Below are 57671 nucleotides of genomic sequence, written 5' to 3'. Positions count from 1 at the left end.
GTCCCAACGCCTGCTGCATGGCGGCCAGGTCGGCACGCCACTCGGCCAGCAGCGCCTGGCTGTGTTCGGTAGGAAACGCCTTGAGACGGTCACTGGCGGTATAGCGTGCCGGCAAGCCGTCGACCAGGGCCGACAACGGCTTGTCCTCGCGAGCGGCCGCCACCATCAGCGTCAGGGCCGGCAGGAGCGCATCACGCGTGGGCAGAGGGTCCAGGCGGCGATCGCCCTCCTCGACCGGGGTGCCCAGAAGAAATCCGCCGTTTGCCTCGAAGCCAGCCACCCGCAGGTGCTTGCCGGCCAGGCCCTCCATGCCTGCCAGCACGTAGGGGGACCCGATGCGGGTCCGCAGGACTTCATCGAATGCGTTGCAGCCTTCGATCGCGGTATTGCAGCTGACCGGCACGGCCAGGGCCTGAATACCCAGCTCGCGTGCACACAGCAGCCCGGTGATATCGCCGCGCAACCACACGCCCTGCTCATCGGCCAGCAGCGGACGGTCGCCGTCGCCATCGGTGGTCAGGAGCGCATCGAGCTGATGTTCGGCCGCCCAGTCGCGGGCAAGCGCGCGATCCTCGTCACTGACGGCCTCGGTATCCACCGGGACGAACTCCTCGCTCCGGCCGAGGGCAATCACCTGGGCACCCAGCCCCTCGAGCACCTCCTGGCTAAGGTCGCGCCCAGCCGCGGAGTGCTGATAGAGACCGATGCGCCGGCCGGACAGCGGCTGTCCCGGAAACCACTCGGCATAGCGGGAGAAGTAGCGCTGCTTGGCAGCATCGCTGACCGTTTCCCGAAGGCTCTCACCGAGCGCCGGCAATTCGGCCGCGACACTCATGATTGCCCGTTCGTCCGCCTTGGTGATCTCGCCTTCCGGACGGTAGAACTTGATGCCGTTGCGATCGAAGGGGATATGACTGCCGGTGATCATGATCGCGGGCACGCCATCGGCCATGGCCTGCAACGCCAGCGCCGGGGTGGGCAGCACCCCGTAATCGACCACCTTCACACCGAGAGCCCGGGCAGCCGCACTGCACGCGGCCGCCATCGCCGGGCTGCTCGGGCGTCGGTCCATGCCGATCGCCACATGAGTCACCTCGGCCTGCTCCCGCATCACGACGAGAAACGCGGTCGTGAAGGCCGCACAGACCTCGTCGGTGAACTGCTCCACCAGACCGCGTGCACCACTGGTGCCGAATTCGATCTGACTCTTCCCGAGAATCGCCTGAACATTAGATTCGCCGTGCAAAATACAACTCCCAGATAACGATGGTGTCTTTAATAAATAACGGGGCCTGAATCGAGGGGCGACGCCTCTCACCCACCACAAGCGGCTAACCGCGGCCGAATTCGGCCAGATTTTCGTGGGTGGTGATCTGGTTGGACGCAACCCACTCTTCCCATTCAGGCACTTCGGTCCAGCCACTCAGGAAGACGAAGTCGAAACCGGCGGCACTGGCCGCCTCGTGGTCGTACTTGCTGTCGCCCAGGAACAGCGCCGGCTCCCGAATCAAACGCGTATCCAGTTCGCGAGCGAGGATCTCGTCCTTGGTATCCGGGCTGCCGAAAATCCCACCGTCGAACAGCTCTGACAGTCCGCGTTCGGCAAATACGTCACGCAGTTCGTTCTGATCGCCACCGGACACGATCAGCCAGCGAGCGTCGGGGGTCTCCTCGCGCAACGCTTGCAGTCCGGGCGCCACCTGGCATTGCATCAGCCCCTGGCGGACCTCGCTGGCGTAGTTCTCCAGCAGCCCATCCAGATCGGGGCCGTCAGCACCTGCCGCGTGCTGCGGGACGATCTCCTCGAGAAAGCGGGCGAACTTGGTGTAGCGCGATATCCCGCCATTGGCCCGGTGATAGTCGACCATTGCCTGCGCGGCCGCCTCGCCGTAAGGCAGCGTGGCCTGATAAAACGCGTCGGTCTTGCAGCGATTGGAGTCCAACACGACGCCATCGCAGTCGAACACCAGCGTCCGGTACTTTGAATACGACATCGAATTACTCAAAAGTAGCCCCACTGACCCAGATCAATATCCAGCATCTTGGAAAAATTCTGATTGGAACGGCGGTAGTGGTCCTGAATCATCTTTTCGGTCTTGGGAGACAGCTTCAGCTTCCCGGGGACAAATTCCTCCTTTTCCTTGACCCACAGACCCCAGGACCGTTCACCGGATGACTTCTTGTTGACCCGCTTGTTGGGATCGACACCCTCGCCCAGTTCCAGAATCCCGGTGAACTCACGAATCCGGTTGAGATTGTCGGGTGTCATGAACTCCTCGTACGGGAGCGCCAGCACCCGGCGGCGCCCGACACTCTGGCAAAGCTTCTTGTAGAGCAGGTCATACTTGATCACGTGGTCTCCGTGCTGGTACGGGTTGTTGACCATCTGCTCGATGCGCTCGTCGAAGTCCTTTTGACTTGCGGCGTTCAACGGCCGGCTCATTTCGCTGTACATCGACGCAAGCCACTCAGGCTGCCTTCGGAAAAAGAACAGCACCTGCAGGTCCATGCCGAATTCCGCCAGCACGTCACCGATGGCGTCGAGGTGGCGGAGGAAGGAATCGGGCTCGACGGACGCCACGCCCCGATCCACGTTGTTCTTGAAGATCTTGGCCCGATACAGGTTCTCGGCCGTGTAAAGGCTTTTGCCGACGAAAAGCTGCTTGATGAGTTCTCGCCCGCCTTTCGTATCCCAGAAAAGCGGTGAGCTGTGCATGAAGTGACGTTGAAACTCACGCTCCTGCTTGTGCGGCGTTATATGCATGCCGGCGCATACGCCCGTCTCGCGGAACACCGCCTTCTGCAGGAAGGTGGTGCCGGTTTTCCACAACCCCATATGGAGAGTCACTTTCTTCATGCCATTGCCCTCAGACCCGTAACTAAATTTTGATGAGATCTTTTTCCACCAGACACTCGGCCACCGCAAAGTCTTCGGGCCAGTCGATGTCGTGGCTGGTAAATTTGTCCAGTTCATACAGATAAGGCTTGTCACCGATCCGGTCCGCGAGATCCCGATAAATGTCCGCGGATGCCAGGAAGACGCCGCTGTTCACCTCGTGAACGGCCGGCAACGTCTGGGTCCGGGGCCATTTCTCGACATCACGGTCGTAATTGATGGGCCTTTCGTACTGCCAAAGAAAACCGTGAATCGAGGTCGTCGTCATGAGCGAGTCGTAACCCCGCTCCAGCTGGTCCCGATAGGACCGGATGATCCGGTCGTAGTGTTCTTCGGTAATGAAGGGAGACGTCACGTGCGTCCAGAGGATGTGGCCCTCCGGAATCAGGTCGAGCGCGTGGCCGACCAACTGGTCCGTGCTGGTCTTGCTCGATGACAGGGCCTCGATGCGCTTGTGCAACCGCAGGCGCGGTTCGTTCAGCGACTCGCCGAAGGCAAGAATGTCGTCATCGTTGGTGGTCAGGACCACTTCATCGATCGCATCGGCAGCCAGCAGCTGTCGAAGCTTCACTTCGATCAGACCGAACTCGAACCCGGCGAAGGGCTTGATGTTCTTGCGCGTGACGCGTTGGCTGCCCGCTCGGCAGGGCAGGAAGCAGGTAACTTTGTCTGTCATGTGATGAGTCCGTGAATACTCTTCTTGGCCACGTCATAGCGGGATGGCGTAACCGCAATGAGGGGAACGGTGGAATCGGAAGCGTGGTACTGCTTGACCACCCGATTCATCTCTTCGTTTCGTGGGTCTTCGCCCGCATAACCGTCGAACCCGGCCATGTAGATGCAGTTCGCCTGCCCGCTGACCGCGATGGCGAATGCGTAGGCCATGACCAGTGACGTGGGCGCGACGCAGTAGGTATCGGAGAAATCGAACGTGCCGGTCTGCACCTGGAGACCGAAATCCAGTACGTCCTTCTCGCGCAGGGAGGCCTGAACGTTTTCAGGCAGCATCGAATACGGCGTGATCAGTGGCTGCGGCAGCTGGGTATGTGCATCACAGTCCGCCAGCAGGCGCACCGGGTGACATGCCACACGCAGGTCGATCAGCTCGGCATCAATCGCGCCCTGGGTGTTCAGGGCCATGACCAGCGGCCGGTGCTCGCGAATATGGCGCTCCAGGGCGTCGCGATGGCGGGTCACGCCCGGCCCGGTGCCGAGCAACAGCACGTCTCGCCCCTCGAAGCGCTCGCGAGGCGTCCACTGGCCTTTCGGCTCCCCGGCGTAAAAATGCCGCGCAGCGTCCAGCGTGTTGAGGCTGAACTTCTTGCCCCCTTCCACGCGCAGGTGCTCGATGACCGCCAGCACGTCTTCTTCCTCGTACCGCGAGTCGCTGAGCATCTCCTGGATATAGGTGGGGTGAATGCCGTATTTGCCGGCCAGGTAGTAGTACGGATTGGTGCCCCAGCCGTACTGGCGCTGCATCGGCTTGAAGTACTCGCGCAGCAGCGACATCAGCGGCACCATGTTGGCGGACTTGCCACGCCGCTCGGCAATCTCGACGGCCAGTTCTTCCGTGCGGGCATTGCCCGGGCCGCGGCCCATGCCGGTCACGGTGGAGTCGACCCAGTTCACTCCCTCGTCCAAGGCACGGAGCGTGTTGGAGAGCGCCAGACCCTGGTTATCGTGCGTGTGGACACCCAGGTCTCCGCCCCACTCGCTGCGCAACCAGCCGATGATTTGCGCGGTCTGCCCCGGGGTCATGCTCCCCATGCTGTCCGCGAAGTAGAGCGCTTCGAGGGGATATTCCTTGGCTTCGCGAGCCAGTGACTTGATCTCTTCCTCGGTGCGATCGGAGACCTGCATCAGGTTGAATGCGGCCCGGTACCCGCGCTCATTGAGCCAGCGAGCCGCCGGCAGTGCTGCCTTGAATTCATGCACGTGGCAGGCGATGCGCACCAGGTTCACCGGCGATTCGTCCGCCGGGACCGGGAACAGCCGCTCCAGCGCTTCGTCCTGGGGCACGTCACCGACCAGTTCGCTCGCATTCACCATGACCGCGATGGCCAGCCCGTCGGGAATCGAGAGGCTCTGTATGAAGTGGTCGGTCGTGAAGGCGCAGGGGCCCTTGAACCCGTTGTTCTTCAACGACCGGAAGCCCAGCTCCACCACGTCGACCCCGGCGGCCTGCATCGCATCGAGGTACTGATGGATCACATCCGTGGAGAAATCCCAGGTGTTGTAGTAGCCGCCGTCACGGAGAGTGCAATCAAGAAAATACATAGAATCTACCGGTTAGAGATTTTCGATCGTCACTGCTTTATCCGTGGGGCTCTGGGCCTCCCTGACAAAGAAACTCCCTTCCTTTCGCTCCACCACGAGGGGGGCGTCGATTTTGAAAGAACCGGAATCCTTCAACTGGCGGATCTTTTCACACACGCTGCGGTACAGCCCGGCGTAGCTGACAACGTTTCGCGCAAACCCTTCGTTGGCGAAGACGTCGGTGATCAGCTCTTCTCGAGGAAACCGGATGTCGGCATCGGTGGCCACCGCGGCATACACCGACAAGGAACTGTCGAAACAGTGCAGCCGACCCGAGAAATCGTCGGGAATCATGGTTTCCGCGAAGAACTTGTCGGCCTCGACCGAATCGGCCTCGATAAACTCCACGCGGTCCTCAAGGGCGACCACGTCGTAGTCGTCCTGCAACCCCGCCAATACGTCACCGGTTGATGACGCCATGATTCGGGAATCGCCTTTCAGGACCACGCTCGACGCATCTTCGGTGGACAGATACCGCTTTACTACGTCGATATAATCAAGCCCGTCGACGAATTCACCGGGCCCCTGCCCCCAATACCGGAGAAACAGCCAGTCTTTTTTCAGTTCGTCTGCATCGAAGGACAATTTCGCGCCGACAATCGACTTCAATGCATCGAACGCCGAATCGATATCGTGGAATGTGCAGAATCGGACGGGGGTCCCGGTCTTTATGAACGGACGTTTCCACGCAAACCCGAAGAAAAGCAGTTCCTTGTAGTGCGGGAACACCTCTTCCAGCTTGGCCTGACCGAGCTCGTTCTTGATGCCGTCGGAGTAAACGCTGTATTCGGCGCCGAACTTCTCGACCAATACCGAGGAGATGTGTGTCTTGCCAAACGGGTGCACCCAGAGGTGGGCTGGAGCCTGCTCCTTGTCGAGCTTCTTGGCTTCACCGGCAGTCATGATCCGACCACCGATAGATCGCACGTATTTGTCGACAGGGAGAGAAACCGAAATCTTGTCGGGCACGATAATCAGGAATTCGGACTCCTGATTCCCGAAATACGACGACAACAACACGACAAAAAGCTCAGTCGGTGCGAATGCGGCCGGATAATGCACCATATCAACCACCTTGAATTAATATACTCATTTATAAATATGCAAAAACGCATTCAGCCCGCGCGCCCCTACCCAAAAGCAACTGCCTCTGGGATCGCTCACATCGAAGCGAGAACTCGATCTGACGGTATGCCTGCACGGGGAAACCCACCCCGCGGCTGACCTTGTTTCAGCCGCAGGACGGCATGTCCGCGTTACATCGCGGTTGACTAACGCCGGTCCGGATGTTGCCGAACGCGGACAGGAGTGAATCGGCGAACTCACTCCAGGGCTGATCGAAAGCGAAACCGCCGGCAGCTGGATACTTGTCCACGGCACATCCTCGTTCGGATCGAGGAAGACCGCATGATCCGAGCCTCCGACTTTGACAGCGGAATCGCCCTCGAAATCCCCGCTTACGCTTCCACGTTGGCGATTGCCTCTTTCACGTTGGCGATTGCCTTGTAATCACGCTCCATCAGCGTCTTGAGCCGCGACTTGGCGTAATCAGTCACCTCGACTTCAAAGTCGGGGCTGACATTCATTCTGGGCAATGTAATCTCGGGGATACCCAGCTTTTTCATCACCTCGGGGAACCTCTTGTCCAGATCGGAGTAGACAATCAGCTGATCCACCGAAAGGTTTCCGTCGATATCAATAAATCGATCGATCTGCGGCTGCAGCTGCCCCTTGTTATTCGGCACCCACACTTCCATGAAGTCATCGAAACTCATGTCGCCGGTGTAAAGCCGGGGGTTGTCCTTGAACTTCTCGTGTCGATGCGACTTATAAAGGCTGAGCGCATAATCGACCGGATCACGGATGACGCCGAACTTGAAAAACTCGCCCTCGTCGATGACATCGAAAAGCCACTTGAAACGCTTCTGGATCTGGGCGTAAGGCAGATGTTTCCCAAGCTCACTGCGTCTAACGACGATGTCGCCATGCGGCCTCAACTCAGACTCGATAGACGTCGACGCGGTTTTCAGATTGGCAATAAAGATGAACTTTTTTTCAATTGAAATGATCACTTCAATACTTCCTCTATCGTCACATCAGCACTTTCTCGCCATGTCAGCCACGGCATAGCCCCGGACGTGATCACGGTCCCGTTCTGATAGTTATCAAGCCATTGGCGGAACACCTTGCCCGCCGATTTCACATTCATGTCTCGCGGGAGGTAGGTCGCGTGCTCTCCGGCCACTTCGCGGAAAACCGGGATATCCCGCGCGATGATCGGCATGCGCTGCTGGGCAGCCTCGATAAGCGGCAAGCCGAAACCTTCCCCGTAGGAGGCGGCAATCAGGCAGTCGCAGGTGGCGTAGACCTTTTCCAGGTACTCGTCACTGATACCTTCCAGCCAGAACAGCCGGCGGTTGTACTCGGGGTGCGACTTGATGCGCTCGGCGAGGGCTTCGACCTTCCAGCCCATCTTGCCGACGATTACCAGGTTGGCGTCCAGACCCTGCTCCCAGAGCGCATCGAACACGTCGAGGGTGTCCGTGTAGCCCTTGCGGGGCTCCAGGGTGCCCACCATCAGGAAGCTGGGCCGAGCCTCCAGCGCGGCCAGCACCTGCGGGGCGTCGTCCGGCATACCCCGGCTGGGTGCCGAGCTGTCGATATCCGCGCCGTTGTGCGACCAGCCGATCTGCAGCGGCCGTTGCCGATGGGGGCCTTGTTCCTCGACCCAGTCACGCAACTCGTTGGCGACCGTGTTCGAGACACAGATCACCCCATCGGTGGAGGTAATCGAGTTGAGCCACTGAGTGAAGCCCTCCTCGTTGCCGGGTGGAAAGAACTCGGGCATCTTGATCGGCAGCAGGTCGTGGAGGAGGAACTTCACCGTCACGCCATGACCACGCAGCTTCTGGTAGAAGGGCTGCTGGGCAATCTGCACCTGCGGCTGCATGTCCAGCCCGAAAAACACGTCGCCGGGCCCGAAGTCGATGACCTCGTCTTCCAGATCCCCTGACGGCAACCCCATGAAGTCCCGCGTGAAGCGCCTGGCATAGCGATAGCCTTCCTCCACCGAGGCGTAGACCGGCTCGACCCGGTAGCCTTCCGGCGGATTGTTCAGCCATTCCCGGAGGATGCTGCGCACCACGCGCTGAATGCCGCTGCGTGCGTCGCGCATGACCAGTTCCGAGACATCGACCAGGAGCTGGTGCCTGGGGTGATGCTTCTCGACCAGCTCGCGCTTGAGCTGCTCGGTGGCCTGTGCCCAGGTCAACCACTCGAGCCCGGTCGACTGCGGTTGCTCCTCCTTCATCAGCAGCCAGTCGGCCAGCTCGTCGGCCAGCACCTGTCCGTCCTGCCCCTTGAAGTAGAAGGCATTCGAGCCGGCCACCTCACGGAACACCGGGATGTCGCGCGCGATGATCGGCACGCCGTACCGCGCCGCCTCGATCAGCGACAGACCGAAGCCTTCGTTGATACTGGCGGCCACCAGGGCACTGCTGGACTGGTAGACCTTCTCCAGGTACTCGTCGCTGATGCCCTCCAGCCAGAACAGGCGCTTGCCTTTCTCCCGGTGCTTGCGCAGCGACTTGGCCAACTGGTCCACCTTCCAGCCCTGCTTGCCCACCAGCACCAGGTTGATGTCGTGACCACGGTCCCAGAGCGCCTGGACCGCATCGAACACCTGGTCCTGCCCCTTGCGCGGCTCGATGGTCGACACACACAGGAAGGTCGGCCGCTGGCGAATCTTCGTCAGCACCTTTTCCGCATCCTTCGGCATACCGGTGGAGGGTTTGGAGCCATCCAGGTCGCCGCCGTTATGCACCCAGGTCATGTGGAAGCCGGGCGTGCGGTAGATGCCTTTCTCGGCGATCCACTCATCGAAGGCATCCGCCGTCGCCTTGGAGACACAGACGGCCCCATCGGTGCCGGCCACCATGGTGAGCCATTGCTCGTGCAGGTCCTTGGCGTCGTCGTCCTTGAACAGATCCGCCAGCTGGATGGGCAGCAGGTCGTGGACCAGGAACTTGACCGTGACGCCATCGGCCTGCAACTGCCGGTAGAACGGCTGATGCGCCAGCTGGACGTGATGCTGCATATCCAGTGCGAAGAAGACGTCGCCGCGCTGCCAGCGAACGGGCACCCGGTCTTCCAGTGCCTGTCGGCTCAGGCCTTCCGGCAACACCGCCCCGAATTGACGCGCCATTTGCCAGGCATAGCGATAGCCGTCGTCGCGTGTTGCGTAGACCGGCACCACATGGAATCCGGCCGGCGGGTTCGTCAGCAACCCCTGCAGGTAACTGCGCACCACGCGCTGCACGCCCGTCGCGGCATCGCTGTTGCGGATTTCGGAAACGTCCAGAAGCAGCTGACGGGTAACGCTCGCCTGCTGGTTGACGGCCAGGCTGCTGGCAATCTCGCTCAGCACGAACTTGTTGGGTTGATCCAGCTGCTCGACGATCGCGCTCTCCAGCGCCTCGTCGACGACCACCGGAGGCCGCGGCGCGGCGTTTTCCCCGGTGCTTTCCTTCCGGCGACCGGCGTGCAGGGCTTCCCAGGCGGCGATGGCGCGCCTGGCCGACGTCTCCCAGGAGAATTTCTTCGCCTGCTGCCGGCCATGGGCGATGAGCCGCTGCCGGAACTTCTCGTTTTTCAGCGCCTGCGCGATCTTGGCCGACATGTCGTCCACGTCCGCTGGATCGAACAGCGCCTCCTCCAGGCCGATCACCTCGGGAAGACTGGACGTGTTCGCCCCCACCACGGGCGCGCCGCATTGCATCGCCTCCAGTGCCGGCAGGCCGAAACCTTCGTGCCAGGTGGGAAAGACGTACAGCTTGCAGAGGTTGTACAGCTGAACCAGCTCCTCGTCGGCGACGAATCCGGTGAAGCACAACTCGTCACTGCCCAGACCCGCATGCTCTGCAACCTCCTGCAGGTCACCAATCTCGCCCTCGGGCATCTTCCCGGCGAACAGCAACTGATGGGAGGCGCGCATCTTGTCGGGCAATGCCGCATAGGCACGGATCAGGCGCGGCAGGTTCTTGCGCTGATCCGCCCCGCCGGTATAGAGGACGAACGGTCGCTTCAGCCCAAACTTCGCCTTGAGCGCCTTGGCTTCGGCCGGCGAGATGCCCACCTCGCGGAATCGGTCCTCGGCGGCCTCCGAGGTATTGAACACCCGCCGGGGTTCCACGCCCAGGTGATCGACCACCTCGCGGCTGGAGGACTCGGAAATGGACAGGAACAGCGAGGCGCGCTTGAGGTGCTCGATCTTGTTGTTGTAGTAGCTGGCGAAGACCTCGTTGGGCTCCAGATACTGCTGCGGATAGAGAAGCGGTATCAGGTCGTGCAGCGTCACGCTGACCGGCGTTTTCCGGTCGTAGCGACCAACGCTGACCACGGCATCATCCCCAAAGCCCTCGAACAGGCTGTGAACGTGGATGACGTCGGGCTGCAGGCTGGCCAGAAACGCCTCGCGTTCCAGCTCGGCCACCAGTCGGCGCTCGGTGTTGTCCGGTGTATTGTCGGAAACCGGGCCGGGTGCTTCCCACACCCGAATGTTTTCCTGGGGAAGCAGACCCTGGAAGGCCGCCCGGATACCTTCGATGGTCTCCGGGAACAGGCCGTTCAGGGCCAGGATCACCTCGTGCTGCCCACGGTTTCTGACAATCGCTTCGGTCAGCGAAAGGGTGTAGCGCCCGATACCGCGGAAACGGCTCTCCGTCTGTGCACCCTGCATGTCGATCACGATGCGCATCAGGCAGCCACCTCCATAACCTGGGACCGGCGGTTCAGCGACATGAAGATATCTCGGGCCTGACGAGACAGCCCGTAGCCGCTGTATTCGTCAACCTGGATCTTGCGCACGCACGCCTTGAATCCCTGCTCCTCGAACCAGGTCACCCCTTCGTGGACCATGGTCAGGACCAGCTCGTAATCGCCAGGCTCCGAGGGCGGCTCGACACGCACCTCGACCTCGGCGCGCTCCCCGGGAGCAATCGCGCCTTCCAACGGCGTGCGAATGCCGTCGAAACACTCCATCTCCCCGGCGGCATTCAGCCAGTGATACGAGGCATTGATGGGGCAATCTTCGGTGTTCTCCCAGGTAAAGGAGGCATTGTTCTCGATCGATACCAGGATGGTCTCGGGCATGCCGGCCTGGAATTCGCGGGGTGCATCGACGATTTCCGCCGAGCCGGCATACTCCCCGCCTTCTTCCTGAACCGCTGCTTCTGCCGGAGCCTCAGCCAGGGCCGGCTCCTCAACCGGAGCCGGAGCCTCGACAGGGGCCGATGCCTCCGCTTCAGCGGCCGCCTTCTCGGCGGCTGCTTTCTCAGCGGCTGCTTTCTCAGCGGCGGCCTTCTCAGCAGCAGCCTTCTCCGCGGCGACCTTCTCATCAGCGGCTTTCTCCGCGGCGGCCTTGTCGGCAGCAGCCTTCTCGGCGGCGGCCTTGTCACCGCGGGCCTTCAACCGCTCGATCAACTGGTGGACATCGCCCTCCTGCAGAAGAAAATCCACCCATTCGTCCAGCTGGGCTTTCTCTCTATCGGACGGGTCTGCCAGCAAGTGGAAGGCGTGGCCCACCAGCTCCTGGCAATGTCGTCTGCGTAATGACTCGATATCGATAGCCATTTGCCTTTGTGTTCCCTCTGCTTAAGTCTTGATAAAGCGAAAATTTTTGAAGCGGATGCCGGCATCAGCAACCTTGTCGGTGACGCGGCCGCCCTTGTCACTCACGCGATCGCGGTGGATATCGCGCATGGTCTCCGCAAGGCGCACCCAGTCCGCCCGGGAATGGTTGCTGCCTCCCATGTCGAAAACCTCGTGGAGCATCGCGGGAAGCCGTTCGAGCAGTTCCCCCACGCGTGTCCGATCCGACCGGGGCAGGCGCTTGAGCACCGCCATGTCCAACGTGTTGGGTGCCTCGAAACGAAGCTCCCATTTGCCCCCATGGGTATCCCGAGATTCGGGAAACCAGCCCTGCAACCACTGGTGCGGCTGGGCGGGCACTTCGAGCTTCGGGCGCTGACCGAAACGGCACGGGCCAAGATTGGCGCTGGAAAGGCGGAACCCCCACCGATCCAGTTTCTGTCCGCCCCAGCGCACGTTTTCCAGCATCAGGACGATGTGTTCGTAATCCGGGTTGTTCTTCACGCCGACAAGCCGCACGGAGTCGTATTCGAGGACCTTGCTCGTGCCTGTAAACCGTTTCCCGATGTGGCCCCAGCTTTGATCGTTGAACTTGCTGGCAAAGTGTTCGGTTTCCTCGTGGGACCGATGCAGTGCCACCAGCAACTCCCCCACCATGGCGCGGTATTCGCCAAGTTCATGCCGCAACTCGTCCACGCTGGCCTCCTGGTGGTTGGCCAGATATGCATGCCTGACGACTTCCGTTTGTGTCTCTTGCAGTTGCGTGAGCAGCTGCTGGGCGCCTGAGCGCAGTTCGTCCACGGTCTCGCGCGCCTCGATTAACGCCTGTTCGCGTCGATTGGCCAACTGCGCATGACGCTCGATCCGTTGATGGCACTCGTCGAGCTGGGCAAGCAACGTTGCCGCCTCGCCCTGCTCCGGCGAGGTCCGGTCACCTGCCCCGGCCTGCTCGACGAGCTGCCCATACCCCCGGATCGCCTCGTCGACCCTCCCGGTGTCATCGTGGAAACGCTCGGAGGAAAGCGGACAACCGACAATCCGTGTCTCCAGACTGTCGATCTCGGCCGTCGTGGCCGAGTCGAGCCGCTCGATAAACATCTGTGCCAGCATCCAGGGGAGCGGGTCGGCTGCGCCGGCCTCTCCCTCGGGTGTCGACGGTGTGATGGGGTTGCCGCCACCGCTGGGAAGATCCCAGCGTTCCCGAACGACCTCTGCCACCCAGTCCGGGTGATCACAGACGGCCTGATGAGCCACCATCAGACAGCGAGACGGGTGGTCCTTGCAGAAGGACAGCTTTTCCCGCTGACTGCGCAACCAGCCCGACAGCATTTCGCGCGGATCACCAGCCCGACGGCGAATGCCGTCGGCGATGGTTTCCTTGAGCGATCGCGACAGGATCAGGAAATGCCCCTCGGGTCGTGACCGGCCCGCCTCCTGGAGCTTTTCCGTGGAAAAGGCATCGCCTGCGATGACACCGAACTGTTCGTCCGTTGGGATGTGAGTCGCGGACTCGAGCATGCCTCGAAGCAGGTCCAAGTCCTTTTGCGAATCACCTACCAGACAGATCGTGGCCATCGGCCAACCTCCCCATGCTCCTTGGCTTCAGAATTCAGGCGCACTGCTCGGCGCGGCCGTACCCATCCTCGAATCGGACGATGTCGTCCTCGCCGAGATAGGAACCGGACTGCACCTCGATCAGGTGCAGCGGCACCATGCCCGGGTTCTCGAGACGGTGCGTCTCACCGCAGGAGATGTAGGTGGACTCGTTCTCGCGCAGGAGGAAGGTCTTCTCGCCGTGGGTCACCAGCGCGGTACCGCTGACCACGATCCAGTGTTCCGCCCGGTGGTAGTGCATCTGCAGGGAGAGGCGCTCACCCGGCTTCACCGTGATGTGTTTGACCTGGTAGCGATCGCCCAGATCGATGCCGCAATAGGCACCCCACGGACGGTGGACTTCGGCGTGCTGGTAGTGTTCTTCGCGACCCTGCTTCTTCAGCGTCTCGACCAGCTTTTTCACGTCCTGGGCGTTGCGACGATCGGCAACGAGTACCGCGTCATCGGTGTTCACCACAACGACGTTGTCCAGCCCGGAAACGGCCACCAGCCCTTTCTCGGAGTGCACGTAACTGTCGCGGGTGTCGTGGAGAATCACGTCGCCACTAACCGCGTTGTTGGCTTCGTCCTTGTCCTTGGTCTCCCAGAGGGCTGACCAGCTGCCGACATCGTTCCAGCCCATGTCGACGGGAACAACGGCAGCCCGCTCGGTTTTTTCCATGACGGCGTAGTCGATCGACTCGGAAAGCGCAGAGAAGAACGCCTCGCGATCCAGGTGGCGGAAGTTCAGGTCGTCTTCCCCGCTGGCGAGCGCTTCTTCACAGGCCTTGAGCATGTCCGGATGATGGCCCTGCAGCTCGACGACGTAGTCCTCGGCGCGGAACAGGAACATGCCGCTGTTCCAGAGATAGTCGCCGGAATCGAAATATTGCTGGGCCGTGGTCTGGTCCGGTTTTTCAACGAACCGGGAGACGCGGTGCACACCGGACATCAGGGGCTCCGAACTCTTCTCGATGTAGCCGTAGCCGGTTTCCGGCTTGTTCGGCTCGACACCGAAGGTAGCCAGGTAGCCGGTATCCGCGGCCTCGGCGGCACGTTCGACTCCGGCGATAAAGGCCTCGTTGTCGAAGACCACATGATCGGAGGGCATGACGAGCATGCGGGAGTCCGGCTCATGCTCCATCAAACTCAGTGCCGCGACGGCAACCGCCGGTGCCGTGTTCCGGCCCACCGGCTCCAGGAGGATCCGGTCCGCCTCGATCCCGAGTGCACGCAGCTGCTCGGCGACGACGAAACGATGTTCCTCATTGCAGACCACCAACGGCGCGCCGAACTGCTCACCCTGAACCCGCAGGAGGGTTTCCTGGAACATGGTCCGTTCGCCAGTCAGCGAAAGGAACTGTTTCGGGTAGCCCGCGCGAGACAACGGCCACAGACGGCTACCGCTACCGCCTGTCAAGATAACTGGAGTAATCATGTGCTTCGTTCCTTTTGTGTGTTGATGAACTCAGAACCACTGGCTTGTTGGAGAGCTTGCAAACGGCGCTTTATGTAGACACCGCAATACTCCGGGGAGAACCGACTGACGTCGTATTCCGGCGGCGAACGATTCCGCCCTCCTGATGCCCGCTGCCGCATGAGTTCGGCTGCATGGTTCAGGTCGGGCTCGGCCCAGAACTGGCCTTCGCCATAGAAGTAGTCACCCGGCTCGAGACGGCGCATCTGATGCCGCACCAGGCCGATGCCGGGCTGATTACAGAAATCCATGTTTCCGGAATAGGCGGTCACGATGACGTCCTTTCCGAGAAGCATCGCTTCGGCAATGCCTCGACCGAACCCTTCGGCCCGGTGAAGGGAGACGTAGCAATCGCACTGGTCGTAAAGGGACAGGACATCCGGGCGCCGAAACACGCTCGTGAACAGGTGGATGCGCCGGTCCCCGCCGATGACATTCAGCAGCCGTTTCCAGGCGGCCGATTCCGTATCGACGTGACTGCCCTTAAGAACCAGACCGACCTCGTCGACGCCTTCGTCCGGGAATGCCTTCTTGAACGCACGCACAAGGCCTTCCGGGTTCTTTCGGCTGAGCCGGGAATTCATGTCGAACGAGAACAGGAACAGGTAGGGCGATTCGGGCAGTCCCCAGTCCTCGCGACTCGATGCGGCAAAGTCGCCAAGCACCACCGGCAGCGGCACCACGCGCGTCAGTAGCGGCGATTTCGCATAGCTCTCCGCCACGTGCGAACTGATTGCCCAGAGCTCGTCGATCAACGAGTACGCATGGCGCCAGGCAGCCGGCCATTCCGGCAACTCCCAGGGCCATAAACCGATGTTGTAGTGCCCTTCCAGGAGATCCAGGCCGCGCTCGCAGACCAGCCGGGTCATCTCGATGCCCGTCATGCAAAAGAGATTGATGTGATACTGCGGCTCGTCCGCCAGCCAGTCTTCCGCGCTTCGATCCTCCTGGCTGACGTCGCCGCCGGGTTCGAAATTGATCACGCAGAACGGGACGCCCGCTGCCTCGAGCGCACGAGCCACCATCCGCACGTCTTCACCGATGCCGAGTTCGCCACGCGCATAGCCGTACAGGTTGATGCCGGGCAAACCGCCGCCTGTACTGGCCGATGGCTTGTCCCGAAGCGATGAGGACAAGCCCGAAACCAGGCGTTCGATCTCGTCTTGGGTCGGCGTGGTCGAGCGGAGGCGTCGGGCCCTCGCCAGCTCCTTGATACCGACGGGCAGGTGACGGGCGGCAATCCGGCTCCACCACGGTGGCTGCTGCGGAAACGTCATCGCCTTCGGTGCGTTCGAGGCGGCCTCGTCACCCTCATCCCAGGCGCGCACCACATCCTGGTTGTACAGGGCAATGCGCTCGGCGGCGTGCGGATCGGCCTCATCCTTCGGCAGGTAAAGGCTGCTCAGAAAGCCCTTTGCCGACGGGAAGACCTGGCGCAGCGCACGCATCTGCCACACGGGCAGCGTCGTGGCCAGGCCGATCTCCTGACGGCCACCGCGGAAATACCAGCGTGCCGTCCGATGCCGGGCGCGCTTGTTGTAGCGAACCTGCGCCGACCAGTAACGAGACCGAGCGACCCCGCAGAGGAACATGCCGACCGTGTAGGCGCCCTGCCACAAGTCGCCTCCGATCTCGTCCATCGCCGCGGGGCGCATCAACTCCTCGTTCCAGGGCTGAATCTGCCGCAGTAACTTGTATTCGCGCCGCCCGTGGCGCACGCACCACGCGAGGTACCTCAGGTAGTCATCTCGCCGACCTTTCTGGAGAGGAAAGCGTGTCTGGAGACCGGGACGCAGAAGCCAGATCATGTACATCCCCCCGTACATCCGGGTCGGGAGATCGAACGGCAGGTCAACCGGCTGATTGAATGGGTGGGAGTACTCGAACTCCACGCCCACGCCGGCAGGCCCGTAAAACTGATGCGGCTGAACAGTCATGACCAAGCCAGCGCCTCCTTCGAACCCAGGTCTCTCCGGTGCCCACGGGAAACGCGGCCGGCACTCGACCGCAGCAGATAAGCATCGCCACAGCTAAGGCCGACACGGATCGCGCGACCATAGGCCGCAGCCTTGGAGGGGGCTTTTACCCCCACACCCAGGGCATCTCCCGCCATGGCGGGAACCGGCTTTTGCTGGGCCCGATGAAAAATCATGGGTATTACGAATTCCTGATATTTAGCATCAAATATATAAACCGCGGAACGCCTAACGACCGCCGCATTTCCTTAAAGCGGATCCGACCCAATAGGGGTGTTTGAGTTCAGTCAAGCAACTGATTTGTCAGCGACAAACAACCCCTATTCGGCCAATGAAATATTGCAATCGCCGAATCCTCGGTGCGCTTGACATTCCTTTACGACGAATCGACACACCAGCGGCAACTTAGTTCAGCAAAATGACGGCAACGTGACGGATTCCGAAACGACTGGAATATCCATGCAGATAACGAAATATTCCAATAACGGAATACGAAATCACCCCGCATTCTTCGTTAGGCCAATTCAGACCCAGCCAGGGCAATTGAGTTCAAACAAGTGACTGTTTCAAAGGGACGAAAACGACCCGCATTCGGACCAACGAATGTCCCTCCGCTGCTCCACAAGACCCCTGATAGGTCGCTAGACCGGATCCGACATACTGCGGACACATGAGTTCACCAGAGTGATGACTTAACCAGCGTCCAATTAAAGCGCATTCGGACCATGAGATATAACATTAACGGGATATCCCGCTGCCCTGATTTGCGCTTATTACGATCCGACTAGTCGAGATCAATCGAGTTCATCCGAACACTGTTCCAAACAAACAACAGAAAACGCCATTCGTATACCGGAATATCTTTCGGCCACGATATTCAACAACCGTTACTCGGCCTGCATAAATCCGACAGTCGCGATATCCGTATACCAACATATGCTCGCAGGGCCACACCCACCAACCGCGAAAAATGGTTCAAACAAAACGACTGACTGAAATCCGCGTCAATCCGTGAAAAACAAGCACAAAGAAGCGGATAAATGCGTCGCAGCCGCGTCAAACACCGAAAAGAAATGGCGTCGGGCTCAGCGCATTTCAGGAACACTTTCGTATGAATGTTGTCGCAGTCCTTCGACAGTGCGCCCCACAGAGGCCACTCAGGACGCGTCCAGCGAGAACACCTCGCTTCGAGCGACGCGCTACCAAACCAAGAGGCGACGACCGTTCCGCTGGCAGGGAGCCCGGCAGCATCGCGCACCACGCGATCTGGCTCCGGCACCCTGCCCCGGGATGGGCGTGCCGGTCGTTACCAACTCCGTCCGTCGGGTGAATTGATTTGGCAACCTGCACTGAACACGAAAACCAATCGGACCTAGTCGCCATTGTCGGCCTGGCCTTCCGCTTCCCGGGGGATTTAAGTGATCCGGATGCCTTGTGGTCTGCCCTGATGGAGGGTCAGGACCTGGTCACCGAGGTGCCCGCCGATCGCTGGGCAACCGACACCTTCCAGCACGACCGCCGTGGCGAGCCCGGCCGCAGCATCACCTACGCCGCCGGGGTGCTGTCGGATATCGACCAGTTCGATCCGGGCTTTTTCGGCATTTCGCCGCGGGAAGCCGAGAAGCTGGACCCGCAGCAACGCCTGATGCTGGAACTGGCCTGGCACGCGCTCGAGGATGCCGGCACCCCGGCATCGCGCCTGGCCGGCAGCGATTGCGGCGTGTACCTGGGCATCTCTGGACTGGACTACGGCATCCGTTCGCTGGACGACCTCTCCAGCTTCAATGCCTACTCCATGACGGGCAGTACGTTCAGTGTCGCGGCCAACCGTCTCTCGTACGTATTCGACCTGCATGGCCCGAGCCTGGCCGTGGACACGGCATGTTCCTCGTCGATGGTCGCGTTGCACCACGCCTGCCAGAGCCTTAGCCACGGGGAATGTGGCTCGGCTCTGGTGGGCGGAGTGAACCTGCTGCTGCACCCCTACCCGTTCGTCGGCTTTACCAAGGCAAGCATGCTGTCGGCCCAGGGTCGGTCGCGGGCCTTTGCCGAGGGCGGTGATGGCTACGTCCGCGCCGAAGGCGGGGCGATGCTGCTGATCAAGCCGCTGGCCAAGGCCCAGGCCGACGGCGATCGCATCCACGCGGTCATCCGCGCGACCGGCAACAACACCGACGGCGGACGCAAGAACGGGCTGACGATTCCCAGCGGCGAAGGTCAGGCCGAGCTGCTGTCCGGCCTGCTGGACAAGGCGGGTCTTAGTGCCGACGACATCGACTACATTGAGGCCCATGGCACCGGCACCGCCGTCGGCGACCCGATCGAGACGGGCGCTCTGGGCCAAGTGCTGGGCCGCGCCCGCAAGGGAACGCCCCTGCCCATCGGCTCGGTGAAAAGTAATCTCGGCCACCTGGAGCCGGCCTCGGGCATGGCCGGACTGATCAAGGCCGTACTGACGCTCAAGCATGGGCAGGTGCCGCCGTCGATTCATGCCGAAACGCTCAACCCGACCCTGAAACTGAAGGAAAACCGCCTTGAGGTGGTCCGTGCCCCCAAACGGCTGGAAGCGACGGATCGCCCCCTGCGTGTGGGCGTGAATTCCTTCGGCTTCGGTGGCGCGAACGCCCACGTCATTCTGGAAAGCGCGCCAGCCACCGAGCCGGCTGCCCTGCCGGTAAGCGACACCACGCCGGCACTGTTCCTTTCCACCCGCTCCCCGGCGACCATCGGCTCGCTGGCCGCGGCCTATCACGACCAGCTCGACGGCGCGCCCGAGACGCTGCCTGCCGTGGCCTGGAACGCCGCTCACCGACGCGACTGGCTGGAGCAACGCTGCGCGGTCTTCGGCGACTCGCCGCAGGAGCTGATCGATCGACTCGGGCAACTCGCGCGTGAACCGAACGACCCGGACCTGCGCGGCGTAGTGCAGGAAAAGGCGCTCGGCGCCCCGGCGGATATCGCCTTTGTCTATTCGGGCAACGGCGCCCAGTGGCTGGGCATGGGCCAGAAGCTGCTGGGCGAATCGCCCGTGTTCGCCGAGGCCATCGCGGAAATCGACGCGCTGGTACGACAACACAGCGACTTCTCGCTGATCGAGGAGTTGAAGGCCACGCCCGAGGAAAGCCATCTCGAGGACACCTCCGTCGCCCAGCCGCTGCTCTTCGCCATCCAGGTGGGGCTGACCCGCCTGCTCGCCGGACAGGGCATTACCCCGAAAACCACCTTGGGCCACAGCGTCGGCGAGGTGGCCGCGGCCTGGGCGGCGGGCATCTACACGCTCGAGCAGGCCACCGAACTGGTCTGCCACCGCAGCCGTGCCCAGGCGGCCACCCACGGCGACGGCCGCATGATGGCCGTGAACCTGAGCTGGGAGGCCGTGCAGAACGAGATCGAGGCGCTGCGTCTCGGCGATGCCTGGATCGAGCACGCCGCCACCAATGCCCCCGATCAGCTGACGCTGGCCGGTGATGAGGAGGCGTTGACGCGCCTGGCCGAACACCTCGAGGACAAGGGCGTTTTCGCCCGCGTGCTGGGGTTGGATTACGCCTTCCACTCCCGGGCGATGGAACCGATCCGGGCCGATCTGCTCGAGCGCCTGGACGGCCTTGCCCCGGCCTCCGGCGAGCGGCGGTTCGTCTCCAGCGTTACCGGACAGGTTCTGGATGGCCGCGAGCTGACGGCCGAGTACTGGTGGGATAACGTCCGCCAGCCGGTGGTCTTCGAACAAGCGGTCCGCGACCTGTTGACCGCGGGCAGCAACGTGCTGGTCGAGATCGGTCCGAACGCGATTCTGCCGCGCTACCTCACTCAGACCATCAAGGCCGCCGAAGCCAATGCCCGGGTCGTCTCGATGGTCAACCGCCAAGCCGACAGCCGCCTGGACATCGAGGAAAGCGCACACCGGATCCATCTTCTCGCCGGTCTGTCGACCGCCGCCTGTCGCCTGCCGGAGAGCGCGCCGCTCGTCGACCTGCCCCTCATGCCGTTCGATCGCAAGAGCTACTGGTCGCAGCCAACGTCCGAGGGCTATTCACTGATCCTGCGCAATCGCGTTCACCCCCTGCTCGGGTATCCGCTCAGGGAAATCGCGCACGGCTGGGAAAATCCGCTCGATCCCAGCGTGCTGCCGTACCTGGAGGATCACCGCGTTGGCGAGGCGGCAATCATGCCGGCGGCCGGGTTTGCGGAGATGGCCGTGGCGGCGGGGGCTATGGCCTTCGATCTCGACGCGGTCGACATCGAAGCCCTCGAGGTCCGCCAGCCGCTGATCTTCGAGCCGGAACACGGCCGCGTCCTGCGCCTGATCCTGCAGGGCGATGACGGCCGATTCGTCATTCGCTCACGCCCGCGCCTGAGCGAGGACGGGTGGACCGATCACGCGGTGGGCCGTGTCCTGGGTGCGCCCACACGGCCGGTGGAGGTCGAGCAACCGGCCAACGACCCGCCCGAGCCCCCCACCCGGCTCGAGGCGAAAGATCATTACGCCAAGGCCCGTCGCATCGGCCTGGATTACGGACCCGCCTTCCAGGGCATTGCCCGCATCGAGCAGGCCGGCTCCCGGCTGGACACCACGTTTGCCTTGCCCGAGTCGGTCGCCGCGGACACCGCGCACCACTGCCATCCGGGCATTCTCGACCTGTGCTTCCAGTCGCTGATCAGCCATCCGGCACTCGAGGTACTGGCCCGCCGCGGCCTGACCATGCTGCCGGTCGGCATCGGTCGCCTGTTGTGGCACTCGGGCGGCGGACGCGCCGCCGGCTGCCGTGCCGAGATTCGACGCCAGAGCCCGCAGTCGATCCTCGCGGATTTCGCGTTGCTCGACGAGGCCGGGCAGACCATTGCCGTGATGGAACGCTGCCGGTTCCGCCTGGCGGCGGTGGCACGGCGCGACAAGACGACGCCACACTGGCGCATCGACACCATCCCGACCAACGGGCTGTCCGCAGTGGACTGGCCGGACCACCAAGGCTGGCAGCAGGCACTCGCGACGACACTGGAGCAACTGAACACCGACCCGGCGCACCAGGCGTTTCTCGACGAGGCGCGGCCATTGCTCGATGCACTACTGGCCTCGGCCGCCTTCGAGGCCTGGCAGCATGCGTTCGGCGACGCGCCGGTCAGCCACCAGGCGCTGTCCGACCGGACCGCGGACGATCTGAGCTTCGACTGGGCCCACTGGCTGGCCGACCAACTGGTCGCTCACGGCTGGTTGACCCCGACCGACTCCGGCTGGGAGCGCAGCGAGGACGAACCGCCCCCGCCCGTCGAGGCCATCTGGCAGAGCCTGCTCGCCGAATATCCGTCGCTTTCACCGGAACTGATCCTGCTGGGCCGGCTTGGCCGGCTGCTGCCGAGTCTTCTCGACCCGACCGAAAACGACGCGACCCCGTTGGCCGAACGGCTGGCGGAGGCCGTGGCGAACAGCCCGCATGCCAGCATGCTCCGTCGGGCGAGCCTGTCGGTGGCCGGACGAGACACGTTGACCGTCAGTGCCGTCGACGCCCTGCTCGAGACCGTCGAACCCGGCCGTTCGCTGCGGATCCTGCAGGTCGGTGGCCACTGGCTCGACCTGGCCGATCGACTTGAACAACGCCTGGGCTGGCACCAGGTCGAACTGTTCCTGACCAGCCCGCAGGCCGCCGACCGCGAGGCCATGCAGTCGCGTTACGGTCGCGACCCACGCGTCACGCTTGCCGGCATGGATGACGAGACCGGCACGCTCGACCTGCCGACTGCCGACGACCTGGCCTTCGATCTGATCGTCTGGGTGGACGAGGGAATGAGCACGGGCTCGGATGCCTTCGCTGACAGTCTGAACAACAAGCTGGCCGCGAACGGCCGGCTGCTCGTCACCGGCGTAAACGGGGCACCGTACTGGCAGGCCCTGATGGCAGCGGCGACCGGCTCGGCACCGCAAGCCACCGAGTCGCTGCCTGCCCGTGCCGAGGGCTGGGCAAGCATTCAAACCGTGGCCACCGCGACCGAACCCGGCCAGGGGTCGCAGTCCGGCTTTGCACTGCTGGCCCGCCGCGAGACCGTGCCGACGGAGGACGCGGTAGCCGCGCAGACCGGTCGATGGGCCGTCATCGGCCCGGCGTCGAGCAATGATCCAACTGCCACTGTCCTTGCCGACGACCTGACCCGGGCAGGCGCGAGTGTCACCCGACTCGAGCTCGAAGGCCGGCCCACCGATATCCCGTCGTTCGACGAGGTCGTGATCGCCTTTGCGACGACGGGTACTGCGGGCACCCCGGACACCGGGGCCCTGGCGCGTCTTCTCGACTGGTGCAACCAGCTGGCCAAGGCAAAAAGACCACCACGGCTGACCTGGCTGTTGCCCAACGGCGCGGTGACCCACGCCGCCGGGCCGACCGACGCCTGGAACAGCGCCCTGTGGGCCTTTGGCCGCGTGGTGATGAACGAATACCCGATGCTCGACCTGCAACTGATCGACCCGGGCCCCGAAGCCACACGGTACGCCGACGCCCTGCACCATGCCCTGTCCCGCCCCGACGACGAGCGGGAGGTCGTGCTGCGCGGCACATCGCGGCAGGCGCTTCGACTGCACCAGGCGACAACGGAACGCCGGCCGGCCGAGGCAAACGAGCATTTCGAACTGCGCTTCGATCTGCCCGGCCAGTTGCGGAATCTGGCCTGGCGCCGGGTCGACGCCCGCGAGCTGTCCGGGCGCGAGGTCGAAGTTGCCGTCAAGGCCGTCGGCCTGAACTTCCGTGACGTGATGTATGCCCTCGGTCTGCTGGGCGACGACATTATCGAGGACGGGTTCTCGGGCCCGACGATGGGCCTGGAATTCGCCGGCGTCGTCACGCGGACCGGGCCCGACGTCGAAGACGTCAGCGTGGGTGAAGAGGTGCTCGGCTTCGGTCCGCAGTGCTTTGCCAGCCACGTGGTCACGCATGAAGGCGCGGTGCATCCCAAGCCGACCGACTGGTCGTTCAACGAGGCGGCAACGGTGCCGACCGTGTTCTTCACCGCCTACTACGCCCTGATCGAACTGGCCCATTTGCAGCCGGGCGAGCGGGTACTGATCCACGGCGCCGCGGGAGGCGTGGGCATCGCGGCGATAGCGATCGCCCAGCAGGTTGGCGCCGAGGTCTTCGCCACTGCCGGCACCCCGGAAAAGCGGAACTTCCTCGAAATGATCGGGGTCGGAAACATCCACGATTCACGGTCGGTGGACTTCGCCGACGAGATCCTGGCCAAGACCGATGGGGGTGGTGTGGACGTCGTTCTCAACTCGCTCGCTGGCGAAGCGATCAACCGCAATCTGCATGCCCTGAAACCCTTCGGTCGGTTTCTGGAGCTGGGCAAACGCGATTTCGTCGAGAACACCCACGTCGGTCTGCGTCCGTTCAAGAACAACCTCAGCTATTTCGGCATCGACGTCGACCAGCTGATGTCCGTGCGGCCCGACGTGGCGAGCCGTGTCTTCGGCGAAATGATGACCTGGATGAAGACCCACGAGATCACCCCGCTGGCGCACCGGGTCTTTGCCGCCGACCGCGTGGTCGAGGCCTTCCGCTACATGCAGCAGGCCCGGCAGATCGGCAAGGTGGTCGTCTCGCTGGATACCCCACCGATGCTCCCGGCCCCGCAGCCGTCCGGCCAGTTCACCGTGCGTGCCGATGGCACCTACGTGGTCACGGGTGGTCTTGCCGGCTTCGGCTTTGCCACCGCCCGCTGGCTGCTCGATCGCGGCGCGGGCGAAGTGGTCGCGGTCGGCCGCCGCGGGGCGGACACCCCGGGACTCGACGAGCGCCTGGCCAACCTCGGTGAGGCGGCCGACCGCCTGACCGTGCGCGCCTGCGACGTCAGTGATGGCGAGCAGGTCACCGCCCTGATCGACTCCCTGACCCGGAAAAACACGACGCTGCGCGGTGTGTTCCACGCCGCGACCGTCCTCGACGATTCGCTGCTGACCAATCTGGACGACGACCGTCTCGAGACGGTCATCGCCGCCAAGGCCAAGGGCGCCTGGCATCTTCACGAGGCGACCCGCGACCTGTCGCTGGATGCATTCGTCCTGTTCTCGTCGGTAACGACGTTGCTGGGCAACCCCGGTCAGGGCAACTACGTCGCCGCGAATGGCTACCTGGACGGACTGGCCGCGGCGCGTCGGGCGCAAGGGCTTCCGGCGACCTGCCTCAACTGGGGGCCGATCGGGGACATCGGCATGCTCGCCGACAACGAGGCGGTCAAAACGGGCCTGGAAGCACGACTGGGTGCCCCGGCGCTGACCGGCGAGCAGGCGATTGCCGAGCTCGAAGCGGCGCTGGATCAGGGGCTGTCCGGTGACGCGGTATCGCCGCTGGATTGGCACGCCCTCGCCCGCTCGCTCCCCACCGCCGAGTCGCCTTTGTTTGACCTGGTCAAACGAACGGCCGGACCGAAACAGCAGGACGAGAACGACCTTGAGGCTTTGCTGGCCGAGCTGAGCGAGCCCGAGGCAAAGGCGCTGATCGGCCAGTGGATCGCCGAGGAAGTCGCCGAGGTACTGGGCCTGAACGCCGAGCAAATCGACACGCAGCGGTCCCTTTTCGACATCGGCCTGGACTCGTTGATGGGCGTCGAACTCACCCTGGCGCTGGAAACGCGCCTCGGTGTTCGCGTACCCACCATGGCGTTGAGCGAGACGGCCAACATCGACGGTCTGGCCTCGCGGCTATGGGGCGAGCTCAAGGGCGACGGCGACGAGGAGGACGACACCGGCCGCATGATCCGGGAGCTGGCCGAACAGCACGAAACCGACATCGATGAAGCGACGTTGGGCGAGCTGGCCAACGACGCGAGAGCAAGGGAGGCACGCCGAGCATGAAGGGGCTGAGCCGCGACAGAAAGATGGCGCTCATCAATCGCTTCCGGGGCCCGAAAACCGGTGGCGGGGGCGGTGGGCAGCCGCGCAGACGCCAGACTGCGCGCGCGCGCTTCGAGGACTTCGATGCCTACCAGCGCATCGAAGTCCAGCGGCAGGCCTCCGAGCGATTGAACATCAGCAACCCGTTTTTCCGCCGACATGAGGTCCGGGCCGGGGGCACCAGTCGGATCGACGGTGTCGAGTGCATCAATTTCTCGAACTACGACTACCTCGGTCTCAATGGCGACCCGCGTGTCTCGGCTGCCGCCGAAAAGGCGATCGCCGAATACGGCACCTCGGTTTCCGCCAGCCGCATCGTCTCCGGCGAACGTCCCATTCACCGGGAGCTCGAACGGGCCATTGCGGATCTGTACCAAACGGACGACGCGATCACCTTCGTCAGTGGGCATGCCACCAATGTCACCACGATCGGTCATCTGTTCGGGCCGCGGGATCTGATCGTCCACGACTCGCTGATTCACAACAGCGCACTGGTCGGAGCCGAGCTCTCCGGGGCCAAGCGGCGCATGTTCCCGCATAACGACTGGGACGCACTCGACCGGCTGCTTACCGAACAACGTGACCAGGTCGATCGCGTGCTCATCGTGATCGAGGGGCTCTACAGCATGGACGGCGACATGCCGGACCTGACGCGAGCCATCGAGATCAAGAAGCGCCACGGGGCCTTCCTGATGCTCGACGAGGCCCACGCCCTGGGCGTGCTCGGCGAGCGCGGCTGCGGGACGTGGGAAGCGCAAGGGATCGACCCGGCCGAGGTCGATATCTGGATGGGCACGATGAGCAAGACGCTGTCGAGTTGCGGCGGCTATATCGCCGGCAACACGGCCTTGATCGAGATGCTCCGCTACGGCGCCCCCGGTTTTGTGTACAGCGTGGGGCTGGCCCCGCCGCTGGCGGCGGCCGCCCTGGCCTCCCTGACCATCCTGCGCGACGAACCGGAACGGGTGGCGCGGCTGCAGGCCAACGGACGCCACTTCCTCGATGCAGCCAAGGCACGGGGCATCAACACCGGCGACAGCGAGGGCTATTGCGTGACGCCCGCGATCCTCGGCAGCTCCATCAAGGCGGCCAACTGCTCGAACGCAATGCTCGATCAGGGCATCAACGTGCAACCAATCATCTATCCGGCCGTCGAAGAACGTGCCGCCCGTTTGCGTTTCTTTCTTTCGGCCGAGCACACGAAAGAACAGATCGACACGACCCTCGACCGGCTTCAGGCATGGCTGTGAGGTCGTCGTAGTCCACCGAGTTCGGTCATGACCGTGCATACCAATTTGCGCATAGACCGAACTGCGGCCCGACCGCCGGGTCGAAACCGATCGACATACACCCCATATCATCAGGAAGTTACGTGAAAACCTTATCTTCTCTCATATCACGATCAGCGTTTGCCACCGTCGGCTTTCTGGCCCTGACCCTGCTTGCTGGCTGCCAGCACATGGCCACCAAGCCGACCACCCAGGACTATGACTCCCCTGCCCTCGACGTGGAAGGCGAGAAACGCCTGCCCGCGGACATCGCCACCTTTCTGAGCAAGGCAGCCGCGGATGATCAGGCCAAGTTTTCCGAAAGCCCGTGGGGCTCGCCGGCCACGCTGACCGCACGTCCTCCCTACAACGCCGCCAGCGGGCGCGTATGCCGCCGGGTCGATGTCTCCACACCGGCCAGCGGTTCCTTGGCGGGTCTGGCCTGCCGGCACGACAACACCTGGCACTGGGTTCGGAACGTGACCCGCTGATCCAGCGATCACTGCCAGTACGCATTCACTTCTTTACCGGCTAAACCACCATGCTTCGATTCCCACACCTTTTTTCCATATTCATGGCCAGTCTTCTGATGGTGGCCTTGTGGCAACCCGTGGCCTCGGCACAGGAAACGCCGGGATCGGGCACCAGCGGGCTCAGCGAAGATGAGCGTGCGAAACCCGTTCCCGAGGAAGTCGACGAGGGCGAAGGCGCACGAGCCGACTGGTCCGTCGGCTCCTGGGGCAACCCGGGCAAGGGCAACAAGAACGTCGACGAAGAGTCGCTGCCTCCATTCGGGGCCCACCTGTTCGAGGGCGGCTTTCGGGATACGCGTGCCGATGGCATGAACCCGAATTACCGCGTCGTGCCAGGTGACCAGATCACGCTGCGCGTGTGGGGCGCCGTGGAAATGCAGAGCGTCCTCTCGGTCGATTCGCAGGGGAATGTCTTCATCAGCGGCGTCGGCCCCGTCCCGGTTCAAGGGGCGAGTGCGGGTGAGCTCAACAACCGCATCACGTCTGCCATCCGCTCGGTTTATCCGGACAACGTCGAGGTCTACACCAACTTGCAGGGCGTGCAGCCGGTTGCCGTGTACGTCACGGGCTTCGTCAACAACCCGGGCCGCTATGCCGGCGTGCCGACGGATTCGCTGCTGTATTTCGTCGCGCAGGCCGAAGGTATCGATCCGGTACTGGGCAGCTATCGCCAAGTGGACGTGATGCGCAATGGCAAGGTCATTACCTCGGCGGACCTCTACGACTTCCTGCTTGAGGGCGAACTTCCCCGTCCGCAGTTCAAGGACGGCGACACCATCATCGTGCGCGAGAAAGGCCCGACGGTGGCAGTCACCGGCGAGGTGGCGCGACCGTACGCCTTCGAACTCTCGAAGGACGGCGCCACCGGTGGGACCCTCCTGGATCTGGCCCGCCTGAAATCTGATGTCTCGCACGTGCTGCTGCGCGGATTCCGCGGCAACAAGCCGATTTCCGAGTACGTGCCGCTCGACAACTTCACCAAGACGGCACTCAAGAACGGCGATGACATCCTGTTCTCCAGCGACAAGCGCGAGGAGTACATCGTGGTTCAGCTCGAGGGAAGCTTCTTCGGCCCGTCGCGCTACGTACTGCCGCGTGATGCCTCGCTGCACGAGCTGCTCGACGCCGTCGCGGTGCCGCCGAAACTCACGGCGACGAAGGACGTCTCTATCCGCCGGAAGAGCATCGCCGAGCGACAGAAGATCGCGCTGGAGGAAAACCTGCAGCGGCTGGAATCGACCTATCTCGGCGCCTCGTCCTCCACACCGGAGGAAGCCGAAATCCGGGTCAAGGAAGCCGAGCTGATCACCGAGTTCGTCAAGCGGGCCCGTGACGTCGAGCCCAGCGGCCGACTCGTGGTCGCCGATAACGGCGAGGTAACCGACCTCCGTCTGCGTGACGGCGACGTGGTGACCCTGCCGGAGAAATCCGACTCGATCCTGATCAGTGGCGAGGTCGTCATGCCGCAATCGGTGGTCTTCCGTTCGGACCGCGACGTCGAGGATTACATCGAGAGCGCCGGTGGCTTCAGCTCACGCGCCGATGACGATCGCATCCTGGTAGTACACGCCAACGGCGAGGTGGATCAGGCCGGCGAGACGACCATCCGTCCGGGCGACGAGATTCTCGTCCTGCCGAAGGTCCCGACCAAGAACCTGCAGCTGGCGACCAACATCACGCAGATCCTTTACCAGATCGCGATCGCCGCCAAGGTAGCGCTGGACCTGTAATGGCCACGAGTACCGACAAGACCCACGAGCAGCCGCAGACTGGCCGCACGTCCTGGGAAGTCGCCCGGTCGGTCTGGAGCGCGCTGTTCGTGCGGGAATTCCTCGCGCGGCTGATGGCCGACCGGCTGGCGTGGTTCTGGATGATCGTCGAGCCCATCGCCTTCGTGGCGATCATGATCGCCGTACGGGTGGTGGTGCTCGGCCAGAATGCGCAGATTGCCGGGGCGGAGTTCGTGCCCTGGATGATCACCGGGCTGATGGGGTTCTTCCTCTTCCGCGAGAACATGCAGCGCCCCATCGGCGCGATCGAGGCCAACCAGGGGCTGTTTGCCTACCGACAGGTCAAGCCGGTCGACCCGGTGCTGGTCCGCTGTTACCTCGAGGGCATGACGCGCAGCGTGCTCATGCTGCTGTTCATCGCGGTGGCCGCACTGATCCAGATCGATCTGGTGCCCGAGCGTCCGGTGATGGCAATCGGGGGCTGGCTTTCGCTCTGGGCCCTCGGTATCGGCGCCGGACTGACGCTGTCGGCACTCTCCGCGCTGGTGCCGGAGATCGCCAAGCTCGTGCGCATCGTCTCGTTGCCGCTGCTGATCCTCTCCAACGTCATCGCCCCATTGCACCTGCTGCCGCACGACCTGCTGGTGTACCTGATGTACAACCCGATCGTGCATGGCATCGAATACATGCGGATGGGTTTCTTCCCGTACTACCACGCGCTCCCGGGAACCGACATCACCTATCTCTGGTACTGGGCGCTGGGGCTCATGGCCCTGGGGTTGATGCTGCACCTTCGTTTCGAGATGAGGCTCAAGGCCAAATGATCGAAATCCGCAACCTGTACAAGCGCTATCACAATCACCACGGCAGTGAGTGGGTACTGCGCGACATCAACCTGACGATTCCCCCCGGCGTCAACGTGGGCCTGCTGGGGCGAAACGGCGCCGGCAAGTCGACGCTGCTGCGCCTGATCGGCGGCATGGACGCCCCGGAGCGGGGCGAGGTCGTTCGGCACAGCCGCGTGTCCTGGCCCATCGGTCTGACCGGCGGGTTCCAGGGCTCGATGACCGGCCGGCAGAACGTCAAGTTCGTGGCACGCATCCATGGCGGCGAGTCCAGGGTCCATGAAGTGATCGAGCAGGTGCAGTCGTTCGCCGAGATCGGCAAAGCCTTCGACGAACCGATGAACACCTATTCCACGGGTATGCGAGCCCGCCTGGCCTTCGGCATGTCGCTCGCGTTCAACTTCGACATCTACCTCTCCGACGAAGCCACGGCCGTCGGCGACCGGATGTTCAAGGAGAAGGCGAAGAAGGCGTTCAAGGACAAGGTCGGCGAGGCCAGCCTCATCATGGTTTCGCACCAGGAAGGCATCCTCAAGGAGCTGTGCCACGCCGGCATCTACCTGGAAGACGGGCGAGCCACCTGGTTCGACGACATCAACGATGCCATCAAGGTCTACCACGACGCGACCGGCGGGGAGTCGAAGGCCGACAAGGACCCCGATGACGCCCCGCCTGCCGACCTGACCCCGGCCGACAACAAGCAGGCGACCAAGTGGCTCAAGGAATATCGCCGGCAATGGCAACAGCAGCACACCGCTTTGAAGAAGGCGCGACAGCTTCGCCTGCCCGCCCCGGAAATCACGGAGCGAAAAAGGGCCATGGTGGCCACACGCCAGAGCATCGAACAGCTAGAAGCCTTTCTCGCCTCGAACCCGGCGCCTGGCGACGGTAACGAGACGACGAATCCCTCTAACACCAATCAGCAAGAATCTCCGCACTCATGAAATCCAAGATCCAACCTCATTGGCTGATTGCCTTGGTCGCGATCACGGCCGTTACCCTCTACTGGCACCTCTGGGCCGAGGACCGTTATGTCTCGAAAGCGACGGTGGTCCTGGAAAGCCCGCAGATTGCACCGCCGGAACTGTCGTTCTCTTCCCTGATGAGCGGCGGCACCGGTGGTCAAAAGGATCTGCTGCTATTGCGCGAGCACCTCCTGTCGGTCGACATGCTCAAGCGGGTCAGCAAGGAGATGCCGTTTCGCGAGCATTACAGCCAGAACGGCGATTGGTTCACCCGGCTGCACAACGCCGAGGCGCCGATCGAGGACCTTCACGACTACTACATGAAACGCGTCAGCGTCGAGCTGGATGATTACGCCGGGGTACTGAACATCAAGGTTCAGGCATTCAACCCGGAATTTGCCAAGCAGCTGGCCGATCTCCTGCTGGAAGCAGGCGAAGCGCACATGAACGAGATGGGGCAGCGCCTGGCCGAGGAGCAGGTGCGCTTCCTGGAAAAGCAGGTCGAGCGCCTGCACACCCGGCTGATGGACGCTCGTGACGACCTGCTGGCCTACCAGAACAAAGAAGGCCTGGTGGCACCGACGAAGACCGTCGAGGCATTGAACCAGGTCGTCGCGCAACTGGAGGGGGAGCTCTCCAAACTGAAGGCCCGACAGAAGGCCATTGCGAGCTACCAGAGCAATCAGTCGGCCGAGATGGTGCGGGTCAAGAGCGAGATGGACGCCCTCGAGAAGCAGATCAAGCTCGAGCGGGAGCGACTGGCCAAGGCGACGGGCGAGTCACTCAACCAGGTCTCCGCGCACTACCAGACGCTGGAGATCCAGGCCGAGTTCGCGCAGGAAACCTACTCCAGCGCCCTTGCTGCGCTGGAAAACACGCGCATCGAGGCCGCCCGCAAGCTCAAGCAGGTCTCGATACTGCAGAGCCCGCTGATGCCGGAATACCCGGTCGAGCCCGAGCGCACCTACAATTCGGTGGTGTTCGCGCTGATCACCCTGTTCCTGGCGGTGATCGTGCACATGCTCATCCTGATCATTCGTGACCATCGCGACTGACACCCGACCGCAGGGAACAGCATCGCTATCGCCGGGCGGCAACCCGGCAACATGACAAAGGGGGCCTTCAGGCCCCCTTTTTTCTTTCCATCCCCGCTTCAGGCGTTGTCGCGCCGATCGCTCAGAAATAGCCTTCCTGCTTTTTCTTCTCCATCGAGGCGGCCGAATCGTGATCGATCACGCGGCCCTGACGCTCCGAGGTATTGGTCAGGAGCATCTCCTGGATGATGTCGGTGAGCTTGTCGGCCTCCGACTCGATCGCCCCGGTCAGCGGGTAGCAGCCGAGCGTCCGGAAACGGACCTTCTTCATCATCGGCACCTCGCCCTCGTTCAAGGGCATGCGATCGTCGTCGACCATGATCAGCGTGCCGTCACGCTCGACCACCGGGCGCTCCGCGGAGTAGTACAGCGGCACGATCGGGATGTTCTCGAGGTAGATGTACTGCCAGATGTCCAGCTCGGTCCAGTTGGACAGCGGGAAGACCCGGATGGACTCGCCCTTGTGCTTGCGGGCGTTGTACAGCTTCCACAGCTCGGGGCGCTGGCCTTTCGGGTCCCAGCGGTGCTGGTCGGTGCGGAACGAGAACACGCGCTCCTTGGCGCGGGATTTTTCCTCGTCGCGGCGCGCCCCGCCGAAGGCGGCATCGAAGCCGTACTTGTCGAGCGCCTGCTTGAGACCCTCGGTCTTCATGATCTCGGTGTGAAGCGCCGAGCCGTGCGTGAACGGGTTAATGTCCTTCTCCACGCCTTCCGGATTGACGTGGACCAGCAGGTCCATGCCGACTTCCTCGGCCATCCGGTCGCGAAACTCGTACATCGCCCGGAATTTCCAGCGGGTATCGATGTGCATCAGCGGGAACGGAGGCGGTCCCGGCGCAAATGCCTTGCGGGCCAGGTGCAGCATCACCGCCGAGTCCTTGCCGATCGAGTACAGCATGACCGGGTTCTCGGTCTCGGCCACCACCTCACGCATGATGTGAATGCTTTCGGCTTCGAGCCGTTGCAGATGGGTCAGTGTGGTCACCGTCCGGCTTCCCTGCCGACTCTTGTTCGGGTGCGCCTGATACTCCTGCCGGGGCGACGACCGGGAACTACGGGGACGCCCCACCACCCGCAGGCGGTCCCGATGTGGCCGCAACGCCTGTTGCAACGCCGGCGTCTGCACCGCGATGCCGCGGGTGACGATCGCCAGCGGGTCGCCGATCCGCTCGGCCGCCGCCAGCCAGAACTCGACGTATTCATGTGCCCGCACCGGCTGGCTGAACAAGGCAAACAACAGCCGTCCGCGCGCGTCCTGGAGGGTCAACTGGTAACCGCCCGCCAACGGCGCATCGGCCGGCACGTTCCGCAAGGCCCCCACCAGCACGGTGGCATCATGGGCGCTCGCCCACTCAAGGCCCTTGCCGATCGGGCCGGTCTTGCCGCGCGGCATGGAACTGCGGGGCGGCACCAGCCCCCAGTCGCTCAACTGCCGGCGGATTTCGCGGGCATCGGGACGCGTCCCCATGCGTCGCTCGACCGCCTCACCGAGCTGCTCCACATCCCAGCACCGCCCCGGCTCCTCGACGAGCACGCCACGCAAGACGGAACCGAGATTCTCGGTCGGCTGACTCTCCGCCTTGCGGGGCCGCCCACGGCGACCCACATCCACGGCCGGCCAGCCGCCGCGCTTGAAGGCGGCAAAGGCCGCTGTCACGGTAGGCGCACTCACGCCGGCCCGCTTGGCCGCCTCTGCCACCGTCAGGCCATCAAGCCTCAGCTTGACTGCCTCTCGACGACGACGATTGACTTCGTCCGGCGAAAAACGTTTTCTCGCCATGAAAACCTCAAGCGATTGTTTTAAAGAGCACTTCCCGGGCGTTTCCGTCGCGTGAATCCGGAGGTGATTCGGAAGTGTATGGAACGCCTTCGAGGATAACAATCCACGTTCAGCGGCGGCGACGTACCAGACGATAGACCCGCTGGAACAACGACAGGGTTTCGGCCGGCCGTGCCTGTTTCCAGGCCTCCAGCAACGAGACCGCAGTCTCGACATCGACCAGCTCGCCGCTCACAGGATCGCGGTAACGCGGGTAGAGAATCAGGGTGCCGGCAACCAGCTCGTCCAGCGACAACGAACGGCCACGTCGGAGGCTTTCCAGTCGGTCGGTCGTCAATCCCCAGCCGGCGTAAAACGGCATGCCGTAGGTAGTTACGGACACCCCGCGGAGCAGCGCCTCGAAGCCGGCCAGAGAGGTCATGGTATGCACTTCGTCGACCTGGTCGAGCAGGCTCGTCATGTCCGCATCGACCAGTTCGCGATCGGCCAGCCCACCATCGGGTGACACCTCGCCCACTCTTGCGCCACTCATCACGTCCGGGTGCGGCTTGTAGACGATCCAGGCCGAGGGGTTGGCCGCTCGCGTCGCCTCGAGCAGGGCCCGATTGGTGCGCACCGTGCCGGCGCCACGCCGGATCGAAGCGTCCGTCTCGACCTGCCCCGGCACGAGGATCACCTTGCGGCCCGGCGGGGCATTCAGATCGCAGCTGCGACCGACGTTGTACTTGGTCAGCCGCAACGCCACTAGGCGCTTGCGCAAGGCACGCGCCCGAGCACGGAGGGACTCGTCGAACCGGGTCTCGGCGAGCAACACTTCGAGGTTACTGGGGGCTGTCGGGTCGAAATAGATACCGCGGGAGTCGAGCACCAGCGACAGCGGCTCGACCAGATCGACCCCCAGCCCGACCGAGCGCAGAAACCCGTCCTCGACGCGCCACAGCGCCCTGCCCGCCCGCGCGGCGCGCTCCGGCATCTCCGGCGGCATCGATGCGGCCCAGCCGACCACCGGCCGGTTGTCGTCCATCGCGGCTGGCAACGGCCCGGCCGAGACATGGGACACATCCGCCGCCGGCCCGAGAAAATCGGAGACGAATCGTCGCTTGCGACGCGACAAACCAACGGTCAGCCACCGTCCCCGGCTGGCCTCCTGCTGTCGGTATTGCTCGGCGATACGCCCCAGTGCTTCCTCCGGGGAGCATCGCTGCTGGGTGTAGGGATTGATGTAGCGGGGATAGCGCAGCACCGCATGGGCAAACAGGGCCACCAGGTCCCGACTCGCCCCGCGCCGGGGGCTGGATTGGCGATCGTGGGTCAGGCCCCAACCAGCGTAGAACGGCATACCGAAGCAATGCACCGTCTTGCCGGCCAGCAACGCCTCGAAACCCATCTGGCTGGTGACCGTGTAGACGGCGTCCACGGCATCGAGCACCGCCCAGGGAGAGCGCGGATCGGCCAGAAGCGTGCAGCCGGCCTCCTGCGCCGCTTCGAGCAGATACCCCTGCTTCTTGCCAGCCAGCACGTCCGGGTGAATCTTGACCAGTATCTCCGCCCCCGGATTGTCCGCGATGGCCTCGTCCAGCATCCGCCGGAAGGTGACGACATCGGCCAGCCCGTAGCGCACCGAGGCATCGTTGAGCGTCTGGTCGATCACCAGCACCCGGGGGCGACCATCGCCTGCGGGCAACGGGACATCCGGCGCGGTGTTGTACTTGGACAGGCGCCAGTCGACCACCTGCTGCATCAACCGCCGCGCCCGTTGTCGAGTCTCGGTATCGAGGTCGTCCGCGAGGATCATCTGTTCGAGTCGGCTGGGTGCGGTGGCATCGAAATAGATGCCGATCGGGTCGACGATCAGGCTGTGCGCGGGCGACCCCGTCACTCCCAGACCGAGCGAGCGAAAGAAACCGTCCTCGAGCGTCCACAAGGGCAGTTGTCGGTCTTGTGCATAGCGGCGCGCCGCCTCCCAGCTGGGCTTGCGCCCCCAGCCGGCCACCACGTCGAAAGACGTTGCTCGCCAGGGACGGATACGCTCCAGCTCCGCGTCGAGAAAGGCCGGCAAGGTGGCCATGCGCGCCATGCCGGCGGAGAAATGCCCTACCCGCGTCATGAGCGTGCCGCCTCCCAAGCGGCCCGTCGGAGATCGGGTTGGTCGAGCAGGGCAACGATCGCCTCCACCCAGGATTCCGGCTGCATAGGACACAGTCGACCATTCACGCCGTCGGCAACCGTGTCGCGATACACGGGGTCATCGGCATAGACGCCGACTGCCCCCGCGGCGGTAATGTCCAGCAGCTTGGTCGGCGCGCGGGCGGCATTGAACCGTGACGGCAGCAGCGGTGCGACCCCGACCGCGCGGCCCGGCCGGGTCACAAAAGCGCGATAGGCCTCCCAGCCCATCGGCGAGACCACCGAGACGCCCGACAGCCCCTCGTAGGCACGCGCCACGCGCCGGTCACCGATCACCTCGAACGTTGCTGACGGCACCCGGTCCAGCACCGCTGCCATCACCGGGCGAAGCCAGCGATGCTCCGCCAGGTGGGACGCCGAGCCATGATAGAAGACGCGGGTTGCGTCGGGATCGAACCCCGCCGGGTCCCGATACGGCGAAACCGCGGGCAGCACGGTCGGTGACCAGGCGGCATATTTCTGGGCGAGATACGGTGTGGAGACCAGCAGTTCCGCCCCGATGCGCCGAAGCCATGCCTGGTGACGCCCTGCCAGCCGATAAAGCTTCCAGCGGTAGCGCCACGGCAGGCCCACCCAGGCCGCCGGGTCGAACAGGTCGTCATCCATGAAAAAGCTCACGCCGGCAATCCGGTCCCGGTATCGGGTCACCCATCGGCGCCAGGCATCGGTGACATAGCGGCTGAACACCAGCCACACCCCCGACGGCGGGGCTTGCGCGGGCGGCGAGTCCAGTCGCACCAGCTCGGGGTCGTGCCCGCTGAAGGCAGTCACATGGGGGCGGACGAAGAAGTCGGTTGACGGGTTCCGCCGCTCCTCGACCACGATCGTCTGGCGGCCGGCAGTAACACGCGGCTGGTCAGATCTCATGCAACACCATCAATGTGAATCGCCGCCGATGCGGCCAAGCCCTCGCAAAATCCAGAAAATCATCCCGGCCATCGCCGCCCCCGGTTAGTCCGATCAACGCAGAGAAAAATCCTCGTGCGCCAGTGTCAGATTCGGGTTGTAGGCCGGGTCGTTGTCGAGTGCCCTGCCCCAGCGTGCCCGCATGGTGGCGACTTCCCGCTCGAAGCGGCGACGCTTTTCCGGCGTATCGCGCCCGCCGCGGGAAACGGACTCGTGGTGGTAGGCCTCGGCGTAGGGTGTCCACAGGTTGCGGTAGCCGGCCTCACGGACCTTCAGCGAGAAATCGACGTCGTTGTACGCCACGGGCAAATTTTCCTCGTCCAGCCCACCCACTTCGTCGAATACCGATCGGCGCACGAGTAGGCAGGCGGCGGTGACCGCCGAAACGTTGTGTGCCAGCTTCAATCGCGAGAAGTACCCGGGATGGTCACCCGGGAAATGCTTGTGACCGTGGCCCGCCACCCCGCCGATGCCGAGAATCACCCCGGCATGCTGAATCCGCCCGTTCGGGTAATAGAGCTTCGCCCCGACACAGCCGATCTCCGGGCGGCACGCCTGCCGGACCATCTCGTCCAGCCAGTCGGCGTTGATCGGTTCGATGTCGTTGTTGACCAGCCCGACCAGCGTGCCCCTGGCCTGCGCGACGGCATAGTTGTTGATCGCCGAGAAGTTGAACGGACGGCGCCATTCCAGCACCCGCACGCGCGGATCGCGCTTGAGATCGTCGAGATAGGCGAGCGTCTCCGGGCATCGTGACTCGTTGTCGACGATCAGCACTTCCAGGTTTTGGTAGTCGGTCCGCTCGAGAATGGCATCGACGCAGGGCCGCAAGATATCCACCCCGTCCCGCGTCGGGATGATCAGGCTGACCAGAGGCGGCGGGTCCGGAAGCGGCCAATGCACCCGGTAGGCATGGGGCACCTCGCTTGGCTCGGCAGACGCTCCCGGCACTGCCTCGGCAAGATAATCGGCAACAGCACGCACAGCGGGGCTGCCGATACGGTCCTCGCCATTCGCCGAACGGTGATACAGCACCCGGGGAATATGATGGATCTGCTCGGGGGCCAAACCATGCGTGAAACGCAAAAGCAGGTCATGTTCCCAGCCCCCGTCGACCAGCTCACGAAATCCGCCCATGGCCAGCAGCCGATCCCGTCGGTAGACACATAGGCGGGAGACGTAGTTGTGCGCCAGGGCGAGATCCGGGTTCCAGTCCGGCTTGAAATGCGGATCGACGCGCTCACCGTCTGCCGTCAGACGATCTTCGTCGGAATACAGCAACTGCAATTCAGGTGTGTCCCGAACCACCTGCGCCACGGCCATCAAGGCGCCCGGCGCCAAGCAGTCCCGGGCCCCCAGCAAGGCGACGTAATCGCCGGAAAGTCCGGACACACCCCGGTTCATCACCGTGGGCAGGTCTTCTCCCCGCGCCCACGGCATGGATGAGATACGCGAATCCTGCCCACTCACCTCCGCCAACTCCCGCTGAATATCGGCGGGGGCATCGGCAGGCATCAAGACGCAAAGCTCCCAATCCGAGAACGATTGCGACCGCAACGAATCCAGCGTTTCCTGAATACTCCTTGGACTCGCGTCGACCAGCGGCATCAGGAAGGAGAAACGCACGTCGGGCACGGGTCGCCCGCTGCCTTCGGTCGTCACAGGATCAGGCGGCAGGCGCCGTTCCGACTCGAATCGAAGCCAGGAGGAATACTCCTCGGTGGGGGGGAGGGAATGGCAAGTCCGCTCGTAACGGCGCCACGCCGACTCACGCGCCCGGCGGGAACCCAACCACGAAAGCCAGATGCGCAGGCACGCCAGCCGCGAAAGCCCGCGGAAGTCTCGGTCAAGCTGGCGAAGGCGCGACCAGAGCCCCGACCAGGCAGCGAAACGACTCACCCGGCGGAAACTACTCCACGTATCGCCCGCGGCATCGGACGACAGGACCGTCAAACGACAACCCGAGCCGAGCGCATCGCCCGGCACCAACCGACGGGTGTCCCGTCCCGGGCGGGCCCGCAACCGGGATACGACTCCGGTCGCCGGGCAGCGCAGTTCAAGCTCGACGGGTACCGCGTTGTAGTTGTGACACTCCCACCGATACCAGCCCGCACGTCCCACTCCCACGGCCGCCGCGCCATCCACGACGGACATCGACTGTTCATCCATCATGATGTCGCGAAAGTCCCAATAAAAATGGCGCCGAAGGCCGGCACAAACCAGGCCACTCAAACGGTCCCGCTATTTCGATGCCGCGCAGTCCGGTTTGTTCCCCTATCTGTCCTCACTCTCAATGGGGTGAACGCCCAACAAGCAGACCCTGCTACTGGATCTTGGCACTCTTCGCCAAGTTGTGGCGGGCACATAGCAACTGAACGTTCTCGGCCTTCAAGGATGTGCCTCCTTTGGAGTACGGGACGATGTGATCGAAGTGAAGCTCGTCAGTCGCGCCACACTCCACACACTTACCTCCGTCACGCTTCCAAACTTCCAGTTTCACCGCACTCGGAATCACTCGCCGGCGTGGCTGCTGATTTGAGTGATGTGACGGCAATTCCGCAGCCAGATCCTCATGTTCAGCCTCAACGGCCAGCAGCTTGAACTTAAAAACCTGCCGATGCCCGTCATGCTCTTTCCAAGAATCAACCAGTTGGAAATAGCCGTTATCAGACCAAATACCCTTCTTGATCTTCTCGTAAACACGGACCATATCCGGCGGCTTCAAGCCATTCTTGTACTCCTGAGCAGCTTGATGAAACTTCCCATTCTCCGTCAGTCGCCCTGACGGAAGCGTTTCTGGCTGATCAAGTAATTTGGGATACACAGACCCAGCAGAAGCGGGTGCATCATGGCCTTCGTAGACAAGAACAGAACCACCCTCTTCCAGCCGATCTTGGTAGGGCGCGTTTGCGCGGACCGACATCAGAACGACCGAATGCCGACCTCGGATCCGAAAGTTCATGCCACGCTGCAGACTCATGCCCTCACGCGAACACATCTCGAAATATGAAATAACGTTGTCGTGCATTGCCGCTGTCCCTAGGGGGCTAGTGAATTAGGGACAGTCTACGTGCCGCGACTAGGAAGCCGCGAGCGGGGAAGATCAAGTTAAATCTGGCGCCCAAGGCAGGATTCGAACCTGCGACCTACCGCTTAGGAGGCGGTTGCTCTATCCAGCTGAGCTACATGGGCAGTCGGAAGGAAGCGGGATGGTAACACGCGCGCCGAACCGCCCTCCAGACCGCCTCTGCACGAGTCGATCGCGTCTCCGCGGGACCGACAAAGGGTTAGTTGCGAGCCTCGCTCGACGGCCCTGTCACTCGTTCTCGCGGTGCAGTTCCAGGGTCGGGCCTTCGTTCGTCCACTTGATGGTCACGACGATCGGCTGGCAGCAAACGCTGCAGTCCTCGACGAAGGTCTGCTCCCCGGCACTGGTGTCGATCGAGAAGTCGACCGGCTCGCCGCAGTAGGGGCAGACGGCACTGGCTTCGATGAGTGGTTCCATGGCGGGCCTCCCGGGAACGACGCAGGACACTCCCCTGCCCCTCGAACATAGGGAAGCCCTGCGAAAATAGCCAACCTGTCTGCCGCATATGTGCCGGGCAAACAAAAAGCGCGCCCGGAATGCTCCGAACGCGCCTTGTCATGTTTCGTCGCACGGCCCCGGCCGTGGAGCGATTAACCCATCTGGCGGATCAGCTCCTCGCCGAAGGCCTTGCAGCCGACCTGGTTGGGCTTGTCCATCAGGCGGGCAAGATCGCCGGTGACGTTGCCGCTGGCGATCGCGCCTTCCATCGCCTTGCTGACGGCGTCGGCCGCCTCGGTCCAGCCGAGGTGGCGCAACATCATCTCGGCCGAGAGGATGACCGACGACGGGTTGGCCAGGTCCTTGCCGGCGATGTCCGGCGCGGTGCCGTGGGTGGCCTCGAACATGGCGACGGTGTCGGAGAGGTTCGCGCCCGGCGCGATGCCGATGCCGCCGACCTGAGCGGCCAGCGCATCCGAGACGTAGTCACCGTTGAGGTTCAGAGTGGCGACCACGTCGTACTCTTCCGGCACCAGCAGGATCTGCTGCAGGAAGGCATCGGCGATCGAGTCCTTGATGACGATGTCGCGACCGGTGTTCGGGTTCTTGAACTTCATCCACGGGCCACCGTCGAGCGGCTCGGCACCGAACTCCTCCTTGGCGAGCTCGTAGCCCCAGTTCTTGAAGGCGCCCTCGGTGAATTTCATGATGTTGCCCTTGTGCACCAGGGTGACCGAATCGCGGTCGTTGGCGATCGCGTACTCGATCGCGCGGCGCACCAGCCGCTTGGTGCCGTCCTCGGAGACCGGCTTGACGCCGATGCCCGAGCTCTCCGGGAAGCGGATGTTCTCGACACCCATCTCGTTCTGCAGGAAGTCGACCACCTTCTTCACTTCCGGGGTGCCGGCGGCCCACTCGATGCCGGCGTAGATGTCCTCGGAGTTCTCGCGGAAGATGACCATGTCCGTCTTCTCCGGGTGCTTGACCGGGCTCGGCGTGCCGGTGAAGTAGCGCACCGGGCGCAGGCAGACGTACAGGTCGAGCTTCTGGCGCAGGGCGACGTTCAGCGAGCGAAAGCCGCCGCCGACCGGCGTGGTCAGCGGGCCCTTGATGGAGACGACGTAGTCGCGGATCGCCTCCATGGTCTCGGCGGGCAGGCCGCTGCCGTCCGGGTAGACCTCGGTGGATTTCTCGCCGGCGTAGACCTCCATCCACGAGATCTGGCGCTTGCCGTCGTAGGCCTTCTCGACGGCGGCGTCGATGACCTTTTTCATGACCGGCGTGACGTCGATGCCGATGCCGTCACCCTCGATGAACGGAATGATCGGCCGCGCCGGCACGTTCAGCTTGCCGTCGGCATCAACCGTGATCTTGTCGCCTTCGGGGATGGTGATCTTCTCGAAGCTCATGCGCTCTCTCCTAGATTTGATTCGTGAGTAACGGCCGACACTAATCCGGCCGTAGGGGAGGTCTGCGTGAATCCGATGCCTCTCTGCGGGTCTTGAGGCGGACAGATGCAAGGCGACCGTCCGCCGTGGAAGGGTCCCTCCCTTTCCAAGGACGGCAACGCAGCAGATGTCCGCCTCAAGGCTCGCCCTTCGGGGCCTGGCCAGAGGGGTATTGGATTCACGCAGACCTTCCCTTGGATGCGGCGCATTATACCGATTCCGTCCCGCCCACCGAGGCACAGCGGCAGGCCGCATGCGACGGGCATTCCCACCCTCGAACGGGCGGTGAAATTTTTTTGCTTCCCACCTCTTGAAATCACCGGGACCGCTCCTACTATTGGCACTCGAGTCGGGCGAGTGCTAACAGCGTCCCGGCGAGACCAAACTTGTCGAAATCCCTTTTTCTGTGTCAACGCATGGAGTAACCGCATGAAAATCCGTCCTTTGCATGATCGTGTGCTGGTAAAGCGCGAAGAAGAAGAACGCAAGACCGCCGCTGGCATCGTCCTGCCGGACTCGGCCACCGAGAAGCCCAACCGTGGCGAAATCGTCGCTGCCGGCCCGGGCAAGTCCAATGAGAAGGGCGAAGTCCGCCAGATTGGTGTGAAGGTCGGCGACAAGGTGCTGTTCAGCCAGTACGCCGGCACCAAGGTCAAGGTCGAAGACGAAGAACTGCTGATGATGGGCGAAGACGACATCCTCGCCGTCATCGAAGACTAATCCCCGGGAAAGACCCAACCCTTTCCACCGGAACCGATTAATCCAAGGAGCATATCGAGTATGTCTGCCAAAGAAGTTCGCTTTTCTACCAGCGCCCGCGATCGCATGCTGCGTGGCGTCAACACCCTGGCCGACGCGGTCAAGGTCACCCTGGGCCCGAAGGGTCGTAACGTCGTTATCGAGAAGAGCTTCGGTGCGCCGGCCGTAACCAAGGACGGCGTCTCCGTCGCCCGCGAGATCGAGCTCGAGGACAAGTTCGAGAACATGGGCGCGCAGATGGTCAAGGAAGTCTCTTCCCAGACCGCCGACGTCGCCGGTGACGGCACCACCACCGCGACCGTACTGGCCGCCGCCATCGTGCGCGAAGGCGTGAAGGCCGTCGCCGCGGGCATGAACCCGATGGACCTCAAGCGCGGCATCGACCGTGCCGTCGAGGCAGCGGTTACCGAGCTCAAGCAGCTCTCCAAGCCGTGCACCGACAACAAGGCGATCGCCCAGGTTGCCACCATCTCCGCGAACTCCGACAAGAAGGTCGGCGAGATCATCGCCGAAGCCATGGAGCGCGTGGGCAAGGACGGCGTCATTACCGTCGAGGAAGGCTCGGGCTTCGAGGACGAGCTGGACGTGGTCGAGGGCATGCAGTTCGACCGTGGCTACCTCTCCCCCTACTTCGTCAACAACCAGAAGCAGATGCTGGTCGAGCTCGAGGATCCGTACATCCTCATGCACGACAAGAAGATCTCGAACATCCGTGATCTGCTGCCGGCACTGGAAGGCGCGGCCAAGGCCAACAAGCCGCTGCTGATCATCGCCGAGGACATCGAGGGCGAAGCCCTGGCCACGCTGGTCATCAACGCCATGCGCGGCATCGTCAAGGTCGCGGCCGTCAAGGCACCGGGCTTCGGTGACCGCCGCAAGGCCATGCTGCAGGATCTGGCCATCGTCACCGGCGGCCAGGTGATCTCCGACGAAGTCGGCCTGACGCTCGAGAAGGCGACCATGGAAGACATGGGTACCGCCAAGCGCGTCGTGGTCTCCAAGGAGAACACCACGATCATCAACGGCTCGGGCACCAAGGAAGACATCGACGATCGGGTTTCGCAGATCCGCACCCAGATCGAGAACACTTCTTCCGACTACGACAAGGAGAAGCTCCAGGAGCGCATCGCGAAGCTGGCCGGCGGCGTTGCCGTCATCAAGGTCGGTGCCGCAACCGAAGTCGAGATGAAGGAGAAGAAGGACCGTGTCGACGACGCGCTGCACGCAACCCGTGCCGCCGTCGAGGAAGGCATCGTCCCGGGTGGCGGCGTCGCCCTGATCCGCGCGCTGACCAGCCTCGGCGAGCTCAAGGGCGAGAACGTCGACCAGCAGACCGGTATCTCCATCGCCCTGCGCGCCATGGAAGATCCGCTGCGCTTCATCGTCTCCAACTCCGGTGGCGAGCCGTCGGTCGTCGTCCAGGGCGTACGCCAGGGCTCCGGCAACTACGGCTACAACGCCTCCAACGGCGAGTACGGCGACATGGTCGAGATGGGCATCCTGGACCCGACCAAGGTCACCCGCTCTGCCCTGCAGAACGCCGCATCCGTTGCCGGCCTGATGATCACCACCGAGTGCATGATCGCCGAGATCCCGAGCAAGGACGATGGCGGTGCCCCGCCGGCCGACATGAGCGGCATGGGCGGCATGCCCGGCATGATGTAAGAAACGGGCGACTCGTCCGGCCAAACCGGCCGGACATCGCACCAGGAAACCCCGCCTCGGCGGGGTTTTTTTGTGCCCGACCAGCACCTGGGAACGAAAAAGCCCGCCGGACCACCAGGGCCGCGACGGGCTCGATCGAGTCGAGAGCAGCGGGATTATTCGTCCATGCCGCCCATTTCGTCTTTTTCCATCTCGTCATCCTTTTCCATCTCGTCGCCGCTCATGTCGTCCTTGCCCATCTCGTCATGGCCCATCCCGTCGCCCATTTCCTCGCCGGACATCTCGTCGCCACCCATCTCGTCATGGCCCATGGCGTCTTTTTCACCGTCCTCGTGAGACATCGCCAGCGTGGCGTAAACGTCCTTCTGCATGGAATCGGCCGCGATGGCGGCGCTGCCCATGGTCATCAGGCCGGCACAGATCATCGTTACAGTCATCGTCTTCATGGGAATACCCTCATGTCGATTGCTCAATAGCGCATGGCGGGACTGCCATGCCTCAGCGCAGTCGAGCCGGATGCTCAGCTGCCGCCGAACCAGTTGTAGCCCCGGTCCTCCCAGTAGCCGCCGGGGTACGTGTTGGTGACGAAGAGCGCCTCGACGTGCTTGGGGTTCTTGTAGCCAAGCTTGGTCGGCATGCGCAGCTTCAGGGGAAAGCCGTAGCGGGCGGGCAGCGTTTCCCCGTCGAATGTCAGTGCCAGCAGCGTCTGCGGATGGAGCGCGGTCGGCATATCGATGCTGGTGTAATAGCCGTCGGCACAGCGAAACCCCACGTATTTGGCCTCGACATCGGCGCCGATGCGGCGAAGAAAGTCCGAGAAGCGCACCCCACCCCACTTGCCGATCGCGCTCCAGCCCTCGACGCAGATCAGCCGAGTCACCTGGTCGGTCTGCGGCAGATCGCGCAGCTGGGCCAGTGACCACGGCCGCTGATCGGCGACCCGGCCGCCGACCTGCAGACGGAAGCGCTCGCCGTCGACCCGCGGCACCTTGTCCAGACGATAGTAGGCATTGAAGGGAAATGGTCGGGTGATCATCGACTCGGGATAGGTGGGTGCGAGCTGCTCGGGGTCGAACAACCAGGCCTGGACGCGGTCGTTGAAGCGCGAGACCTGTAGCAGGGCCTTTTCCACCAGCGGCTCGTCGCTGATCGAACACCCGCCGACCAGCGGCATCGCACCCAGTGCCAGCGAGCCACGCAGGAAGCGCCGCCGGTCCGGTTTTGCCGGCCCGATGTCTATCGGGCGCATTCGCCTCTCTCGATCGTTCATGCCGGCCCTCCCCTCATCGACCACGGATCATGCGCCACAACGAACTCGGCACCAGCAGCGCCATCGCCACGTGAATCACCACGAAACCGACCAGCGCGGCCATGGTGAAGAAGTGGACGTAACGCGCCGCCTCGTAGCCGCCCATCAGTTCACGCAGCAGCGGGAACTGCACCGACTTCCACAGCACCAGGCCGGAAACCACGAGCAGCACCAGATCGAGAATCACGAACAGGTAGGCCGCCCGCTGCACCGAGTTGTAGTGCCGCGGGTCGGCATGCGAGAGCCGACCGTGAAAGGCGGCCTTCAGATCGGCCACGAATCCGCGCGGCGAGAGCGGAAAAAAGCGCCACCACAGCCGGCCGGTACCGACGTTGACCGCGAGATAGATCAGGCCGTTGGCCACCAGCAGCCACATGGCCGCGAAGTGCCAGAGGATCGCACCGGCGAGCCAGCCGCCAAGCGTGATCTCGTCGGGAAAGCGAAAGTCGAACAGCGGCGAGGCGTTGTAGATCCGCCAACCGCTCATCACCATCAGCACCACCGCCAGGGCGTTGAGCCAATGCGTCAGTCGCAGCCACAAGGGGTGCACCGGCGACATGCCGTCACCGGACCTGCCACGCCGAAACCTGCTGGTCATGACGGACTGCGAATCCATGGACTGCCTCCTGGAAAGGCGAAGGTCGAACAACCGACCTGCATCACGATAGGCATATCCATCCATTCGCCGCGGGACGCTCCTCGGTTACAACCGCGATCGAATTCGCAGGGCGACCATCATTCGGCGCGCTTACAATCAATGCTGTAACCACATCCATGGTCCGGACGAATGACAGGGCATGGTGGGCAAGAGATGAGCGAGGAAGAGCTGCGGGGGCGGTTGCTGGACGGACTGTCCGGGGACAGCCGTGCCTATCACGCCTTCCTCCAGGCCACCAGCGACCTGCTACGGCGCTATTTCCGCCGCCGACTGGGCAGCCTGCCGGACGAGGTGGAGGACCTGGTGCAGGAATCGCTGCTGGCGATCCACGACAAGCGCCAGACCTACGATCCGGCCCTGCCGGTCACCGCCTGGCTGTACGCGATCGCCCGCTACAAGCTCGCCGACCTGCTGCGTCGACGGAAACGGCGTGAACAGCGCACCGATTCGCTCGATCAGGCGGCCATCCGGGAGCCGCGTGCCCCCGAACACGACGAGATGGCGGGCCGGGATCTCGAGCACCTGCTCTCCCTGCTGCCAAAACGCCAGCAACTGTCGATCCGGCACACCAAGCTGGAAGGTCTGTCGGTAATGGAAACCGCACAACGCACCGGCATGTCGGAATCGGCGGTCAAGGTCGGCGTCCACCGCGGACTCAAGACACTGGCCAGACTCATTCGGGGGGACACATGAAGACCGAGCAACTCGTATCCGTACTCGCCGCCGGCGAGGTGGCCGTGCCGCGTCGCGCGCTACCGAACCGGCTGGCCATGGCCACCGCCACCGGCCTCCTCGCAAGCTTGGCCCTGATGCTCGGGCTGCTCGGAATCCGCCCGGACCTGTCCCAGGCCGCCGCGGCGCCGATGTTCTGGATCAAGATCGGCTTTGCCGGCCTGCTAGCGGTGGCGGGACTGGCGGCGACGTTGCGCCTGGGCCACCCGGGCCTGCGGCTGGGTCGGCTGCCGACGTCCGCCGCTGCCGTTCCTGTGCTGCTCCTGTGGATGCTGGCCATCGCCTCGCTCAGCCAGGCGGCACCGTCTCAACGCGCCACTCTGCTGATGGGCGAGACCTGGAGTAGCTGCGCCTTCCTGATCGCCCTGCTGTCCGCGCCGCTGCTGGCGAGCTCCCTGTGGGCGATGCGAGGCATGGCACCCACCCGTCTGCGGCTGGCCGGTGCCGCGGCCGGACTGTTCGCCGGATCGCTGGCCGCGCTAGTCTATTCGGTGCATTGCCCGGAGATGAGCGCTCCCTTCATCGCCACGTGGTATCTGCTCGGCATACTGATCCCGACCGGCATGGGTGCCTGGTTCGGTCCGCGTCTGCTGCGCTGGTGACCTGAACGCCGAGCCATATCCCCAACGAAAAAAACCCCGCCATCAGGCGGGGTTTTCGTATGCGCAGGCTCGATTGGGGCAGTCAGTGTCCCTTGCCCTGCAACCTGTCCATCACGGCGTAGAGCACACCGGAGACGACAAAGGTCAGGTGGATACCGACCATCCAGGCCATGTCCCGATCGCTGAGGTTCTCGACGTTCATGAACGATTTCAGCAGCTCGATACCCGAGATGGCGACGATCGAGCCGATCACCTTGATCTTTAGATCGGTGAAGCCGATATGCCCCATCCATTCGGGTCGATCATGATGGCTGTGCAGATCCTCCATCTTCGAGACGAAGTTCTCGTAACCCGAAAAGATGATGATGATCAGCAGGTTCATGATCAGCGCCACGTCCACCAGCGTCAGCACGCCGATGATGATCTCGGACTCGCTCAGGCTGAAAGCGTGGCTGAGCAGATGCCAGAGCTCGGAGCCGAACTTGACCAGGAGGATCAGCATCGCGCCGACCAGGCCCAGGTAGACCGGCGCCATGATCCAGCGGCTGCCGAACAGAAAGTGCTCGAAATAGTGCTCGGCGTTGCTCGAACGCCGCTCGGGAGGATTGGGGGTTTCCGATTCCACGGTGGACCTCGATTCAGACATCAGACGGGCGATATCCCGCTGGCCGCTCGCGACGGGGCGGGCGCACGGGGCCGCTTATCCTACCACCGCGCCAGACAGGCGTCCGGCGCGAGATAGGACGGCGCAATATCTTCCAGGCGGGTGGGTTCGCGCTGACAGTCCGGCTCACAGGTATTGGGCCGCTGCAGTGAGGCGAGGTTGTCGCGGCTGAACGGCTTACCCGGCAACCACTCCATCACGCGCGCCTGCAGACGGGCGAGCCAGCCGGGCAGGCCGATCACCCAGCGCGGGTGACCGCTGGTCGATGCGGCATAGCTGACCAGTTCGCCGAGCGAGTAGTCGTGCGGACCGCAGAGATCGTAACTTTCGCCAAAGGTGGCCGGGTCGTTGATCGCCTCGACGTAGCGACGGGCGACGTCGCCGACGTAGACCGGCGAGAAGCGCGCGCCCGCGCAGGCCAGCGGGAAGATGCCCGGCATGAGCTTCGCCAGCCCGGCAAAGCGATTGAGAAAGGAGTCGCCCGGTCCGAAGATCACCGACGGGCGGAAGCTGGTGACCGCGATGTCGTGCTTGCGACCGAAACGGTGCACCCAGTTCTCTGCCTTGCCCTTGGTGCGCTGGTAGTGGCTGGCGCCGTTCTCCTCGTCGGCACCCAGCGCGCTCATGTGCAGGTAACGGGGCACGCCGGCGTCGGCGGCCGCTCGCAGCGCCGCCTTGGTGAGCTTGATATGGACGCGTTTGAAGCCCTGGCCATCGTTGCCGCGCTCGTTGAGGATGCCGACCAGGTTGACCAGGAGATCGGCGCCATCGAGCAACTCGGCCAGCCCGGGGGCCTCGCGATGCGTGGCCAGGTCCGACTGCGCCACCGACTTCATGTCGACCAGCACGACGCTCGGCCACAACCCCATGTCCTTGTGACGTGCCGCGAAACGGCTAGGCACGACGACTTCCCAGCCGGCTTCCGACAGCAAGCGCACGATCCGGCGGCCGACGAAACCGGTTCCTCCCAGGACGACCGCGCGGCGCTGCCCCCGCGGGTCGGTAATCCCACCAACGGCGTGTGATTCGTCCATAACGTCCCTGACAGTCCGACTGCCGAAAATGAGCGGACCGGTAGAGTACACTCGACCCCGCGGACAGACATAGCCTTACCCCACCACGGCAAGATCATGCACTTGCCCGGCAACGTCACGAGATGCCATGACAGCAAGCGACCACCCCGACTCCACCGGGACGCAATCCACGGACACGCTGGCCACGGACACATTGGTTGTCGGCGCCGGTGCCAGCGGACTGGCTACCGCCTATGCCCTGGCGCGCGAGGGCAAGCGAGTCACCGTCCTCGAGGCAGGCGACCAGCCCGGCGGCAACATCCGCAGCCACCGCGACGACCAGTGGCAGATTGAGATCGGTCCGAACACGCTGATGGTCAAGCAGCCGCTGTTCGAGCTGCTCGAAGAACTGGATCTGGCCGAAACGGCCATCTTCGCCGGCGAGGCCGGCCGCAAGCGCTACGTCGCCCAGGGCAAGCAGTTGATCGCCCTGCCGAGCAACCCGCTGGCCGCACCGTTCAACCCGCTCGTCGGGCCGGGCACCCTGCTTCGCCTGATGCGCGAACCCTGGGTCCGCCGCGCCGCCCACGAGGAAAGCCTGGCCGACTTCGTCCAGCGCCGTCTCGGCCGTAACGTGCTCGAGAACCTGGTCGATCCGTTCGTCTCGGGCGTCTATGCCGGCGATCCCGCCCGGCTCTCCGTGCAGGCCGCCATGCCGAAACTTGCCGCCATGGAGCGCGAGCACGGTTCACTGATCCGCGGCGGCTTCGCTGCCATGAAACACGCCCGGCAGCAGCGGCGCGACGGCACCGACTCGCTGCCACCGGCGTGGCGAGGCAAGCTGCTGAGTTTTCCCGACGGCATCCAGACCCTGACCGACCGACTTGCCGAGCGCATCACGGCGTCGCCCGGCGGCGAGATTGTCTGCGGCCGGCGGATCGAGACCGTGACCGGCGGTGACGGTGGCTGGCGGGTGACCGATGCCGAGGGACAGCAATGGCAGGCCCGCCATCTGGTGCTCGCCACGCCGGCACACGTCAGCGCCGAGTTGCTGCGCCCGGTCGACCCGCTGCTTGCCGAACCACTCGACGAGATCGTCTACCCGCCGGTCGCCTCGGTGGCGCTGGGCTTCCCCACCGGCATGCTGGCCCACCCGCTGGACGGCTTCGGTGTACTCCTGCCGCGCAATCAGAAACGCCGCACCCTCGGCGCCCTGTTCTCCTCGACCCTGTTCCCCCACCGCGCGCCGACGGGACACAAGTTGATCACCGCCTTCATCGGCGGACGGCAGGACCCCGAGGCGGTGGACATGACGGATGCGGAGCTGGTGCGCCAGGTGACTCGGGACCTGGGCGACCTGCTCGGCATCGAGGGCGAGCCGGTCTGGCAACGCGTCAGCCGCTGGCCGAAGGCGATCCCGCAGTACGAACTGGGCCACCTGGCGCGCATCGAACGACTCGATCAGGCATTGGCCGCCCATTCGCAGCTGTCGCTGATCGGCAACTGGCGGGACGGCATTGCCGTAGGCGATTGTCTGGAGAACGGCCGAGCGCTGGGCGAACGCCTGCTGGCCGACGACTGAGGCTCAGTCGCGATCGTCGTGGTCGAGATGCCTTGAGGAGTGGGAATCGCGGCGGGAGACGTCATCCGGATCGGCATCGTAGACGTTGCCGTCCCCTCCCGGGCCACCGGGGCCGAACGGGCCGCGCCCCGGGCCGAAACCGCCCCGCTCCACCACGACCTGCTGCAGTCGACCGGCGAGCCAGGCCCCGAAGGCCAGGCGTCGCAGGAACGGGGTGACCAGCACCAGACCCAGCACGTCGGTCATCGGCCCGGGCAACAGCAGCATCAGGCCACCGACGAAGTTGGCCGCCACGCCGAGGCTGTCGATCTCGCCACGACCGGTGCTCGCCATCTCCCGCTGGGCACGGGCCATGGCATTGGGTCCCGCGGTGCGCATCAGCCATGCGCCCCACACCCCGGTGGCCACGATCCACAGCAGAGTGGTCAGAAAGCCCATGGCAGCGCCCATCGCGATCAGCAGGACCAGCTCGACCAGCGGCAGAAACAGAATGAATCCGGACAGTTTTCGCATGGCGACTCGTGCTCAGAATGTATTTGTTTGCCGACTAACGATTGGAACGCTAGTCTCTCGACGGAACCAAACGACGTGTGACCGTCACCAACGGCCCTCACGCCTTCGACTTAACCCGTCCGACTGACAGTAATGACGATCGAGCAAAGCACAATAGCACTGGTGATCACGACGCTGGACGACCCCCGGGCCGCCGACGATTTCAGCGCCCGGCTGCTGGCCGACGGCCTGGTGGCATGCGTCAATGTCGTCGGTCCGGTCCGCTCGGCCTATCACTGGCAGGGCGAGCTGTGTCGTGACGAGGAATACCAACTCCACATGAAAACCAGTCCCGAGCGCATCGAGGATCTCAAGGACGCGATCGAGCGCTACCACCCGTACGACTGCCCCGAGGTGGTCATCCTGTCGGCCGAAAGCAGCCAGTCCTACTCAGAATGGGTTCAACAATGCGTCCAAACCGCTCACTGACCGTCAACCCGGCGCGCCTCGGCGCCCTCCTGTTCGCGGCATTTGCCCTGTTTTGGCAGACCGCGGTCATGGCCGAGCCCGAACTGCTCTCCGGCGAGGAGGCATTCGGCGTCGAGGCTGCCTACGACGACGGCGACATCCGTCTCGATTTCGAGGTCACCGACGGCTACTACCTCTACCAGGACAAGCTTAAGGTCGGCGACAGCAAGGGCATCTCGCTGGGCAAGCCGGAACTGCCCGAGGCCGTCATCGACGACGACCCCGTCTTCGGCAAGACCCCGGTCTACAAGGAAGACTTCTCCGCGCGGGTGCCGGTCACGCAGGGCAGCGGCGAGGCGCTCATCACGGTCGACTACCAGGGCTGCTCCGATATCCACGGTGTCTGCTACCCGCCGGAAACCCGCGAGCTGACCGTGCAGTTGCCGGACGAGGCGCCGGCCGCATCGGAGCCGGAATCCGACGGTGCCTCGCAAGGCGCCTCGAGCCGTGACGGCGGCATCAGCCTCGGCAGCTTCGGTCTGGGTGGCAGCGACGAGCCGATGGACCCTGAGGAGGCGTTCCGCCCCGAGGTCACCGCCGACGGCGACTCGGTGTTCGTCCGCTTCGACATCGTCCCCGAGTACTACCTCTACCGCGGCCGGCTCAAGGCGACTACCAGCGACGGGGCAACGCTCGAGGGCGCCGAGCTGGCCGAGGGCGAGCGCAAGGACGATCCCAACTTCGGCACCGTGTGGGTCTTCCACGACCAGCTCGACACCCGCCTGAGCATCGACGCCGACTCGCCGTACACGTTGGTGATCGGCTATCAGGGCTGCGCGGACATGGGGCTGTGCTACCCGCCGATGGAAAAGGCCTGGCGCATCGATCCGGCCGAAGGCACCGCCGAGCGCCTCGACGAGGTGCCGGACGATCTCGGTGAACCGACCAACGTCAAGGAGCTGCCGGCCCTCGACGACACGACCAGCGACGAGAGCCCGTCGAGCACCGGCACCACGCCGCCGCCCGCCGCCTCGACGCCGGCGGCAGGCGGCTCGGAGACCGACCTGATCACGCAGCGGCTGGTCGAGGGCACTCCCTGGGCGATCGTGCTGGGCTTCCTGGTCTTCGGCCTGCTGCTCGCCTTCACGCCCTGCGTGTTCCCGATGATCCCGATCCTCTCGGGCATCATCGCCGGTCAGGGCGAGCACATCACCACGCGCAAGGCCTTCGTGCTGTCGCTGGTGTACGTGCTGGCCATGGCGGTGACCTACACCGTGGCCGGGGTGCTCGCCGGGGTGTTCGGCGCCAACCTGCAGGCGGCCTTCCAGAACCCCTGGGTGCTGTCGAGCTTCGCGGTGCTGTTCGTCCTGCTCGCCCTGTCGATGTTCGGCTTCTATGAGCTGCAGCTGCCCTCGTCGATCCAGTCGCGCATCATGCAGGCACAGAACCGCCAGCAGGGCGGCACGCTCACTGGCGTGGCGGTGATGGGCTTCCTGTCGGCACTGATCGTCGGCCCCTGCATGGCGCCGCCGCTGGCCGGCGCGCTGATCTACATCGGCCAGACCGGCGATGCGGTGATCGGCGGTCTGGCGCTGTTCGCGCTGTCGATCGGCATGGGGCTACCCCTGATCCTCGTAGGCACGGTCGGCGGCAAGTACCTGCCCAAGGCCGGCAGCTGGATGGATGCCGTCAAGGCGGTCTTCGGCGTCCTGCTGCTGGGCGTGGCGATCTGGATGCTCGAACGCTTCCTGCCGATCACCGTCACCCAGATGATGTGGGCGGTACTGCTGATCGCCTCCGCGGTCTATATGGGCGCGACCGAGTCGCTGAAGGAGGCGGCTTCCGGCTGGCGCCGTCTGTGGAAAGCGCTGGGTGTGGTCCTGCTGCTGTGGGGCGCCCTGATCCTGATCGGGGTCGCCGGTGGCGGCAAGGGCACCGTATTCGCTCCGCTCGCGGGGCTGTCGGTGGGCGGGGGCGCGAACGCGCCGGACGAACTGACCTTCCGCCAGATCGACAACGAGGCCGAGCTCGACGAGGCCCTGGCCCAGGCCAAGGCCGCCGGCCAGCCGGTGATGCTCGACTTCTACGCCGACTGGTGCGTGTCCTGCAAGGAGATGGAGCACAACACCTTCAGCGATCCGGACGTGATCGAGGCACTGGACGGCTTTCTCGTCCTGCAGGCCGACGTGACGGCCAACAATCAGGAGCACAAGGCCCTGCTGAAGCGATTCGACCTCTACGGGCCGCCGGGCATCATCTTCTGGGACGCCCAGGGCGAGCGGGTCCGCGAGCACTGGGTGGTGGGCTATCAGCCGCCGGAGGAATTCCTCACCCACGTGCGAGGGGTGAGCCAGCGCTAGCCCCCGACGCCCCGCCCCGTGCGGGGCGTTCTTCGTTTGGGGGAGCCGATGACCCACCTATTCTCGCGCCGCGGTGGCGGCCGGTAATCGGCGAGATCCCCACGCAGACCACAAAAGCACAAGTTCGTGAAAAATCGGCCAATCGGCGGCGATTGGCAAAAAAACGCGCAGGAAAACGTGACTTAACCGCTTCCAGCCGGCACAATGCCGGAAAATCAACGGTCCAGCCGGGACATGGTCGTCCCGACCGGCGATAAGCAGCGAGTTCCCATGAAACGGATCCTGGTACTCAACGGCCCCAACCTCAATCGTCTCGGCAGCCGCGAGCCGGAGCGCTACGGCCGGCTGACGCTCGCCGACATCGGCACGCGGCTTGACGAGGCCGCTCACGGCCGTGGTGTTTCCCTGGAGCACTTCCAGAGCAACCACGAGGGCGAGGCCATCGACCGGCTGCATCGCGCCGCCGACGAGGGGCTAGACGGGGTGCTGATCAATCCCGGCGCCTGGACCCACACCAGCATCGCGTTGCGCGATGCCCTGCTCGCGATCGATCGGCCATTCGTCGAGATCCATCTATCCAACATTCACGCCCGCGAGGCGTTCCGACAGCACTCCTATTTCTCGGACATCGCCGTCGGCAGCATCGTCGGGCTGGGCGCACTGGGCTACGAACTCGGCCTGACCGCCCTGATTGAACACCTGGACGCCGCGTCCGTCTGATAGACACGAAAAACGCAAGAGACACACCATGGATATCCGCAAGGTAAAGAAGCTGATTGAGCTGCTCGAGGAATCGGGCGTCGCCGAGATCGAGATCAAGGAAGGCGAAGAGTCGGTGCGCATCTCGCGCAATTCCCAGCAGCCGCCCCAGCAACCGGCGATGATGCCGGCTGCGGCCCCGCAGGCACCAGCCGCACCAGTCGCGGCCGCGGAGACGGGTGGCGAGGCACCGGCAGAGCCCGCTGGCGAAACCATCAACTCGCCGATGGTCGGCACCTTCTACCGGGCGTCCTCCCCCGAAGCCAGCCCGTTCGTCGAAGTCGGCACCACGGTGAAGAAGGGCGACACGCTCTGCATCATCGAAGCGATGAAAATGTTCAACCAGATCGAGGCCGAGGTCGACGGGACCATCAAGTCGATCCTGGTGGAAAACGGCCAGCCGGTGGAATACGACCAGCCGCTGTTCGTGATCGAGTAAGGCACCGCCTGCGCCCGACACGTCCAGCCGCTTTCGTCTTCCCAGGAGTTTCCCCAAGATGCTGAACAAGGTTCTGATCGCCAACCGCGGCGAGATCGCGCTGCGCATCCTGCGCGCCTGCCGTGAACTCGACATCGGCACCGTGGCGGTCCATTCCACCGCCGACCGCGACCTCAAGCACGTGCGCCTCGCCGACGAGTCCGTCTGCATCGGCGGTGCGCGCTCCAACGAGTCCTACCTCAACGTGCCGGCGCTGATCGCCGCCGCCGAGCTGACCGACTCGTCGGCCATCCACCCCGGTTACGGCTTTCTCTCCGAGAACCCCGACTTTGCCGAGCGCGTCGAGGAGTCCGGCTTCATCTTCATCGGCCCCACCGCCGAGTCGATCCGCCTGATGGGCGACAAGGTCACCGCCAAGGAGACCATGCGGGCGGCCGGCGTGCCCTGCGTGCCGGGCTCGGAAGGTGCGCTGTCCGACGACCCGGACGAGAATCACCGTCTGGCGCGCGAGGTCGGCTACCCGGTGATCATCAAGGCGGCCGGCGGCGGTGGCGGGCGCGGCATGCGCGTCGTGCACACCGAGGCCCATCTCCACCACGCCATCGAGATGACCAAGAGCGAGGCGGGCGCGGCCTTCGGTAACCCCGAGGTCTACATGGAGAAGTTCCTCGAGCACCCACGTCACATCGAGGTGCAGATACTCTCCGACGGCCAGGGCAACGCCATTCACCTGGGCGAGCGCGACTGCTCGATGCAGCGCCGCCACCAGAAGGTGATCGAGGAGGCCCCGGCGCCCGGCATCACGCCGGAGCAGCGCGCCCAGATCGGCGCGGTCTGCGTCGAGGCCTGCAAGCGTATGAACTACCGCGGTGCGGGCACCTTCGAGTTCCTGTACGAGAAGGGCGAGTTCTACTTCATCGAGATGAACACCCGTCTGCAGGTCGAGCATCCGGTCACCGAGATGATCACCGGTATCGACCTGGTCAAGGAACAGCTGGCCATCGCCGCCGGCATCCCGCTCACGCTCAGCCAGGACGATGTCGAGTTCCGCGGCCATGCGCTCGAGTGCCGCATCAATGCCGAGGACCCGACGACCTTCGCCCCCAGCCCGGGCAAGATCACCAATCTGCACATCCCGGGCGGACTGGGTGTGCGGGTCGACACGCACGTCTACAACGGCTACTCGGTGCCGCCGTTCTACGACTCGATGATCGGCAAGCTGATCACGCATGCCGGCGACCGCGACGCGACCATCCGTCGCATGCGCGGCGCGCTCGAGGAAATGCTGGTCGACGGCATCAAGACCAATATCCCGCTGCATCGCGACCTGATGGCCGACGCCGGCTTCGTCCAGGGCGGCATGGACATCCACTTCCTGCACAAGCGCCTCGGGATCACCTGATGGCCCAGGAATGGCAGCACCTCTGGCTGGAAGTGCCGCGTGACGACGTCGAAGCGGTCGAGGATGCCCTACTGGCGGCCGGCGCCCTGTCGGTAACACTCGAGGAGCTCGGCGACGAGCCGGTGCTCGAACCGCAACCGGGCGAGTCACCGCTGTGGGCCGAAACCCGCGTGGTGGGCCTGTTCGAGGGCGACGTCTCGCCGGCGACGATCGTCGGCACCCTGCACGGACTACTGCGCCCTGCCCTGCTGGATCGACTTGGCCACTCGGTGTTCGACGAGGAAGACTGGGTGCGGCGCACCCAGGCGGACTTCCAGGCGATGCCCATCGGCGAACGCCTGATGATCGAACCGGCCTGGGACGACAGCGAGTCGACAGGCGACCGCCTGCCGATCCGGCTCGACCCGGGGCTCGCCTTCGGCACCGGCAAGCACGAGACCACTCGCCTGTGCCTCGAATGGCTGGAAACGCAGGATATCGCCGGCCAGCACTGGCTGGATGCCGGCTGCGGCTCGGGCATTCTTGCCATCGCCGCCCTGCGGCTTGGTGCGGGCCAAGTCGACGGCACGGACATCGACCCGCAGGCACTGACGGCCAGTCGTGGTAACGCCGAGCTCAACGACATCGACCCGGCGCGTTTCTCGCTGTATCTGGCCGCCGACTACCCTGCCGACCGGCAGGTCGATGGCCTGCTGGCAAACATC

43 protein-coding genes, 1 tRNA gene and 1 pseudogene (2 of these 45 cut by a window edge) are annotated in these 57671 nt (G+C 63.9%); 18 read left to right on the top strand and 27 right to left on the bottom strand.

The features are described 5' to 3' along the window. From LV476_RS11115 to LV476_RS11060, 12 genes are all read right to left on the bottom strand, one after another. On the bottom strand, positions 1-1246 hold the 5' portion of the coding sequence (locus tag LV476_RS11115) for a phosphomannomutase (protein WP_250076160.1). It extends 182 nt beyond the left edge of the window; the window shows 1246 of its 1428 coding nt (coding positions 1-1246); it begins with the start codon at positions 1244-1246; its stop codon lies beyond the left edge, outside the window. 85 nt (positions 1247-1331) lie between these two features. Next, positions 1332-1994 carry an HAD family hydrolase gene (locus LV476_RS11110; RefSeq protein WP_250076158.1) on the bottom strand — a complete coding sequence of 221 codons (663 nt, stop codon included), beginning with the start codon at positions 1992-1994 and terminating at the stop codon, positions 1332-1334. A gap of 8 nt (positions 1995-2002) precedes the next feature. Further along, positions 2003-2857, bottom strand: coding sequence for a hypothetical protein (locus LV476_RS11105; protein ID WP_250076156.1), 855 nt, complete (start codon positions 2855-2857; stop codon positions 2003-2005). 22 nt (positions 2858-2879) lie between these two features. After that, positions 2880-3572: a cytidylyltransferase domain-containing protein gene (locus tag LV476_RS11100; protein ID WP_250076154.1), complete on the bottom strand. Its 693-nt coding sequence runs from the start codon at positions 3570-3572 to the stop codon at positions 2880-2882. Continuing rightward, positions 3569-5173 carry an aldolase catalytic domain-containing protein gene (locus LV476_RS11095; RefSeq protein ID WP_250076152.1) on the bottom strand — a complete coding sequence of 535 codons (1605 nt, stop codon included), beginning with the start codon at positions 5171-5173 and terminating at the stop codon, positions 3569-3571. Before LV476_RS11095 ends, LV476_RS11100 begins: the two co-directional genes overlap by 4 nt. A gap of 12 nt (positions 5174-5185) precedes the next feature. Next, complete coding sequence (locus tag LV476_RS11090; RefSeq protein ID WP_250076150.1) at positions 5186-6277, bottom strand: hypothetical protein; 1092 nt, start codon at positions 6275-6277, stop codon at positions 5186-5188. A gap of 392 nt (positions 6278-6669) precedes the next feature. Next, the gene (locus LV476_RS11085; RefSeq protein ID WP_250076148.1) at positions 6670-7284 is read right to left on the bottom strand and encodes a sulfotransferase family 2 domain-containing protein; all 615 of its coding nucleotides are present in this window, start codon (positions 7282-7284) and stop codon (positions 6670-6672) included. After that, positions 7281-10967: a glycosyltransferase family 4 protein gene (locus LV476_RS11080; protein ID WP_250076146.1), complete on the bottom strand. Its 3687-nt coding sequence runs from the start codon at positions 10965-10967 to the stop codon at positions 7281-7283. The genes LV476_RS11085 and LV476_RS11080 overlap by 4 nt, the downstream gene beginning before the upstream one ends. Further along, on the bottom strand, positions 10967-11794 hold the full coding sequence (locus LV476_RS11075) for a COG1470 family protein (protein WP_250076144.1): 828 nt from the start codon (positions 11792-11794) through the stop codon (positions 10967-10969). The genes LV476_RS11080 and LV476_RS11075 overlap by 1 nt, the downstream gene beginning before the upstream one ends. Positions 11795-11863: 69 nt before the next feature. Further along, positions 11864-13435: a hypothetical protein gene (locus LV476_RS11070; RefSeq protein WP_250076143.1), complete on the bottom strand. Its 1572-nt coding sequence runs from the start codon at positions 13433-13435 to the stop codon at positions 11864-11866. A 34-nt stretch (positions 13436-13469) separates the two neighbouring features. Next, positions 13470-14891 (bottom strand): mannose-1-phosphate guanylyltransferase/mannose-6-phosphate isomerase, encoded by a 1422-nt coding sequence (locus LV476_RS11065; RefSeq protein ID WP_250076141.1) that lies wholly within the window; start codon positions 14889-14891, stop codon positions 13470-13472. After that, entirely contained in the window at positions 14888-16867 is a 1980-nt protein-coding gene (locus tag LV476_RS11060) for a glycosyltransferase (protein ID WP_250076139.1), read from the bottom strand. The genes LV476_RS11065 and LV476_RS11060 overlap by 4 nt, the downstream gene beginning before the upstream one ends. A 1375-nt stretch (positions 16868-18242) precedes the next feature. On the opposite strand from LV476_RS11060, the gene LV476_RS11055 reads away from it, so the two are divergent. The 7 genes from LV476_RS11055 (at position 18243) to LV476_RS11025 (ending at position 32177) form a co-directional block, all read left to right on the top strand. After that, positions 18243-25742 carry a type I polyketide synthase gene (locus LV476_RS11055; RefSeq protein WP_250076137.1) on the top strand — a complete coding sequence of 2500 codons (7500 nt, stop codon included), beginning with the start codon at positions 18243-18245 and terminating at the stop codon, positions 25740-25742. After that, positions 25739-27031, top strand: coding sequence for an aminotransferase class I/II-fold pyridoxal phosphate-dependent enzyme (locus tag LV476_RS11050; RefSeq protein WP_250076135.1), 1293 nt, complete (start codon positions 25739-25741; stop codon positions 27029-27031). Before LV476_RS11055 ends, LV476_RS11050 begins: the two co-directional genes overlap by 4 nt. Positions 27032-27153: 122 nt before the next feature. Beyond that, positions 27154-27540, top strand: coding sequence for a DVU3141 family protein (locus tag LV476_RS11045; protein WP_250076133.1), 387 nt, complete (start codon positions 27154-27156; stop codon positions 27538-27540). Positions 27541-27623: 83 nt separating this feature from the next. Further along, positions 27624-29312 (top strand): polysaccharide biosynthesis/export family protein, encoded by a 1689-nt coding sequence (locus LV476_RS11040; protein WP_250076131.1) that lies wholly within the window; start codon positions 27624-27626, stop codon positions 29310-29312. Continuing rightward, positions 29312-30136: an ABC transporter permease gene (locus LV476_RS11035; protein ID WP_250076129.1), complete on the top strand. Its 825-nt coding sequence runs from the start codon at positions 29312-29314 to the stop codon at positions 30134-30136. Before LV476_RS11040 ends, LV476_RS11035 begins: the two co-directional genes overlap by 1 nt. Further along, a complete protein-coding gene (locus LV476_RS11030; RefSeq protein WP_250076127.1) occupies positions 30133-31101 on the top strand; it encodes an ABC transporter ATP-binding protein in 969 nt (322 codons plus the stop codon). Before LV476_RS11035 ends, LV476_RS11030 begins: the two co-directional genes overlap by 4 nt. Beyond that, positions 31098-32177 (top strand): chain-length determining protein, encoded by a 1080-nt coding sequence (locus LV476_RS11025; protein WP_250076124.1) that lies wholly within the window; start codon positions 31098-31100, stop codon positions 32175-32177. Before LV476_RS11030 ends, LV476_RS11025 begins: the two co-directional genes overlap by 4 nt. Before the next feature lie 121 nt (positions 32178-32298). Here the strand turns inward: LV476_RS11025 and cysD are convergent, their stop codons facing one another. The 9 genes and pseudogenes from cysD to icd all read right to left on the bottom strand — a co-directional run bounded on the left by cysD (position 32299) and on the right by icd (position 42024). Next, the gene (cysD, locus tag LV476_RS11020; RefSeq protein WP_349666013.1) at positions 32299-33201 is read right to left on the bottom strand and encodes a sulfate adenylyltransferase subunit CysD; all 903 of its coding nucleotides are present in this window, start codon (positions 33199-33201) and stop codon (positions 32299-32301) included. A 648-nt stretch (positions 33202-33849) separates the two neighbouring features. Then, positions 33850-33996: pseudogene (locus LV476_RS11015) on the bottom strand (helix-turn-helix domain-containing protein); the annotation flags it as partial. Positions 33997-34105: 109 nt separating this feature from the next. After that, positions 34106-36103, bottom strand: a complete 1998-nt coding sequence (locus LV476_RS11010; protein ID WP_250076122.1) for a capsular polysaccharide biosynthesis protein — start codon at positions 36101-36103, stop codon at positions 34106-34108. Beyond that, on the bottom strand, positions 36100-37050 hold the full coding sequence (locus LV476_RS11005; RefSeq protein ID WP_250076118.1) for a glycosyltransferase family 1 protein: 951 nt from the start codon (positions 37048-37050) through the stop codon (positions 36100-36102). The genes LV476_RS11010 and LV476_RS11005 overlap by 4 nt, the downstream gene beginning before the upstream one ends. 93 nt (positions 37051-37143) lie before the next feature. Then, a complete protein-coding gene (locus LV476_RS11000) occupies positions 37144-39261 on the bottom strand; it encodes a glycosyltransferase family 2 protein (protein WP_250076116.1) in 2118 nt (705 codons plus the stop codon). Positions 39262-39412: 151 nt separating this feature from the next. After that, the gene (locus LV476_RS10995; protein WP_250076114.1) at positions 39413-40117 is read right to left on the bottom strand and encodes an HNH endonuclease; all 705 of its coding nucleotides are present in this window, start codon (positions 40115-40117) and stop codon (positions 39413-39415) included. Between the two features lie 87 nt (positions 40118-40204). Further along, positions 40205-40281, bottom strand: a tRNA-Arg gene (locus tag LV476_RS10990). 124 nt (positions 40282-40405) lie between these two features. After that, positions 40406-40594 (bottom strand): CPXCG motif-containing cysteine-rich protein, encoded by a 189-nt coding sequence (locus LV476_RS10985; RefSeq protein WP_250076113.1) that lies wholly within the window; start codon positions 40592-40594, stop codon positions 40406-40408. 173 nt (positions 40595-40767) lie between these two features. Further along, positions 40768-42024: an NADP-dependent isocitrate dehydrogenase gene (gene icd / locus LV476_RS10980; RefSeq protein WP_250076111.1), complete on the bottom strand. Its 1257-nt coding sequence runs from the start codon at positions 42022-42024 to the stop codon at positions 40768-40770. A 468-nt stretch (positions 42025-42492) separates the two neighbouring features. On the opposite strand from icd, the gene LV476_RS10975 reads away from it, so the two are divergent. Then, positions 42493-42783, top strand: coding sequence for a co-chaperone GroES (locus LV476_RS10975; RefSeq protein ID WP_250076109.1), 291 nt, complete (start codon positions 42493-42495; stop codon positions 42781-42783). Positions 42784-42843: 60 nt separating this feature from the next. Beyond that, complete coding sequence (gene groL, locus LV476_RS10970; protein WP_250076107.1) at positions 42844-44487, top strand: chaperonin GroEL; 1644 nt, start codon at positions 42844-42846, stop codon at positions 44485-44487. A 155-nt stretch (positions 44488-44642) separates the two neighbouring features. Here groL and LV476_RS10965 read toward each other — a convergent pair whose 3' ends face one another. The 3 genes from LV476_RS10965 to LV476_RS10955 all read right to left on the bottom strand — a co-directional run bounded on the left by LV476_RS10965 (position 44643) and on the right by LV476_RS10955 (position 46412). Then, the gene (locus LV476_RS10965) at positions 44643-44933 is read right to left on the bottom strand and encodes a hypothetical protein (protein WP_250076105.1); all 291 of its coding nucleotides are present in this window, start codon (positions 44931-44933) and stop codon (positions 44643-44645) included. A 74-nt stretch (positions 44934-45007) separates the two neighbouring features. Then, complete coding sequence (locus tag LV476_RS10960; protein ID WP_250076103.1) at positions 45008-45757, bottom strand: molybdopterin-dependent oxidoreductase; 750 nt, start codon at positions 45755-45757, stop codon at positions 45008-45010. 13 nt (positions 45758-45770) lie between these two features. Then, complete coding sequence (locus tag LV476_RS10955) at positions 45771-46412, bottom strand: cytochrome b/b6 domain-containing protein (RefSeq protein WP_250076101.1); 642 nt, start codon at positions 46410-46412, stop codon at positions 45771-45773. A 195-nt stretch (positions 46413-46607) separates the two neighbouring features. Between LV476_RS10955 and LV476_RS10950 the strand changes: the two genes are divergently transcribed. Further along, a complete protein-coding gene (locus tag LV476_RS10950; protein WP_250076099.1) occupies positions 46608-47147 on the top strand; it encodes a sigma-70 family RNA polymerase sigma factor in 540 nt (179 codons plus the stop codon). Next, positions 47144-47788 (top strand): DUF1109 domain-containing protein, encoded by a 645-nt coding sequence (locus tag LV476_RS10945; protein WP_250076097.1) that lies wholly within the window; start codon positions 47144-47146, stop codon positions 47786-47788. Before LV476_RS10950 ends, LV476_RS10945 begins: the two co-directional genes overlap by 4 nt. An 82-nt stretch (positions 47789-47870) precedes the next feature. Here the strand turns inward: LV476_RS10945 and LV476_RS10940 are convergent, their stop codons facing one another. Both LV476_RS10940 and LV476_RS10935 read right to left on the bottom strand, forming a co-directional pair. Next, positions 47871-48434: a TIGR00645 family protein gene (locus tag LV476_RS10940; RefSeq protein ID WP_250076095.1), complete on the bottom strand. Its 564-nt coding sequence runs from the start codon at positions 48432-48434 to the stop codon at positions 47871-47873. Positions 48435-48493: 59 nt separating this feature from the next. Then, entirely contained in the window at positions 48494-49486 is a 993-nt protein-coding gene (locus LV476_RS10935; RefSeq protein WP_250076093.1) for a complex I NDUFA9 subunit family protein, read from the bottom strand. A 127-nt stretch (positions 49487-49613) separates the two neighbouring features. Between LV476_RS10935 and hemG the strand changes: the two genes are divergently transcribed. Then, complete coding sequence (hemG, locus tag LV476_RS10930) at positions 49614-51047, top strand: protoporphyrinogen oxidase (protein WP_250076091.1); 1434 nt, start codon at positions 49614-49616, stop codon at positions 51045-51047. 3 nt (positions 51048-51050) lie between these two features. On the opposite strand, the gene LV476_RS10925 is transcribed toward hemG, so the two are convergent. Further along, positions 51051-51560 (bottom strand): FxsA family protein, encoded by a 510-nt coding sequence (locus LV476_RS10925; protein WP_250076089.1) that lies wholly within the window; start codon positions 51558-51560, stop codon positions 51051-51053. A 132-nt stretch (positions 51561-51692) separates the two neighbouring features. Here LV476_RS10925 and cutA point away from each other — a divergent pair, with 132 nt between their 5' ends. From cutA to prmA, 6 genes are all read left to right on the top strand, one after another. Further along, positions 51693-52028: a divalent-cation tolerance protein CutA gene (cutA, locus tag LV476_RS10920; protein ID WP_250076087.1), complete on the top strand. Its 336-nt coding sequence runs from the start codon at positions 51693-51695 to the stop codon at positions 52026-52028. Further along, entirely contained in the window at positions 52007-54367 is a 2361-nt protein-coding gene (locus LV476_RS10915) for a protein-disulfide reductase DsbD (protein ID WP_250076085.1), read from the top strand. The genes cutA and LV476_RS10915 overlap by 22 nt, the downstream gene beginning before the upstream one ends. 270 nt (positions 54368-54637) lie before the next feature. Next, positions 54638-55087, top strand: a complete 450-nt coding sequence (gene aroQ / locus LV476_RS10910; RefSeq protein WP_250076083.1) for a type II 3-dehydroquinate dehydratase — start codon at positions 54638-54640, stop codon at positions 55085-55087. A 28-nt stretch (positions 55088-55115) separates the two neighbouring features. Then, on the top strand, positions 55116-55565 hold the full coding sequence (gene accB / locus LV476_RS10905) for an acetyl-CoA carboxylase biotin carboxyl carrier protein (protein WP_250076081.1): 450 nt from the start codon (positions 55116-55118) through the stop codon (positions 55563-55565). 58 nt (positions 55566-55623) lie between these two features. Beyond that, entirely contained in the window at positions 55624-56967 is a 1344-nt protein-coding gene (gene accC, locus LV476_RS10900; protein WP_250076080.1) for an acetyl-CoA carboxylase biotin carboxylase subunit, read from the top strand. Next, positions 56967-57671 carry the 5' portion of a 50S ribosomal protein L11 methyltransferase gene (gene prmA / locus LV476_RS10895; protein WP_250076077.1) on the top strand. Its footprint extends 195 nt past the window's final position, so 705 of the gene's 900 nt are visible here — the first part of the coding sequence; it begins with the start codon at positions 56967-56969; its stop codon lies beyond the right edge, outside the window. Before accC ends, prmA begins: the two co-directional genes overlap by 1 nt.

It is taken from the genome of Guyparkeria hydrothermalis (assembly GCF_023555385.1).
GTDB classification, from domain to species: Bacteria; Pseudomonadota; Gammaproteobacteria; order Halothiobacillales; family Halothiobacillaceae; genus Guyparkeria; species Guyparkeria hydrothermalis_A.
The sequence above is the reverse complement of the archived record's forward strand: the minus strand, read 5'-3'. Positions and strand labels throughout refer to the sequence as shown.

What these genes read in the sequence shown, in the direction of transcription:
- LV476_RS11110 (WP_250076158.1), bottom strand. Translation starts at nt 1,994, where the DNA reads ATGTCGTATTCAAAGTACCGGACGCTGGTGTTCGACTGCGATGGCGTC.
- LV476_RS11105 (WP_250076156.1), bottom strand. Translation starts at nt 2,857, where the DNA reads ATGAAGAAAGTGACTCTCCATATGGGGTTGTGGAAAACCGGCACCACC.
- LV476_RS11100 (WP_250076154.1), bottom strand. Translation starts at nt 3,572, where the DNA reads ATGACAGACAAAGTTACCTGCTTCCTGCCCTGCCGAGCGGGCAGCCAA.
- LV476_RS11095 (WP_250076152.1), bottom strand. Translation starts at nt 5,173, where the DNA reads ATGTATTTTCTTGATTGCACTCTCCGTGACGGCGGCTACTACAACACC.
- LV476_RS11090 (WP_250076150.1), bottom strand. Translation starts at nt 6,277, where the DNA reads ATGGTGCATTATCCGGCCGCATTCGCACCGACTGAGCTTTTTGTCGTG.
- LV476_RS11080 (WP_250076146.1), bottom strand. Translation starts at nt 10,967, where the DNA reads ATGCGCATCGTGATCGACATGCAGGGTGCACAGACGGAGAGCCGTTTC.
- LV476_RS11070 (WP_250076143.1), bottom strand. Translation starts at nt 13,435, where the DNA reads ATGGCCACGATCTGTCTGGTAGGTGATTCGCAAAAGGACTTGGACCTG.
- LV476_RS11065 (WP_250076141.1), bottom strand. Translation starts at nt 14,891, where the DNA reads ATGATTACTCCAGTTATCTTGACAGGCGGTAGCGGTAGCCGTCTGTGG.
- LV476_RS11060 (WP_250076139.1), bottom strand. Translation starts at nt 16,867, where the DNA reads ATGACTGTTCAGCCGCATCAGTTTTACGGGCCTGCCGGCGTGGGCGTG.
- LV476_RS11050 (WP_250076135.1), top strand. Translation starts at nt 25,739, where the DNA reads ATGAAGGGGCTGAGCCGCGACAGAAAGATGGCGCTCATCAATCGCTTC.
- LV476_RS11040 (WP_250076131.1), top strand. Translation starts at nt 27,624, where the DNA reads ATGGCCAGTCTTCTGATGGTGGCCTTGTGGCAACCCGTGGCCTCGGCA.
- LV476_RS11035 (WP_250076129.1), top strand. Translation starts at nt 29,312, where the DNA reads ATGGCCACGAGTACCGACAAGACCCACGAGCAGCCGCAGACTGGCCGC.
- LV476_RS11030 (WP_250076127.1), top strand. Translation starts at nt 30,133, where the DNA reads ATGATCGAAATCCGCAACCTGTACAAGCGCTATCACAATCACCACGGC.
- LV476_RS11025 (WP_250076124.1), top strand. Translation starts at nt 31,098, where the DNA reads ATGAAATCCAAGATCCAACCTCATTGGCTGATTGCCTTGGTCGCGATC.
- LV476_RS11010 (WP_250076122.1), bottom strand. Translation starts at nt 36,103, where the DNA reads ATGACGCGGGTAGGGCATTTCTCCGCCGGCATGGCGCGCATGGCCACC.
- LV476_RS11005 (WP_250076118.1), bottom strand. Translation starts at nt 37,050, where the DNA reads ATGAGATCTGACCAGCCGCGTGTTACTGCCGGCCGCCAGACGATCGTG.
- LV476_RS11000 (WP_250076116.1), bottom strand. Translation starts at nt 39,261, where the DNA reads ATGATGGATGAACAGTCGATGTCCGTCGTGGATGGCGCGGCGGCCGTG.
- LV476_RS10995 (WP_250076114.1), bottom strand. Translation starts at nt 40,117, where the DNA reads ATGCACGACAACGTTATTTCATATTTCGAGATGTGTTCGCGTGAGGGC.
- LV476_RS10985 (WP_250076113.1), bottom strand. Translation starts at nt 40,594, where the DNA reads ATGGAACCACTCATCGAAGCCAGTGCCGTCTGCCCCTACTGCGGCGAG.
- icd (WP_250076111.1), bottom strand. Translation starts at nt 42,024, where the DNA reads ATGAGCTTCGAGAAGATCACCATCCCCGAAGGCGACAAGATCACGGTT.
- LV476_RS10975 (WP_250076109.1), top strand. Translation starts at nt 42,493, where the DNA reads ATGAAAATCCGTCCTTTGCATGATCGTGTGCTGGTAAAGCGCGAAGAA.
- groL (WP_250076107.1), top strand. Translation starts at nt 42,844, where the DNA reads ATGTCTGCCAAAGAAGTTCGCTTTTCTACCAGCGCCCGCGATCGCATG.
- LV476_RS10965 (WP_250076105.1), bottom strand. Translation starts at nt 44,933, where the DNA reads ATGAAGACGATGACTGTAACGATGATCTGTGCCGGCCTGATGACCATG.
- LV476_RS10960 (WP_250076103.1), bottom strand. Translation starts at nt 45,757, where the DNA reads ATGAACGATCGAGAGAGGCGAATGCGCCCGATAGACATCGGGCCGGCA.
- LV476_RS10955 (WP_250076101.1), bottom strand. Translation starts at nt 46,412, where the DNA reads ATGGATTCGCAGTCCGTCATGACCAGCAGGTTTCGGCGTGGCAGGTCC.
- LV476_RS10950 (WP_250076099.1), top strand. Translation starts at nt 46,608, where the DNA reads ATGAGCGAGGAAGAGCTGCGGGGGCGGTTGCTGGACGGACTGTCCGGG.
- LV476_RS10945 (WP_250076097.1), top strand. Translation starts at nt 47,144, where the DNA reads ATGAAGACCGAGCAACTCGTATCCGTACTCGCCGCCGGCGAGGTGGCC.
- LV476_RS10940 (WP_250076095.1), bottom strand. Translation starts at nt 48,434, where the DNA reads ATGTCTGAATCGAGGTCCACCGTGGAATCGGAAACCCCCAATCCTCCC.
- LV476_RS10935 (WP_250076093.1), bottom strand. Translation starts at nt 49,486, where the DNA reads ATGGACGAATCACACGCCGTTGGTGGGATTACCGACCCGCGGGGGCAG.
- hemG (WP_250076091.1), top strand. Translation starts at nt 49,614, where the DNA reads ATGACAGCAAGCGACCACCCCGACTCCACCGGGACGCAATCCACGGAC.
- LV476_RS10925 (WP_250076089.1), bottom strand. Translation starts at nt 51,560, where the DNA reads ATGCGAAAACTGTCCGGATTCATTCTGTTTCTGCCGCTGGTCGAGCTG.
- cutA (WP_250076087.1), top strand. Translation starts at nt 51,693, where the DNA reads ATGACGATCGAGCAAAGCACAATAGCACTGGTGATCACGACGCTGGAC.
- LV476_RS10915 (WP_250076085.1), top strand. Translation starts at nt 52,007, where the DNA reads ATGCGTCCAAACCGCTCACTGACCGTCAACCCGGCGCGCCTCGGCGCC.
- aroQ (WP_250076083.1), top strand. Translation starts at nt 54,638, where the DNA reads ATGAAACGGATCCTGGTACTCAACGGCCCCAACCTCAATCGTCTCGGC.
- accB (WP_250076081.1), top strand. Translation starts at nt 55,116, where the DNA reads ATGGATATCCGCAAGGTAAAGAAGCTGATTGAGCTGCTCGAGGAATCG.
- accC (WP_250076080.1), top strand. Translation starts at nt 55,624, where the DNA reads ATGCTGAACAAGGTTCTGATCGCCAACCGCGGCGAGATCGCGCTGCGC.